This window comes from Paraburkholderia bannensis (assembly GCF_014200455.1).
Classification (GTDB): Bacteria; Pseudomonadota; Gammaproteobacteria; order Burkholderiales; family Burkholderiaceae; genus Paraburkholderia; species Paraburkholderia bannensis_A.
On the sequence record NZ_JACHBW010000026.1, the window covers coordinates 1 to 57,671 of the forward strand.

The window sequence follows — 57,671 nt, forward strand, 5'->3', positions numbered from 1 at the left end:
CTCCGGCGCGGCCACCTTTGCCAGCGAGCCGCCGAATTTACCCACCGCCGTGCGTGCGGCCGAAACGATCACAATGTCAGTCATTTTCGATTCCTGCATTAAAGAGACTTACCGGGATTGCTGCTTCAAAAAACCACATCTCGCGGCGCATCGACGACACGCTCACGACACATGAATCAGCGTGTCTGTAGACCGTTACACACAGATGACAAAACGGGGAACAAACGCGATAGCGACGCGTACTGATTCAATGAGGTTGGCTAAAACGTATTTGGCATGCGCGGTGCAACGCCTGGACGTCGCAACCGCGCTTTCATTGCCAAAGTCTTGAGGCTAAATGCAATAACAATTATTTCGCGGCGTGAATGACTGCAGCCTCCTGCGTGGCAGGCTGCTGATACGCTTTAGCAGCAATCGAATCGACTTGCGCATCAAATTGTTCGCGCGTCGAGTCAATTGTTTGCTGGGTGAAATTACGAAAAGTCTCGGCGGCATTGCCAAAAGCGGAAAAGGCAGAATTAAACGCTGAAAAATACGGCGCCGACCCTGCGGGCGCGTGCTGCGAGAAGCGTTCTGCCAAAGCCCTGGCACGTTCCTGCTGCGCTTCGGCTTGCGCATGAGCTGCCTGCGTCAATTCGGCCTGGGCATGCGTGGCGATATCGAAAAGCTGACGACCGTATGACAACGCCTTGGCAGCGGCCTGCTGCGAAGCGCTCACATGATGCGTGAACAATTCGACGGGACTGGCGGTTTGCAGCGCGCTCTTGAGCGTCGCTTCGTTTTCCGCCAGCAAGGCGCGCGTAGCCTGGAGATTCAAGGCGACGACCGCTTCGACACTCTTGAAGGCGGGCTGGGTGAATGCGAAAAAAGCCGCGATGCCGGACTGATACTGTGCCCGGAGATGATCGGATGCGAAATCGTTCGTGGACTCGGTCATCGGCTATGCCTCATGGTTAGAAATGCTAAATAGATTGACTAAATCGAGCCGCGCTTCGATGCGGCTCACGAGCACTTCGTCCGACACTGTGCGCAACACGCACACTATCGTGGCAACGCAATTAGACACTTGATTCTAAGCCATCAATTTAACAATTTTGTGCAACACACAATTAGGTGAAAACCCTGAGTCGCCGCAATTCGATTCGGAACGGGTTTATTTCTTGCAGTTGTCAGGCAAATAAAATTACAAATTATGCTCACTGACGCATGCAGGGTCGGATTCGTTCGCGAATGCACTGGAATGCATACGGCGCGAATGATCAATTCGCGTTATACGTTTTAGCCAAGTGAGACTGACAAGCTATCGACTGGTGCGGCCAAGGCGAGCAATTAGCCTTGAGACGCTAATTAATGCCATTTCAATTAAACACGCCCGTATATGGCGCACGGTTCAATCCACTTCATTAAAAAGGATAACGAACCAAATAGAACGCGCGCTTTTCAAAAGCCACCCGGGAGCAAATGCTCATGGACTGCCCGGAACGTGGCCATTGACGGCCATGCCGCACATCGAATTGGGCGTGTCGTGATATTTCGCACGCGTCTGCTCGACCGATCCCGTAAAGCGCGGGTCCTGCCGTCTTTCGTGGCTGTCCATGAAGGCCGCTACGTCCCACGCTTCCTGCGTTGTGCTGTTGTGCTGTTGTGTTCCTGTGAGCAGCCCCAGTATCGCCCGCCTCGCAGCGTTACAATCGCCACAGCCCCGAACCGGCCTGCATATAAACCACGCTGATCCCCACGCTTAACCTTATCGTGACCGAGCATCAACCCGGCCTGACGCCGGGCTTCATTCTGACCCGCCACTGGCGCGACACGCCCACGCACACCGAAGTCGACTTCTGGCTCGCGACGCCCGACGGCCCGCGGCAGTTGCGCCTGCGCCCGCAAACTTCGGTGGCCTTTGTGCCGCAAGCGCAGCGCGAGTCCGCCCAGCGCGTGCTCGAACGCGACAAGGGCGTCGAATGGCGCGAACTCGATCTCAAGGACTTCAGTCAGCGCCCCATCGCGGGCCTCTACGCGCCGCAGTATCGCCAGCTTACGGGCGCGGCGAAGCGCCTGACGAAAGCGGGCGTCGATGTCTACGAAGCCGATATCCAGCCGCCCGAGCGCTACATGATGGAGCGTTTCATCACCGCGCCGGTGCTGTTTCGCGGTGCGGCCGATGAAACCGGCGTGTTGATCGACGGCGAGATGAAGCCTGGCGCCCAATATCGCCCCTCGCTGCGGCTGGTGTCGCTCGACATTGAAACGAGTGCGCAAGGCGAGCTTTATTCGATCGCGCTGGAAGGTTGCGGGCAACGTCAGGTCTATATGCTCGCGCCGCAAAATGGCGACACTGATGCGATCGATTTCGATCTCGCGTACTGCGAGAGCCGCGCGCAGATGCTCGAATGCCTCAACGCCTGGATGGCGCAGCACGATCCCGATGCGATCATCGGCTGGAATCTGGTGCAATTCGATCTGCGCGTGCTGCACGCGCACTCGCAGCAATATGGCGTGCCGCTGCGGCTCGGGCGCGGTGGCGCGGTCATGGAATGGCGCGAGCACAGCATCAACCAGAACCACTATTTCGCTGCGGCGGCGGGACGGCTCATCATCGACGGTATCGAAGCGCTGCGTTCCGCCACCTGGAGCTTCCCTTCGTTCAGCCTCGAATATGTGTCGCAAACGCTGCTGGGCGAAGGCAAGGCCGTCGACAATCCGTATCAGCGCATGGACGAAATCCAGCGCCGTTTCGACGAGGACAAGCCCGCGCTCGCGCGCTACAACCTCAAGGATTGCGAACTTGTCACGCGCATTTTTGAAAAGACCGAATTGATGGCGTTTTTGCTGGAGCGCGCCTCGGTCACGGGCTTGCCCGTCGATCGCAGCGGCGGTTCGGTCGCGGCGTTCACGCATCTGTATTTGCCGCGCATGCACCGGCTCGGCTACGTCGCGCCCAATCTCGGCGATGTGGTGGGCGAGAACAGCCCTGGCGGCTTCGTGATGGACTCGCGGCCCGGCCTCTACGATTCGGTGCTCGTGCTTGATTACAAGAGCCTGTATCCGTCGATCATCCGCACGTTTTTGATCGATCCGGTCGGGCTGATCGAAGGCTTGCGCGCGCCCGACGATGCGCATTCCGTGCCCGGGTTTCTGGGCGCGCGATTCTCGCGCACCCTGCACTGTCTGCCCGACATCGTGCGTCAGGTCGGGGATGGCCGCGAGGCCGCCAAGCGGCAAAAAAATGCGCCGCTTTCGCAGGCGCTGAAGATCATCATGAACGCGTTTTATGGCGTGCTCGGCTCGACGGGTTGCCGCTTTTTCGATCCGCGTCTGGCTTCGTCGATCACCATGCGCGGCCACGAAATCATGCGTCAGACACGCAAACTGATCGAGGCGCAGGGCTACGACGTCATCTACGGCGATACCGATTCAACCTTCGTCTGGCTCAAGCGCGCGCATTCGGAAGAAGATGCCACGCGCACGGGCCGCGAGCTGGTTGCACACGTCAATGCCTGGTGGAAGGCGGAACTGGAAAATCGCTTTGGACTGCAAAGTGCGCTCGAACTGCAATTCGAGCGTCATTACTCGCGCTTTCTGATGCCCACCGTGCGCGGTGCGGAAGAGGGCAGCAAGAAGCGCTATGCCGGTCTTTCGCTGACGAAGGACGGCAGCGAGGAAGTCGTTTTCAAAGGCCTGGAAACGGTGCGCACCGACTGGACGCCGCTTGCGCAGCAATTCCAGCGCGAACTCTACCGGCGCGTCTTCATGCGCGAGCCGCATGCGGATTACGTGCGCGATTACGTGCGGCGCACGCTGGCCGGAGAATTCGACGATCAACTGGTCTTTCGCAAGCGTCTGCGCCGCCCCTTGAGCGACTATCAGCGCAACGTGCCGCCGCATGTGCGCGCCGCGCGCGTGGCCGACGAATACAACCGCGAAAAAGGCCGCCCCTTGCAGTATCAGAACGGCGGCTGGATCAGCTATGTGATGACCACCGTGGGACCGGAGCCCCTCGAAACGCTGAGCGCGCCGCCGGATTACACGTTTTATCTGACGCGTCAGTTGCAGCCCGTCGCCGATGCGATTCTGCCCTTCCTGCGCGAAGCCTTCGAAACGCTGATTTCCGGCCAGGCGAGCCTGTTTTAAAGCGCCGGTTTTAAGCGTTTGCCCCCATCGGGCACGATGCCCTCCTGCTTCGCACCCAGACGCAAGATCGCTATCTCGCGTCAGCGTCGCCTGGAGGCAGCGCCTTCGCGATCTCATCAACGAACACTCGCGTCTTCGCCAGGATCAATGGGTCAGGGCGCATCACCGCATTGATACCGATGTCACGCACCAGATATGGCGCGGCCATCCACGACGGTTTCAAGATTCACTTCTCCAAAGTCGCCAGTCGCGAGCAAAACGCTCGGCTAGCGACGAGAGACGCCGGGATCACGCCCCCACTGCCTACCTGAAAAAGCGCCAGCATGAGCATCCAGTCGCACCGGCGGCCCCGAATCGATGCATCCGGCGCCCGCTCTCGAACGTAACTGCCGGTAATCCCCTGCCATTCAGGCAGCACACCACCAGGAGCCAGGCGATGAAGATACTCATGACGACCATTGCAGCCCTCGTTGCGACTGCAGGCAGCGCGCTGCCCCATGCCGTATGCGCCGCGGGAAATGCGCATAGTGCCGCAACGGCAGGCATGACCTGGCACGGCGATCCGATATCTGGACCGACAAGCCCGTTGCCGCAGGCGCAGCAAGCGCAGCTTGCAGACAAGAAACAGGGGGCAGATACGCCAGCCAATCCTCCGATGATGCAGACGGCACCAGCGAGCACGGGGCAATGAGTGCTCCCGTCTGCTGCATCCGCTTTTCGTAGTCGCACGTATAAGCGTTTGCCATCCCGCTAATGTAATAGCGTCCCGATTCGGGTAAACGCGTTGCGATGGCGCCTTGAGGAGACACTTCATGAATCGAGCTATTGGCATCGCGCTGGCTGCGGCAACGCTGGCATCACTCAGCGCCTGTGGAGGCGGCAATGACGTTACGGCGGCACGGGTCGTGCAACACCCGGAGAATCAGGCAATCTGGTCTGCGCTCGGCGGTGATTCAGCGGCGCCGGCGGCCGTAGCGGGCGTCGTCAACGCCGCGGTCACCGGTCTGCTGGCTGATCCGGTCGAGGCGCCGTATTTTGCGGCGGTATCAGGCAACACCAGTCACAGCAGCGCCGCTCATGACACCCCTGCCCGGCTCGAAGCATGTCTCACGCTGCAGTTCCAATCGCTTCTCGGCGGACCCTACACCTATCCAGGACCCGTCAAGGTTGCCGGCGATACCGACGCCCAACCGGAAATGTGTCAGGACATGACGACCGCTCATAACGACGTTGGCGTTCCTGGCTGCGTATTCGACCAGTTCATGGTGGATCTGGTGGCAACGCTGCAGAACAAGTTGCCCGCCGCCGACTTTGCCGCCTTGACTTCGACGACAAACGGCACGTACGCCCTCACCGAGAAAAACTCCGCCGGCATCCCGGTTGGCACCAAATTCCAGTACAGCGCGGTGCCGACGCTGTTCAACCTGCGCACCACCATCATCACTGCAACACCGGGTGGACCGCTCTATCTGCCGCCGACGGTTGCAACATCATGTTCCAGCTAAGCGCGGCGCGCACTTCGCGCCTCATCCCCGGAATCGCTGCGGCGACGTGCCTGAGCGTCGCTGCGATTGGCTGGATGCACACCCCACAGGGTCGGCAGGTTCTGGCGAAGCTTGGTGTTGGTTGCCCGGTCAACAGCATCGACTCCCATGTCGTGCTGTCGATTCAGCAAAACGCCATCTCGCGTGAACGAGGTTTGACCGCGGCGCCCGATCGACCGGCATTGGGACTGCAGCTTGACCGCAGTACCGAGGCCGAGGTTGCCGAAAAGATGGGGCGCGAAAACGTGCATTGCGACGCACTTTCACGCGGGCTGCACTACCTGCGATGCCGCGGCGTACCCGCGCAGTTGCTCGGCACAAACGGGCCACCCGTGAGCGAACTATGGTTTAGCTTTGGACCGGCGCACACACTGATGGCCATCAATCTGTACCGGCGCAACATGACCGAAACCGAAGCCCGGCAGAGCTGGAAGATTGCGGTTGAAAATCTCCGCAATGCTCTCGGGTTGCCCACATCGACGTCTGGCGACACAAGCCTGACGTCGTTGCTGGAGAAACCGGTTGCGGTCGCAAGGGTGAATTACGCCTATTCTGACTATGTAGCGATAGTCACTGCGTCTCACATGCCCTACGGTGGTCTGGCAGTGCGTGAGCAATATATGTCGGCAAATTCAGCACAATAGAAGCCCGTGCTGATGAACACAGGCCGACGTCACCCATGCGCCAGCCGCTGGCGCATTATCCCTGGATGCTGATTGTCCGGGGCATATTTGAGCAAGCGACGGACGCTTCGCCAGCTCCGTCGCTTCTAGCGCTTGTTACCCGGTGTCAAAGGCACGGCGAGGAGGGTAGACCCTCCCCATCCGCTCACATCGCGTGCGCTGGCTACTGTGACATCGCACCAGACGCAGGATGGTCCATACCCATCGCATCGTGCTTCTTCATCTTGCTGGTTTTTTTCATCGAATCGTGCGACATGCCCTTCTTGCTCATCGTGTCGTGCGACATCGAATCCTTACCCATGGAGTCCTTGCCCATCGCATCCTTGCTCATCGTGTCGTGCGACATCGTATCCTTGCCCATCGTGTCGTTTGCCATCGCGCCGCTTGCCTGCGCAAACGCTGCCGATGCGCCCATTGCCAGTGCCGCTGCGCATACTGCCGTGATGAATCGCTTCATTGCTGATCTCCTTGGTGGGTGAAACTGGCATCCGTGCATGCGGACGCCGAAAACGAAAAAAGTCAGGACCCGCCGAACCAGTTGTAGCCCTGATCGACCCAATAACCGCCCGGGTAGGTATTGGTCACGAAAATTTCGACGATATGCTTCGGGTTTTTGTAGCCGAGCTTGGTCGGCATCCGAAGTTTCATCGGATAGCCGTATTTGGCCGGCAGGCGCTCGCCGTCGTAGTCGAACGTGAGCAAGGTCTGCGGATGCAGCGCGGTCGGCATGTCAATGCTTTCGTAGTAGTCGTCCGCACAACGAAAGCCAACATACTTTGCGGTGGTATCCGCGCCGACGCGGCGCAGAAAATCCGCGAAAGGCGTCCCACCCCAACGTCCGATTGCGCTCCATCCTTCGACACAGATATGCCGCGTAATCTGCTCGGTGCGCGGCAGCGCGTAGAGTTCCGGCAAAGACCAGCTGCGCTTTCCCGTGACCAGCCCAGTGATCTTGAGCCGATAGTCGCTGCCATCGACTTGCGGAACATCGTCGATCCCATAGAACGCGTTGAACGGAAATGGCCGGGTGATCTGCGCTTCGGTATAGGTCGGTGCAAGCCGGCGCGGATCGAACAACAGCGCCTGTGCGCGATCATTCAGCCGCGATACCGCGGTGAGAAGTTGGTTCACCGAATCGTTGTCGGTAATCGAGCAACCCGTCAGCAGCGATAAACCGCCGAGCGTCAGCATCCGCTTGCCAAACAGGCGGCGCGAAGGCATATCCAGTTCGCGGCGCGCGTCGGCGAGAATGGCGTCGCGGTCGAGTGCGAAAGGGCGCGTGTTCTTGATGTTCATGATGTCGGTCCCGGCGAATCAGCGGCCGCGTAGCATGGTTAAAAGCGAGCGCGGCACGAGCGCCACCATCGCGACATGAACAACGACGAATGCAGCCATCACCGACATCGCACAGAAGTGCACGATGCGCGCGTTGTCGTAGCCGCCCATCAGTTCACGCAAGAGCGGAAACTGCACGGACTTCCAGATCGCGAGACCGGACAACACGAGCACGATCAGATCGACGATGACAACGAGATAAGCGAGCTTCTGCACCGCGTTGTAGTGCCGCAAATCGCCATGATCGAGCTTGCCTTTGAGCGCAGCGGCAAGATCGTTCAGTACGGCACGTGGCGAAAGCGGAAGGAACCGGCTGGCGAACCGGCCGCTCGCCAGGTTGAGCCCGAGATAGACGACGCCGTTGAAAACCAGCAGCCACATTGCCGCGAAGTGCCATTGCAGCGCACCGCCGAGCCAGCCTCCCAAAGTGATCGCCGGGGGAATGACGATGCTCGGGAACACGGGGGACGCATCATAAATGCGCCAGCCGGAAAACATCATGATCAGCGCCGCGAATGCGTTGAGCCAATGCGTGATGCGCAGCCACAGCGGGTGAATCCGGGGCGAGCGCCCGAGGGGTTTGTGCGCCGCAGCGAGTTCTGCCTTCAGCGTTTCCATGTCGATCACCATGAAGGTCGGATACGCGTAAGTTCGCTGGGGAAAGTGCGGTGGTTACAGCCGGTTGAAAATTTTTTTAAAGGCGTAATGCGGGACGTTTGCTGTAACCGTTTCCGTCGGGCGAACGAATTAGCCATACCGATGCTTTCTGGAGTCCGTCCATGTTGGCCCGCTCTCTCACTGTGCTCTGTGCTGCAGCCGCTCTCGCATCGCAAGCGTTCGCTGGCGCCTCGCGGCCGGTTGTCGTCGAGCTTTTCACCTCGCAGGGCTGCTCATCATGCCCGCCTGCGGATCGTTTCCTGTCCGAACTGAGCGACACGCGCCCGGAGGTTCTGCCGTTGGCGTTCCATGTCACCTACTGGAACCAGCTTGGCTGGAAGGACCCCTTCTCTTTCAGCGACGCCGATGCGCGTCAGGCCCGCTACGCGCAACTTTTTCGTGACTTCGAATACACGCCGGAAATGGTGATAGACGGCAAGGTTGAGGTGGTGGGCTCCAATCACGTCGCCGCCAGCTCTGCCATAGATCAGGCGACGCGCAACGTCGAATCAGCCGCGACCGTGAATGCCCGGCGTGAAGGCGAACACGTTCTGGTGACCATCGGAGCCGGCAACGGACGTGCGCGTGTCGTGCTGGTGGGCTATGACACGCGACGCGTCACGCCGGTCGGGCGAGGAGAAAATGCCGGGCGCACGCTCACCGAGTCGAACATCGTGCGTGAATACACGCCGATTGGCCAGTGGACCGGAGCGGCGCAGACGTTGAACGCGGCGAGCGTCACGGGTGAACATCTGGCCGTGCTGCTTGAAGCGGGCGACGGAGCGATCCTGGGCGCTGCGCGCGTGGTGGATGCGCCCGACAAACAGTAAGCGTCGCCACGCATGCGCAGCGATTCAGGCGGATGGGTTGTGCGGTGCGGCGTCATCGCGGCGCAGCAGGCGACCCGCGTTGCCGATCACGACGAGCGTGCCCACGTTATGGAGGACCGCGGCGGCCACGGCGCTCAGCGCGCCGAGCGCCGCCAGCGCGATCACCGCCACGGTCCACGCGAGGCCAATCGCGGCATTGGTGGTGGCGATGCGGCGGCAGGCGCGACCAAGGCGGATACAGTCCGGCAGACGGCGCAGATCGTCGGCGAGCAGCACGACATCGGCGCAGGCGACGGCGATATCGACGCCGCGTTCGCCCATCGCCACGCTGGTCGAGCCCGCCTTGATCGCCAGCACATCGTTCAGGCCGTCGCCGACCACGAGCGGATGATGGCCCGCATCGATCTCGGCGAGCACGTAGTCGAGTTTGTCGTGCGGCAGCGCCTGCGCCACCACCGTCTCGATGCCGACTTCGCCCGCCAGCCGCCGCGCCACGCTTTCGCGGTCGCCCGTCACCAGCGCCTCGCGCGTGATGCCGAGCGTGCGCAGATCGTCGAGCGCTGCGCGCGCCTCCACGCGCAGCGTATCGGCAAAGCCGAACCACGCCAGCAGGCGGCCATCGAGCGCGAGTCCCGCGCACGGCCCGTCCATCACAGCGGTCGCAGCGGGCGCGGCGGGCAGCGCGCTCACGTGCTGCGCAAGCAGGTCCGCACGCCCGAGCACGGCGACGCCAGCAGGTGTCTGCGCGATCACGCCGAGGCCTCGTAACTCGCGCGCTTCGGCGAGCGGCTCGATTCCGGAGCTCATCTCCCGCACCAGCGCGCGGCACACCGGATGCGCGCTGCCCAGCGCGAGACGCAGCGCCAGTTCGCGCGCCTGCGCTTCGTCCACGCCGGGCTGCCACAGCGTGTGCGTGAGACGCAGCTCGCCATGCGTGAGCGTGCCGGTCTTGTCGATCACCAGCGAATCGATCTCGGCGATTTTGTCGAGAAACGCGCTGTTGCGAAACAGGATGCCGCGCCGCGCGCCCGCCGCGATCCCCGCGATGGCCGTCGAGGGCGCGGCCAGCACGAGTGCGCACGGGCAGGCCGCGACGATCACCGCGAGCATCGCCTGCGCATTGGCGCTCGCGAACCAGACGATCGCCGCGATCAGCAGCACGAGCGCGAGATACACGTCCATATAGCGTTCGAGCGCCTGCGTGATGGGGGGCTTGGCGGCTTGCGCGCGCTGCATCAGCTCGATCACCTTGCCGAGCGTCGAAGCCTCGCCAACCTGTGTGATCTCCACGCGCAGCGGCCCGTCGAGGTTGATCGCGCCGCCGTAGACGCTCGCGCCCTCGCTTGCGTCCTGCGGCAGCGATTCTCCCGTGATCGGACCGTTGTCGATGCTCGAACGACCCTGGCGCACCACGCCATCGGCGGGAATGCGCGCGCCCGGCGGCACATCGACCAGATCGCCCTGGCGGATCGCCTCGTACGCGACTTCCTCGATCTCGCCCGATTCGCGCACGCGCCGCACCTTGCCCGAGGTCAGACGGCCAAGCGCGCGAATCGCTTCCTGCGAGCCCAGCACGCTGCGCTCTTCGAGCGCGTGGCCGAAGGTCATGACGATGGGCAGCAGCGCCGCGGTGGTCATGTCGCCCACTGCCCACGCCCCCAGCATGGCGAGCGCAATCAGGCGGTCGGTCACGCCATGCAGGCTCGGCGACCTGAGGCTGTGCCACGCGCCCGCGAACACGGGCGGCGCAACCACCAGCGAAGCCGCCGCCGCCAGCAACTGCGCGACGGTCGCGTCGCCGCGCGCACCGGCGGGCGAGAGCCACGGCCACGCGAGCGAGAGCAGCAGCAGGCCGCCCGCGAGCAGCGCCAGCAGCGTGTGGCGCGTGATCGCGCGACGCTCGGCCGCCGACAGCGCGAGCGCGCGGACCTCCTGTTGCTGGCGCGAAGGAGCTTCGTCACGCATATCGGCGCGATGCGTCGCCGCCTCATACGGTGTCGTCATGGCGCGCGCCCCGGCAGCACCAGACTCGACGCGTCGTTCGGGTCCAGCGTGGTGACCCGCGCGGCCTTCGCCAGCACCGCCTGCACACGATCGCGATAGACGCGCGCAACGAGGCCCGGATCGTGGCTGTCGGCCAGCGCCGCTTCGAGCTGCGCGATGGTCGCGGTCTCCGCTTGCGCCTTTGCCACGCGCTCGGCGGCGCTGGCCTGCGCATCCTGGACAATGCGGTCGGCGTTCTGCTGCGCGCCCTGGTGGGTCTTTTCGGCGATGGTGCGGGCTTGTGCGACATCGCGCCCGGCGTTCTGCATCGCGTTCAGCACGGCGTTGAAGGCGTCGATGGCCGATGCCGGAAAGGCGGTCTGCACATCCACGCGCGCCACTTCGATGCCCAGTCCCGCGTGCGCGGCGGCCAGCGCATCCAGATGACGCTGGATCGCGCCGGCCAGATCGCCGCGCAGCTGCTCGCGGCGCACGGCCATCTGCTGGTCGGCGGACACCATTTCGGGGCGAGCGACGAGGATGGCGTCGAGGTCGCGCCGCGCCGCCGTCTCCACCACGGCGGCCGACACCACGCGCTCGATCGCCGCGTCCAGATGCGCGAGCTGCAGCGCGTAGGCATAGGGGTCGCTCACGCGATAGAACAGCGTGGCGCTCAGTTGCACCACGCCGTTGTCGCCGGTGAGCACGTAGCCGGAACCGGCTTCAGCGTCGCTGTCGAGACCGAGGGTCGCCGGTGCGCCGGGATCGCGGTCGAGCGCAATCACGCGATGTTCGAGCACGCGCTGGCTGCCCGGCACGATCTGCACCTCTTCGAAGGGGCGCGGCCACGCCACCAGCAGACCCGCGCCCTGCTCGCGCACATACGCGCCAAAACGCGTGACGACGGCGCTGCTGTCGGCGGGAATGCGGCGCACGTTCGAGGTCGCCCAGGCGAGCGCGGCCACCACCGCCAGCGCTGCGACGAACCAGAACGACAGGCGCACGGTCTGCGCGGCCGGGCCGAGCCGGGGCTGAAAGCCGGGCCGAATTTCAGGTTGAAGTTCAGGTTGAAGTTCGGGTGCGCTCATCGCGTGCGCCCGTGGCTGGGCGCGGGCACGTTGCCGGCCGACGCGCTATTGGCTGGGCCGCCCATGCCCGGCGGCCCCTGCACGAGCGCGCGGAACGGCGCGGTATCGGTGCGCAGGATCAAATTGGTGTTCGTGTTGACCACGGTGCCAAGCGTATCGAGCGAGCGCAGCATCGTGTAAAGCTGCGGATCGGCGGCGTAGCTCTTGCCATAGATCGCCGCGGCGTCCTTGCGCGATTGCGCCTCGATATCGGCGGCTTTCACGTTGGCGTCGGCGATCAGCACGCGCGCGTCGCGGTCGGCGTCCGAGCGGATCTGCGCGGCTTCGCGATTGCCTTCGGCGGTGCGCTGCGCGGCCACGGTTTCGCGTTCGGCGCGCATGCGCTCGACCGTCGCCGCCAGCGTCACGGCCGGCAGCGTCAAACGCTCCAGCCCGACCTGCACCACATGCACGCCGTAAGCGGCATAGACCTGCGCGTCCACCTGGCGGCGCAGCGCCTCTTCGAACGCGCCGATGCGCACCTGGCCGGGATCGGTGTTGACCAGCGAGGCGAGATCGAAACCCGCCGAGGTGGTCTGCAAGGCCGAACCCGCCAGCGAGCGGATCTGCCGCGCGGCTTCGTCGGGTTCGTTGCGCACGGCACGCACGAAGCGGCCGATGTCGTTCGCGTTGGCGGGCACGCGCCACGCCACCCAGGCCTGCACGATGATGCGCAGGCCGTCGCGCGTGCCGACGTCCTGCAGGCCGCTCGATGTCGTGTGCAAGCGCAGGTCGACGGGCACCGCCGCTTCGATGGGCCCGGGCAGCCGCCAGGCCAGGCCCGGTTGCAGCAGCACCCGCACCGGATCGCCGAAACGGGTGACGACCGCCGCTTCGCCCTCGCGCACCTGCACGAAGCTCGCCACCACCAGCGCGACGATCACGCAGAGCGCCGCGAGCGCCACGCGCAGTGCGAAGCGCGGACGGTTCACCGGCGCGCCGGGCTGGCCGTGCGAATGACCCCGATGCCGATGGCCGTGATGGTGATCGCCATCGCGGCCGCCGTGCTCGTGGCCGTGCTCGTGGCCGTGCTCGTGGCCGTGCTCGTGGCCGTGCTTGTGGCCGTGCTTGTGGTCATGTGCATCGCCGTGTGTATGAATGAAACCCACGTTCAGCTCACCTTGCTCAAGATTGATTCGTACCGCGCGCATGCATGGCCGCTTACCACGCGGGCCGCACGCCATTCGCGCTCGTCATGCCTGGCGTCAGCGGCCGCAGATCGAAGGTCGCGCGTGCGCCGCTCGCGAGACGGTCGTCGATGATGGTCAGATTGGCGTTCTGCAGGCCCTTTTGCAGTGCATGCAGGTAGTACTCGAAGCCGAACGCCGGGCCGCCCAGACCGTGGGCGATCACATCGGCGTCGAAGCCTGCCTGTTGCACGCGCGCGGCCGCAAGCGCATCAGCGCCGTTTGCACTGCCCTGCGCGATGGTCTCGATGGCCTGGCGTTGCGCGCCGCCGACCGTCGCTGCCGCGAAACCGCGCGCCTCGACCACGCTCGCCTCGGCGCGAATCTGCGCGGCCTGCACGCCGTGATACGCCGCCGCCGCGCCCGCCGGGGGATGCACGCTTTCGATCACCACCGCCACCACTTCGATGCCGCCAATCGCGCGATCGAGCTCATGCTGGACGACGCCGCGCAGCGTCGCGGCCATCGCGGTCTGCGGCGTGTCGAGCAGCGCGGGCAAGGTGCGCGAGGCGAGATAGCGCACCACTTCGCGGTTCGCGATAGAGCGCACGGTCTGGTCAAGATCGACGGCGCGATAGAGCGCGGCCCGCGCCGCCGCGTCGGACAGGCCGATGCGGTAGTCGAGGCGCACATCGGCGCTGACGATCTGAAACGCCTGTTGATCGCTGCTCGTGCCCGCGATCACCTGAGTGGTTTCCCACGGATGCGCGACGTCCCAGAGGCGATCGAGTTGCGGGGGCGTGCGGCCATCGGCGGAAAGGCTTGCAGGAGCGGGAACGCTGCGCTGGCCCGCGCCGGCATCGTCGCCCGCGCTGCCCGACACGATCAGTTGATGGATCGCGCCGTTGTCGATTACGCGCGCCCGGCCAAACGGCCAGGGCAAGCCGACGTGCAAGCCCGGCTGCCACACCGCGACCGGTGCGCCGAAGCGCTCGTACACCGCGCGCTGATCGGGACCGAGGACCGTCACGCCGCCCAGCAGCCAGCCCGTCAGCAGCATGAGCGCGAGGGTGGCGGGCAGCAGGCGCACGAAGCTTTGCAGCGCCCAGTTCTGGCGCAGGTCGATGCCGTAGCGCGCGCGCAGTTGCGCGTCGAGCGCCGCGAGCGGGCGCGCATGCGGGCGCAGGGTCTGCGCGATCGAGCTGGAAAGCACCCAGCTTTGGCCGGCTTGCGGCATGGGCGCGGAAAACCACGCCCACGCCGCGCGCACGGCAAGCTCGACGGCTACCGCGGCGCTCAAGACGGCGGCGATGCGCACGAGCCAAGTGGGAGATACGCCGGCAAAAGCGCTTAGAGCCAGCGACGCCGCCGCACCCAGCGCCGCGACGAGAAGCACGCGCAGCAGCGCCGCCAGCGCGTTGGAAGCGTTGGAAGCGTTGGAAGCGTTGGAAGCGTTGGAAGCGTTGCGAGTGTTGAACATCGCGGCGAGTTCGCCGTAGTGAGCATGCATGCGCTCGACCAGCAGCACGCCGAAGGCCAGCGCGAAAGCACACGCAAGCGCCACCAGGAGCGGCGCCTGCGGGTTGGCGGCATCGGCCTGAAAAGCGGGACGCTGCCATGCGAGCATGGCCAAAGCGAGCGAAACCAGTGCAAGCAGCGGCGCGACAACGGGCCGCCATGGCAAGGACCGCAGGAGCGCGTGGGCGCCAGGCGCATCAGACGTATCAGACGTATCAGACGTATCAGACGCGTCGGGCGCGTCGGCCTGGGAACGCGCGGCCTCCGGTTTAGCGTCCCTGCTTTTACCTTTATCGTTTTTGCGCTTGCCGGTGTCATGCCGCAAAGCCAGCCGCGCGAAACCCGACAGCGTCTTCCAGAGCGGCACACGTTCAGCGGCCACCACCGTGATGCGCTCGACATATAGCCGTGTGCCGATCACGGCGATCAGAACATCGAGACTCGCACTCGCCAGCACCGCGCCCCAGCGCGCATCGAAGGGCAGCCCCGGCGCGAGCGCCAGCACGCCGCCCAGCACGGCCAGCCCCAATGCGCAGACGCCCAGTCGGGTCTCGCCCGCCCGGCCAGCGAACCACCCATGAGCTTCGGGATTCTCGCGCGCAGCGCGCTGCACCATCAGGGCTCCTTACAGGGAATTTACGACGATCGCATAAGCATGACGCGCCCGGCGCGGCGTGGCCCAGGCGCGCCCCAATGTAGCGCGCTCGATTCGGAAACTCAACCTTGGTGCGCGCGGGCGGCCTGTGGGGCGGGCGCTCCACGCCCGCACCGATGCGCAGGGAATCGGCGCACAATAGACCGCACCACGCGCAAACCGGCCAGGGCAGAACTCCGGCAACGCGCCAGTCCCACGACGCATACCAGGACGCATACAAGGACGTAACGCGCTACCCATGGACGGCTTGCTGATCGCACCGGCGACCCGCAGGCAGGCGCTCATCGCCAGCGCCTGCGCGCTCGCGATATTGCTCACGCTCGCGCTGGCCGCGCCGCGCGCGCACGAGCCGCTGCCCGCCATCGCTGCGTTCATGCCGATGTGCGCGCTCACCGTGTTCACCACCTCGGGCATCGCGGCCTTTCTGCTGGGCGCGCGTTTCGCGGCCACGCGCATGCCCATGCTCGGCGCGCTCGGCGGCGCGTATGCGTTCACGGCCATCGCGGTGGCGCTGCAGTTACTGATGTTTCCTGGCGTCTTCACGCGCAACGGTCTGCTGGGCGCGGGGCCGCACAGCGCCGCGTGGATGTGGATCTTCTGGCATGCGGGCTTTGCACTGCTGGTGATCGTCGCCGAACTGGTGCGCACGCGCGCATCGGCCGATACGCCCACGCCCGTGCAACCCCGCGCCAGTGTCGCGCGCGGCTGGCTGCTGATCGCCGCGCCCGCGGCGCTCGCGGCGCTGCTTGGCCTGCTGGTCACGCAGATCGATCTGGTGCAGCCGTGGCGCGCATCAACCGCCGCGCCGCTGCCGTCGCCGACACCGGGGCTCGCCGCGCACTTCGCGGCCAACCTCGCGGGCCTCGCGATCTGCGCGCTCAACCTCGCGGCCATCGCCGTGGTGCTGCTCAAGGGGCGCCTGCGCCTCGTGCTCGATTTGTGGATCGTCGTCGCGCTGCTCGCCTCGTTCGTCGACGCCGCGCTCAATACCTTGAGCATCGAACGCTTCACGCTCGGCTGGTATGTCGCGCGCGTGTTCAGCATGCTCGCGCCGGGCGTGCTGGTGTGCGTGCTGGTCTGGGAAGTCAGCGCGCTCTATCGGCAACTTGCGGAAGTGCATGCCTCGCTCGTGCGCACGTCGGCGCGCGATGCGCTTACACGCGTGTACAACCGCAGCTACTTCGACACGCAGTTCCTGCTTGCCTGCGAGCGCGCCGCCCAGCAGGCCCAGCCGCTTTCGCTGGTGATGTTCGACGTCGATCACTTCAAGCGCTACAACGACGCTTACGGCCATCTGCAGGGCGACGCGTGTCTGGCCGCCGTGGCCGGCGCGCTCGCGCGCATGCAGCGGCCCGGCGATTTCGTGGCGCGCTACGGCGGCGAGGAATTCGCGCTGGTGCTGCCCGATACGGATGCACAGGAAGCGTATGCGATCGCCGGGCGCGCCCGCGAAGCCGTCGTGGAACTCATGATCCCCACCCCCGCGGCGGGAGGACAGATCACGGTGAGCGCGGGCTGCGCCACCAGCGGTCTGGCGGACGTGACGGTCACGCCCACTGCGCTGATCGAAGCCGCCGACGCCGCGCTTTATGCGGCCAAGCGCGCAGGCCGCAATCGCGTGGCAATAGCGGATTCGAACGGAGCGGATTCGGTGGCGTCGTCGCTATCGTCCTGAGCTGCTCGGGTTCAGTGCTCAAGCACTTCAATGTGCGCGAGTTCCGCACACGCTTCGGCCACCACGGTTTGCCAGTCGCCTAATACCTTCTGGCGGAACAGGCGCATCGACGGATAAAGCGGCGTCGTGCGTTGCGCGGCGTCGCCCCAGCGCCAGTCGTGCACGCGTGCACGCGTGCACGCGCGCGAGCAGCGTCCATACGGGCACATCGAGCGCGCCGCACAGATGCGCGGGCGCGGAATCGATAGTGATCACCAGATCGAGCTGCATGACGATATCGGCCAGATCGGCAAAGGAGCGGATTGACCGCGCGGCGTCCACGACGTCGTGGCGCGCCAGAATCGCGCGCTCCGCTTCGGTCAGCGCGCCAAACTGAAGCGAGAAAAACCGGCTGTGCGGATCGGCGAGCAAGGGCGCCAGCGTAGCCAGCTCCATCGAGCGGAACGGCTCGTGGCGGCACTGCAGCCACGTCGCGTTGGTACTGCGCCAGACGATGCCGATTTTTCGCCTGCCGGGCTGCGGCGCGACGTGAACCGGCGTCTTTCGCGGCCGCCCCCCGCCGCGACTCGTTCGCCCCGTCGGCGCGCCCTCGTTTATTGCGCCACCGGCCCCGACCCAGCCGGCAAATGGGCAAGCGGATCGACCGCATGGCTGCCCTTGCGCATTTCGAATTGCAGCAACGCCTGGCCGCTGTTGCGCGTGCCCATCTCGGCGATGGTCATCCCTTGCGTTACCGCATCGCCTTCGTGAACGAGGAGCTTGCGATTGTTGCCGTAGGCGGTGACATAGCCGCCGTCGTGCTTGACGATGACCATCAGGCCATAGGATTTGATGCCGTCGCCGGCGTAGACCACCCGCCCCGCCGCGACAGCCTTGATCGGCATGCCCGCACGCCCGGCGATCTCGATGCCGCGCGCGTTATCCACGCCGAATTCGTGCACCACCATGCCGCTCACGGGCCAGATGAAGGCTGTGTCGTGTGCCGATGTTGGCGAAGGCAAGGGCGCTGCCGTTGCAACGCCCGGCGTCGTGCGCTGCAACGCGGTCCAATCCGGCGGCGCCACGCGCAACAGCTTCGCCACCGGCAGGATCGAACCCGGCGCGAGGCCGTTCCAGCCTGCGATGTCGTCCGGCTTGCGCCCGAAACCATACGCAATGCTGTCGAGCGTATCGCCCGGTTGCACGCAGTAATAGCCCGCGATGGCGTTGCTGCAACTCGCCGCGAGGAACGTCGTGTCCGCCTCGCCCTGAAATGCGCAGCCCGCAAGCGCAGCGCTTGCGGCAAGCAGGCCGCTGCATGCAGCGCGGCTCCATCGCGTACCCATGCTCGATCTCATTAATTCGTCATCCTGCATTTATCGTTGAGCCGGGAATTATGAAAGACGCGCGCCGATTCCTATCCTGGTAATCGCGGTTGATGCGAGGTCATGGCGGTATCGGGCGCGCTCGGCGATCGCAGTCGCGCCGCTCAGGGCTTGAAATCGGCGGAGTCGAGCGGCTGGGAACGGTCGGCCACGGAATCGGCGGTGTGGCGCGCGTGGCGGGCAGTGTGCTGGGGCTTGTGATGCTTGCTGCGGTGATGGCCATATTGCGACGACGTGCTGGCGGGCTGAGCGAATGCGGCGGAACAGGCGAGCACGGCAAGCGTGGCGATGAGAATGCGTTTCATGGCGGTCCCTGATGAGTGCGGGTTGAAAATCGACCAACTGACCAACTGGCTGGTCGTCCCGCATAAACGCCACCTTCGCGCCGCCGTTGACGACGCCGACTCAGTCCTGACAATCCTTTACAACACTGCCGCAAAGCTGGTCAGAACACGCCGAGCAGCAGCCCTGCCGCAAGGCCCGCGCCCAGTTCGGCGCAACGCGCGAGATCGTTCGCGCCGATGGTTTTGGGCGCGAGGATGCGCTCGGGCGTCTGCGCATGCGTGCAGACGATCAGGCCATCGGCAACGGGCTTGAGCCGCCAGCCCGTTGCGATGCGTTCGAGCTGACGCAGCGCGTTCTGGCCGTCGCTGCCCGCGCAGATCATGGCCGCATACGGGCGGCCGTTCAGGCGATCGAGCACCGGGTAATAGCAGCGGTCGAAGAAGTCCTTCATGAGTCCGGCGATCGCCGCGAGGTTTTCAGGCGTGGCGAACAGATAGCCGTCGGCGGCGAGCAGGTCGGCAGGCTGTGTCTCGTGGGCGCGTTGCAGTCTGATCGCGAGGCCGGGCGCGCCGGCGTGCTCTTGCGCCTGCTGGTGTGCGGCGCGGGCCGCCGCTTCGGCCATCTGCTGCGTGCCTCCGGTCATCGTGTGATAGACGATCAACAGCGTCTTCATGCGTGAGGGCCTTGTTCGAGCCAGCAGCCGGGATGGCGCGCCGCGCGCAGCGATCATACCGCCCGCACGGTTCACGTACGGTTTCGCGTACCATGCGCTCATGCCTACCTACATCGCTCTGCTGCGTGCCGTGAACGTCGGCGGCACCGGCAAACTGCCCATGCCGCAACTGCGCGCGATGGGCGAAGCACTCGGCTTCGCCAATGTGCGCACCTATATCGCCAGCGGCAATGTCGTGTTCGAAAGCCCGCTTGCGGCAACAAGCGTCAAGAAGCAGCTCGAACAGAGTCTTCAAGCGTACGCCGGCAAGCCCGTGGGCGTGCTGCTGCGCAACGCCAGAGAAATGGCCGCCGTGCTCGCGGACAACCCGTTCGCCGATGCCCCGCCCGAACGCACCGTCGCGATCTTCCTGGACGCCGCGCCTCCCGCCGATGCGCTCGACAGGCTCAGCGGCCAGGGCACCGAGCAGCTTGCGCTCGGCAAGCATGAAATCTACGTGTTTTACCCCGACGGCATTGGCCGCTCGAAGCTCAGGATTGCCGCGGCGAAAGACGGCACGGCGCGCAACATGAACACCGTGGCGGCACTCGCGCAATGGGCGGCGCAATAATCACGTTCGAGCACAATCAAGCAGCATCACCCACGCCGCATCGCCCGCAGCATGAATGTCACGCAACGCGCCTACGATGATTCGTTTCTTTCGAGGAGACGTGAAAGATGTCGCTTCCTTATGGCTACGCGAAGGGCAAGATCGTGACCGCGCCGCAACTCAAGGCCACGCGGCGGCCCCATGAAGTGCAGTACCACCTGCACTTCGGCGTCTCGGTGGCGGGCGCGCAATGGGATGTCGCGGTGAACGTCGGCACCACCGACGCGGACGACCTGCTCAAATACAAGCTGCTGTTCGATTTTCGCCATGCGGTACTGGCAACGCTCAAGGAGGCTGCCTCGGGTTCGCAGGACCTGACAGGCCAGGCCGCGTTGCCCGCAATCGACTTCCAGCGCAGCGATTTTCTCGACAATACCGGCAAATGGCGCGACAGCGACGTGATGGACGGCACCGACAATGTCGAGCCCGTCGCCACGCTCCAGCGTCTGTTGCAGCGCGCGCAGCAGGGCGGCAACGACGTCTACGTATTCGGGCGCTTCTACAGCGAAGGCGATGGCGTTCACGACGTCCACATGAACCAGGGGTCGAAGGGCGCGTTCATCCACCGTCCCGGCGACGACAGCAACGATCACAACGACATCTGGCAGGACGGCGCACTGCTCGTCGATCTGGGCGAGCCGCAATGGGCGCTCTACGTCGCGGCGTTCGACCAGCAATATGTGCCCACCGACGATCTGGGCAATCCCACGGCGGATTCGAAGCCGATTTCGTGATCGCTTCGTGATGGCTGCGCGTGCTCGATCCGCTTATTCGAGTGTGGCGAGCGCGCGCTTGAGGGCCTGCACGGCGCTCACCGATGTGATCCCCTGACGCGCGGGGAAAAATCCCAGATCGACACCCCTGGCATCGTCGTGCGCGAGCGTTTCGCGGCACGACGCGTGCACTTCCAGCACGCCTGACTCGCGCACGATGCGTGCGACCTGCATCGCCGATACCCCGCTGCCCGCCATGATGCCGATACGGCCAGCCGACTGCCGCACCAGCGCGCCGAGCGCCGCCAGCCCCTCTTCGGCGCGCGCTGCACCGCCTGAAGTCAGCACACGCTCGAAACCCAGCGCGATGGCCGCTTCGAGAGCGCTCGCAGGATCGGGAACGAGATCGAAGACTCGGTGCAGCGTCGCGCCGAGCCCTGTCGCATGAGCGCGCAGTTTCTCCAGCAACGCCACGTCGAGCGCGCCATCGGGCAAGGCCGCGCCCAATACCACGCCCGCGAGACCCGCAGTGCGCACCGCGTCGATCTCCGCCAGCATCGCGCTTGCGTCGGCGGGCGTCCAGACGAAGGAGCGCGCATGCGGACGGATCATCGCGTAGATGGGTATCGGAGCGCGCGACGCCGCCGCGATCAGCCCAGGCGTGGGCGTGAGTCCACCCAGATCGAGCGCGGAACACAATTCGATCCTGTCCGCGCCGCCGGCGATGGCGGCCTCCAGTGCGTCGACGCTGTCGACGCAGACTTCGAGCAAGACGGGCATGGTGGTCCTTCTGGTTTTTGTGGTGGGTATTTATGCTTGCCGCGCGAGCCAGGCCGCGCCGATCAAGCCGCCTTCATCGCGATAACGGCCCGGCACGACGAGCGCCCGTTCGCGCCGATACAGCACGCGTGCGCGCACTGCCCGATCGAGCCATGCGATCAACGCGCTCACCGAAGCCAGGCCGCCGCCCACGGTCACCACCGAAGCACCCGTGACGTTGACGACTGCCGCGAGCGGGTCCGCGACCAGTTCGCGCCAGACTTCGAGCGTCCGGGTCGCGGCGGCGTCGCCCTGCTGCCAGGCAGTGAGTATCGCGCGGCTGTCATGCGCCTGCCCGTGCAGATGCGCATGCAGGCGTTCGATGCCGCGCGCGCCGCCTATCGTATCGACGCAGCCGCTCTGCCCGCAACCGCAGGCAAAGCGAGGCACCGGGAGCGTTTCGCCGTCGATCACGCACTGCGTATTCACGATTGGCCCGTGGCCCCACTCGCCCGTCACCCCGCCCGCCCCGCGAATCAGGCGGCCATCGGCGACCAGAGCGCCGCCCACGCCCGTACCCAGCACGGCGGCAAACACCACGCGATGCCCGGCGCCCGCGCCCGACACGGCCTCGGCGAGCGCGAGGCAATCGGCGTCATTGGCGGCGTACACATCGCGGTTCAGGCGTGCCCGGAGTTCGCTCGCAAGCCGACGGCCGGTGATACAGGGAAGATTCGCGGAGAACGCCACGCCGTCGAGCGGATCGATCAGCCCGGCGATGGACAGAGCAAGCGGCGCGCGATGTCGCGCGGTGTCGGCATGCGCATGCGCCGCAAGCATGTCGGCCAGCGCATCGGCGAATTGCGTCCAGTCGTGCGCGGGCGTCGGCTGCTTCGCGAGCAGCGTGAGCGAGCCATCGGGCGCACAGGCCGCGAGACGCATGAACGAACCGCCGATATCGGCGGTGTAGATTGCGGCCTGGTTCGCGGCTTCGTGCGGGGAAGTGACGGATTCGGGCATCGGGGGGCTCATGTCCAAAACGCCCGCGCAAAATGCGCGCGCCGCCATGCGACATCCGGGCGGCGCGGGAGGGGCGCTGTCTCGCCCCGTACTTTACTGGCTTATGCGCTCACGCGCGGTGCGCACTGCGCGACCACCGCGCGCAGGCAGGCAATCGCGTGGTCGACATCCTGCGCCGTGGTGTAGCGGCCGAAGCTGAAGCGCAGCGTGCGGCTGGCCGCTTCGGCGCTCAGGCCGATGGCGCTCAGCACATGCGAAGGCGCACCCGACGCCGAATTGCACGCCGAGGTCGACGACACCGCCAGATCGGCTGAGAGCATAAACGGGAAGAAGCCGCTCGAATCGATCGTGAGGCTCAGCGTGTGGGGAATGCGGCGCGCGTTGCGCGCGTTCTGCCTGACGATGCCGAGATCGCTCACGCCGTCGAGCAATTGCTGCGCGAGTTGCGCGATACGTTGCGTGTCCGACTCCATCTGTTGCGCCGCCAGCGCGCAGGCCACGCCCATGCCGACGATCTGGTGCGTCGCCAGCGTGCCCGAGCGCAGGCCGCGCTCGTGACCGCCGCCGTGCATCTGCGGGGCGATGCGCGCGGCCGCTTCGCGGCTCACATACAGCGCGCCGATGCCCTTGGGCCCATACACCTTGTGCGCCGACATCGACAGCAGATCGATGCCCATCGCCTTCACGTCGATCGGCGTCTTGCCCAGCGCCTGGGCCGCATCCACATGCACCAGCGCGCCCGCTTCATGGACGATCGGCGCGATGGCGGCGATGTCCGTGAGCGTGCCGATTTCGTTGTTCACCAGCATCAGCGAGACGAGGCCGGTGTCGGCGCGCAGCGCCGCTTTCACGGCTGCGGCGGTGATATTGCCGTCGGCGTCCGGCCGCACCGTGCTCACCTGCATGCCGCGCTGTTCGAGGCTTGCCATGGTGTCGAGAATCGCCTTGTGTTCGAGGCAACTCGTGATGAGATGACGGCGCGCGGCCGTTTCGGCAAAACCCTTGAGGGCGAGATTGTTCGACTCGGTGGCACCCGAGGTCCAGACGATTTCATCGGCTGCCGCGCCGATCAGCGCCGCCACCTGGGCGCGCGCCTGCTCTACGAGAGCGCGCGCCTTCACGCCCGCCGCGTGCGAGCTGGAGGCCGGATTGCCGAATGCGCCGTCCATGCCCAGGCACTCGCACATGGCCGCGATCACACGCGGGTCGGCCGGCGTGGTCGCCGCGTAGTCAAAGTAATGCAGTGTGTCGCCCATTCTGTTTTGCTCTTTGCGTTGCTCTTTGCGTTGCTCGAACCGTTGCGCGCGGGGTCGCGCGCTTGTGTCCGAGACGTCTGGAATGGGGACTTATGCTACGTGGCGCTGCGTAGAAAGTGGTTCCAAATTGCGCCGCTCCCGGGCGTCGGCGAAGAATTTTTTTCTCTTTGGCGAGCGCAAGCGAAACAATGACTGCTGTAGCGAATCCGTTATGGCGTCACCGGCTGCTGTGCAACGTCGCCCAGATGCTCCGTATGCATGGCGGTCAGGCGCGCCAGCAGGATGCCGTAGCCGGTCAGATGGCCAAGATAAACGCTCGTGTACACGCCCGCCGCAGGCAGCGCTTCAACCAGCGCATGCAGCGCCGACATCGGCAGCGGCTGCATCGTCAGGCCAGGACGCTCGACGCGCAGATCGGCGACCTGCGCCAGTTGGCGATGCGCGTCGACCAGACGCGCGAGTCCCTCGCGAAAATCCTCTTTCCATTGCGCATTCAAGGTTTCGAATTGCGCGTTGAAGGTATCGAAGGTCTCCAGAAAATTGACCACCGAATCGAATAGTTCGTGATAGCACCAGAACAGCGGCGTGCGCACGCGATTGCGCTCCAGGTGTGCCGACACCCATGACTGCGCGAGGTCGGCCTTGAGCAGATCGTGCGCTTCTTTCAGATTGCTGCTGGATTTACGCAGCGCCGCCGTTGCCGTGCGCAATTGCGAACGGTCCAGCGTGCCCCTGGCGATCCCGTCGAGCAGTTTGAGCGCGCGCTCATTGCCTTCGTTGACGAGCGTATTGGCCCAGAAACCGTGATCGGGCGGAAACACGACCTGCTGAATGATGAAACCCAGCAGCATGCCCAGCACCACGCCAATCAGGCGTTGTTCCAGCAGCGCAATATGCTCGCCGGTATAGAGCACCAGCGTCATCGGCACGGTGATGCTCGTCATCTGGAACACCGAAGGCTTCACGCGCACGATCGCGAAGATCACGATCGGCAGCAGCAGTACGCCCAGCCAGAGATGCGGCGCGGTCAGCCAGATCAATAACGTGCCGATGGGCATCGCCACCAGGTTCGAGGTGACGCGCTTATAGAAATAGCCGCGCGCGGCGGAAATGGAACTGCCCAGTGCCAGCGTGAGCATGGTCGAGCCGGCCAGCGCGACGGCGGCGTCCGGATAGCCGTAGTGATAGGGAATCGCAAACCCGATCCACAGGCCAAGCGTGAGCTTGGTGTACTTCGCCATTTCGGACAGCGAGAAGCGCGCGAGTGCGCGGCGAAATGGCGTGAGCGGTTTGTGGAAGTAGGTATTCGGCGTCATGGCGGCAATCGGAGATTCTGGACGAGCGATAGTGAGCAGCGCAAGGCTGCGCTTTAAACCAGGATGCTAATCGACGCGCGCGTTTTCCTGTTCATTCTCTTGCAGATGCGCGGCGCTTGAAGCGCCTTGCGCCGTTAGCAAAAAGCAAGATGAATGTCAGCAATGAAACAGCTGCTTACTCTTTAAATCATCATACGAATTCTATTTAAATCCTTTTAAATCAGCGTTTTCCCGCATTCACGCACCTTGCGATTTATTTTCAATTTCTTTCGATTTTTTATCCCTTACCGTCATGCCAACTGTTTGACGTTCGCAATGCGAACTGCTTTTGCGAACTTTTATCAGGCTTTTTCAGCTGGGGTAGGCCCATGACGATAACAACGAGCGACTCTACGAGCGTCTCCATCTGTCTGCCCACGTACAATCGCCCGGATCTGCTGATCCGCTGCATTGAATCGTGTCTTGCGCAGACGCATTCGAAGATTGAAATCGTGATCGGCGACGATTCGCCGGACACGCATACCGAACAATTGATCGCCCAGCGCTATGGGCACGATGCACGCATTGTCTATCAGCGTAATGTTCCGGCGCTGGGGCAGGCGCGCAATGTCGCGAGCCTTTTCGAACGCGCCGTCGGCGACAAGATCCTGCTGATTCACGACGACGATTTTCTGCTCGACAGCGCCGTCGAGCGGCTATTGGCGCAATGGACGCTCGATCCCGCTATTGAAGTCGCGTTCGGCAAACAATATGAAACCGATGCGCAGGGCCGCATCGACCATGCCGCCAGCGAACGCATGAATCGCGCGTATCACCGCACGCCCGAAGCCGCCGGCGTGCAGCCGATTGCCGGGCGCACGGGCATCGTGCAGATGTTTCCGAACAATGGCTGGCTTGCCGACGCCGCGCTAGTCAAGCGCATCGGCTATGGCAACGGCGATCACGAAGGCGATAACAAAGGTGACAGCGGCAACGCGCAATTCGCGGTGTGCTGCGATTTCGTGTTTGGCGTGCGCTTGTGTCTGGCGGCGCGCGGCGTCTGTTATGTCGACGACTATGTCTCGTGCTATCGCAAGACCGAGGTTTCGGTTTCGCAGGCCACGCGCCGCACGCCCAGTGCGTCGTCGCTGGCCGCGTGGCATTTTCTCGAAGCCCTCGAACTGCCGCCCGAACTCGAACCGGCCCGGCGGCTGGCCTTGCGACGGCTCGTGCCTATCGTGGTGTCGCTGCTGGCGCGCAACCGCCAGGCGCGCGCCGGGTTGAATCTGGCGCTTACGCATCTCCACGCGTACCGCTTTGGCCTGAGCGTGCGGCTCTACTATCACCTGCTGATGATCTGGAAGAGCGCCTGGCTCGCAAAGTCGCCCGCGCCATTATTCGACAGCGAGGAACAGGTCGTGGACGTCACGCGCACGCGGATTCCGTGAGACCGATCCTCGCGCCGACTCGCACCGCATCACGGACGCCGTCGTGCGACATTCAGCTTAAGCGCAGCTTTTGGCCATTCCCGCTAGTATGTCAATCCGATGTCCGGATCAAGACTCAAACCAGGAGCACGATAAATGTCTGTACGCATGACGATGTTGGCGGCTGCCGTGATTGCCGCAGGTGTAGCCAGCGCCAGCGCGCAAGCCCAGGTGGCGGGCGCTCAGCCACTGAGCGTGACGGTCGAGCAATCGCAGGCGCTCCTCGAAGGCTGGAGCGTGAAGAAAAGCGTGCTCGGCAAGGCCGTCTATAACGACGACAACGCAAAGATTGGCACGGTGCGCGACCTGATCGTCGCGCCGGACGGTTCGGTGTCGGCGGCCATCGTTTCGGCGGGCGGTTTCCTCGGCGTCGGCGTGCACGACGTCGCGGTGCCGATCGCCGCGCTCGACGTGCGCAACGGCAATCTCTATTTGCCGGGCGCGACCAAGGAAGCGCTCAAGGCCACGCCGGCGTTCCAGTACGCAAAGATCGATTCGCCGCCCAAACCCAAGCGCGTCGATAGCAACACGAAGGCCGGGCAGTAACCCGGCTTTCACGATGCGCGGCGTCTCTTCTGACGTCGCGCATCGCGCATCTCGCAGACATCAGCGCCTCACCCCGCCGCAATCCCCTCCTCGCGCAGTTCGATCCCCGTCCACACACCCGCCGCGGACAACTCCTCGATCAGATCGCAGATCGTTTGCCGCACCGCCAGTGAAGCCGAACTCACCGGTAATGCATTGGGCCAGCAGATACTCGCGGGCCGCCGGATCAGCGGATCGACGATGCGCCGCGTTTTAGGCCGGTCCGCGCTCGCGCGCAAGGCCAGCGCCGACGTCGGCAGGATCGTGCAGGCCGCGCCCGATTGCGCCACCGAGAGCAGCATCGGCAAGGAATCGATATCGGCGATGATGTTCAGCGGCACCTGCTCGCGCGCGAACGTGCGCTCCAGCAGCAGGCGCAAGCCGTTCGACACGCCGGGCGCGACCATCGGCACATCGGCCAGCGAAGCGAGCGTACAGGTGCGCGCACGCGCCGACACTCCGGGCTCGCCCATCAGATAGAGCTCCTCATCAAGCACGGGCAGCGCCGAGATGCCGGGCGTGGCGGTATCGCGGAACAAAATGGCGAGATCGAGACGGCCATTTGCGAGCAGTTCGTTCAGATAACCGCTCATGCTCTCGAAGAACTGCAGGCGGATGCCGGGAAAGCGCTCGCGCACGCGCCGGAATACCGGCATGGCCAGCACCGAAGCCATGGTCGTTGGCAGACCGATGGCGACCGTGCCGGATTCCGCGCCCACGCCTTCGCGCACCTCCTGGCGCAACTGCTCCATCTGATGCAGCACGAGCCGCGCATGGCGATACAGCGCCTGCCCGGCCGCCGTGGGCTTCACGCCCTGCGGACTGCGCACCAGCAGCGGCACGCCCAGATCGTCCTCCAGTCTGGCGATCTGCTGGCTAAGCGATGGCTGCGCCACATAGAGTTTTTCCGCCGCCTTGCCGAGGCTGCCGTAGTCGACGATGTTGACGAAATAGCGAAGCTGACGAACGTCCATGAGCCCGGCCCGAGATGCGAGAGGTCATAGGATACCCTTATGACCGGCACATTCAATCCATATTTCCGCGTGCCGGAACATTCGCATACAGTCGCCTCATTCCTGATCGAAAAATGAGAAGCGCCCACTCGATGGGCGCAGGAGACGGCGATGCCAGCATCTGCACCCGAGTCTTCCAGCGCGCTGGTCCAGTCCGTCAGCGACACGATTTCCCTCGCTCCCGCCACTGCTCTTGCCGCCACGCTCGACTGCAGCAACGTGCCGCGCGTCGGCGACGCGCTTGCGCCGATGTGGCACTGGCTTTATTTCTGGTCCGCTGCGCAGCAAGCCGAACTCGGCGCGGATGGTCATCCGCGAACGGGCGGCTTTCTGCCCGATCTGGGCCTGCAGCGCCGCATGGCGGCGGGCGGTCGCATCACATTCAACGCTCCCTTGAAGATCGGCACGCAGGCCGAACGCGTTTCACGCGTGCTGTCGATCGAGCACAAGGAAGGCCGCAGCGGCCGCCTGGCATTCGTGACCGTCGAGCATGAGATCAAGGCCGATGGCGTTACGGCGATACGCGAGGAGCAGGACATCGTCTATCGCGACGCTGTGCACGCGGGCCAGCGCGGTCAGACCGCCGCGCAACCCACGCCCACGCCCGCGCCTGCCGACGCCGACTGGCGACGCGACATCGCACCCAGCGAAGTGCTGCTGTTCCGCTATTCGGCGCTCACCTTCAACGGCCATCGCATCCATTACGACCGCGACTACGCACGCAACGTCGAGGGCTACCCCGACCTCGTCGTACACGGCCCCCTGATCGCCACGCTGCTGCTCGATGCGCTCGCGCGCGTCGCACCCGAAGCCGTGGTGCGCGAGTACCGCTTCAAGGCCGTGCGGCCGACCTTTCTCGGCCACGGCTTCGCGGTATGCGCACGCCGCGCCGGAGACGGCAAACACATCGAACTCTGGGCGCAGGACCACGAAGGCTGGCTGACGATGTCGGCCCAAGCCGTGCTGGCCTGAGCCCATTCACCGAATCTTTCAGGCATCTGGACGGACCCTACGCCATGACCGACACACCCGATCAATACCAGGATATTCGCGACGCCGTGCGCGATCTGTGCAGCCAGTTTCCCGACGAGTATTTCCGCAAGATCGACGAGACGCGCGGCTACCCCGAAGCCTTCGTCGATGCGCTCACCAGGGCGGGCTGGCTCGCCGCCCTGATTCCGCAGGAATACGGCGGCTCGGGCCTGGGCCTGACGGAAGCCTCGGTGATCATGGAAGAGATCAATCGCAGCGGCGGCAACTCGGGCGCGTGTCACGGCCAGATGTACAACATGGGCACGCTGCTGCGCCACGGCTCGGAAGAGCAAAAGCGCAAGTATCTGCCGAAGATCGCCAGCGGCGAACTGCGCTTGCAGTCAATGGGCGTGACCGAGCCGACCACCGGCACCGACACCACGAAGATCAAGACCACCGCCGTGCGCAAAGGCGACCGTTATGTGATCAACGGCCAGAAGGTGTGGATCTCGCGCGTGCAACACTCGGATTTGATGATCCTGCTGGCACGCACCACGCCGCTTTCGGACGTGACGAAGAAAAGCGAAGGCATGTCGATCTTTATCGTCGATCTGCGCGAGGCGATTGGCCAGGGACTCACGGTCCAGCCGATTCTCAACATGGTCAATCACGAGACCAACGAGCTGTTCTTCGACAACCTCGAAATCCCGGCGGAAAACCTAATCGGCGAGGAAGGCAAGGGCTTCAAATACATACTCGACGGTCTGAATGCGGAACGCACGCTGATCGCCGCCGAATGTATTGGCGACGGCTACTGGTTTGTCGATCGCGTCACGAAGTATGTTAAGGATCGCCAGGTTTTTGGCCGCCCGATCGGCCAGAACCAGGGTGTGCAGTTCCCCATCGCACGTTCCTTTATCAACGTGGAAGCGGCCAACCTGATGCGCTTCGAGGCCGCGCGCCGTTTCGACGCCCATCAGCCCTGCGGCGCGCAGGCCAATATGGCCAAGCTGCTGGCCGCCGACGCCTCGTGGGAAGCCGCCAATGCCTGCCTGCAATTCCACGGCGGCTTCGGCTTCGCCTGCGAATACGATGTGGAGCGCAAGTTCCGCGAGACGCGTCTTTATCAGGTCGCGCCGATCTCGACCAACCTGATTCTCTCGTACGTCGCCGAACACATACTCGGCCTGCCGCGTTCGTTCTGATCGAGCCGAGGAGACAGCCATGCGCCCTCTCGAAGGCATCAAGGTCGTCACGTTCGAGCATGCAATCGCGGCGCCGTTCTGCACGCGCCAGCTCGCCGATCTGGGCGCGCGCGTCATCAAGGTGGAGCGTCCGGGCGTGGGCGATTTCGCGCGCGGCTATGACGAGCGCGTGCACGGACTGGCCTCGCATTTCGTCTGGACCAACCGCTCGAAGGAAAGCCTCACGCTCGACGTCAAACAGGCTCAGGCGCAGGAGATCGTGCACAGCCTGCTCGCCGGCGCCGATGTGTTCGTGCAGAACCTCGCGCCCGGCGCGACGCAGCGTCTCGGGCTCGATTACGAGGCGCTGCGCGAACGCTATCCGCGTTTGATCGTCTGCGATATTTCGGGCTATGGCAGCGACGGCCCCTATCGCGACAAGAAAGCCTACGACCTGCTGATCCAGAGCGAATCGGGCTTTCTGAGCGTCACGGGCACGCCCGACGAAGCCGCCAAGGCGGGCTGCTCGATCGCCGATATTTCCGCAGGCATGTACGCGTATTCGAACATCCTCGCCGCGCTGATCGAGCGCGGCAAGACCGGGCGCGGCCGCCGCGTCGACTTGTCGATGCTCGAAAGCATGGTCGAGTGGATGAGCTTTCCGCTTTACTATGCGTTCGATGGCCAGACGCCGCCGCAACGCAACGGCGCGGCGCACGCGACGATCTATCCCTACGGGCCGTTCAAGGCGGGCGACGGCAAATCGGTGATGCTCGGCCTGCAGAACGAGCGCGAATGGAAACAGTTCTGCGAAATCGTGCTGCGCCAGCCCGAACTCGCCGATGACGAGCGCTTCAGCGCCAATAGCCGCCGCGTCGCGCATCGCGCGGAACTGGGCCGGCTGATCGAGGACGTGTTCGCGCGCCTGAGCGCGCAGGACGTGATCGAGCGGCTCGAAGCCGCGAAGATCGCCAACGCGCACATCAACGACATGCAGGCCGTATGGGCGCACGAGCAACTCGGCGCGCGCCAGCGCTGGACGCAGGTCGGCACGCCCGAGGGCGCGATCCCCGCACTGTTGCCGCCGGGCCTCACGCTTGCAGACGAGCCGCGCATGGACCCGGTGCCCGCGCTCGGGCAGCACACGGACGCGATCCTCAAGGAACTCGGTTACGACGAGGCGCGCATTCGCGCCTTGCACGAAGCAGGCGCGGTCTGAACACGCAACCAGACCGCTGTAAAAGAAGCACTGAAAGAAGCCATCAAAGCCGTATCCGCTGCGCGCACAGAAGCAAAAATAATCGCGCGGCAGCCAATCCATAAGGCACCAGCGCACCCTTGACGGGCACGCGGGCGGCATCACAAAGGAGACACCTTCATGCAGCACACGGTCAATGCCGCCGGCCGCCTCGACCGGCTACCTGTTTCACGCTTTCACTGGAAAATACTCGGCCTGATTGCGGGCGGCGCATTTCTCGACGCCTTCGACATTTATCTCGCCAACGGCTCGGTCGCCTCGATGGTGAAGGACGGCTTCACCGATCTGCATCACGGCGCGATGTTCGTCTCCTCCACGTTCGTGGGCATGATGCTGGGCGCGTTTCTGGCGGGCTGGCTTGGCGACCGGCTGGGCCGCCGCTATTCGTATCAGCTCAATCTCGCGGTGTTCGGTCTCGCGTCGATCGCCGCGTGCTTCGCGCCCACTATCGAATGGCTGATCGCGCTGCGCTTCGTCATGGGCCTCGGACTGGGCGCGGAACTCGTGGTGGCGGCCGGCACGCTCGCGGAATTCGTGCCGCCCGCCACGCGCGGCAAATGGGTTTCGCTGCTCGCGATCATCACCAATAGCGGCCTGTTCGCGGCACTCGCCGCGGGTTACTGGATCATTCCGAATCTGGGCTGGCGCTACATGTTCGCCGTGGCCGGCGTGGGTGCGCTGGTGGTGTGGTTTCTGCGCCATCGCATGCCGGAGTCGCCGCGCTGGCTCGAATCGGTCGGCCGTCTCGACGAAGCCGAGGCAACGCTTGCCGCCATCGAGCGCGAAGTCAGCGCGCAGAGGGGCGCGTTGCCGCCCGTGCAGCGTGCGGTCGATCTGCATAAAGGCAAGGTGCCGATCAGCGCCCTGTTCGCGCGAGGCATGCGCAGCCGCACCTTTGTTGCGGCCATCACGGCCATTGGCGTCAATGTGGGCCTTTATGGCTTCATTGCCTGGCTGCCGACCTTCTTCGTGGCGCAAGGCCTGTCGATCGTGAAGTCGCTGGGCTTCGTGTTCGTGATGTCGGTGGGTTCTCCCGTGGGCGGCCTGATCGGCTATTTGATCGCGGATCGCGTCGGGCGCGCGCGCGGCATCCTGATCGCATCGGTGGTGAGCGTGGTGCTCGGCTGGATCTATGTGACGCTGCGCGAACCCGCGGCGATCATGCTGGTGGGTTTCTGTCTCGTGAGCGCGATCTACACGATCTGCACGCTCGGCCTGTTCGGCTATATCCCCGAACTGTTCCCGACCGAAGTGCGCCTGCGCGGCACGGGCGTAGCCGGCACCTGCGGACGCGCCTCGTCGATCGTCACGCCCTGGCTCGCGCTGCTGCTGTACGGGCGCTTTGGCGTGTCGGGCGTGATCGCGATGGTGAGCGTGGTGCTTGCGGTGCTGTGCGCGGCCATTCTGGCGCTGCGGGTGGAAACGAGCCGTGCGGCGCTCGAAGATATCCAGCCCGAGACGGACGCCGATCGCTTTGCCAGCGGCGCAACCGTCGCGGGTAGTACGAAGGTCCAGTGAGCGTGTAGCACCGTTTGATTCGCCTGCCCGAATGCCGCTTCGTTGCGACGAAGCGGCATTTTTTATTGCCCGTCGCGCGATTCAACGTAGGGGCTTACCAGCGCAGCAGGCGCGGCCCGAGCCAGGCGCCAATCGCCGCAGGCATCAGCATGCCGATGGCGTACCAGATGCTCCAGAACGCCGGGCTCATTTCCGGGCAGTGGACACAGTAGGCGAGCGTGGCGAGCGCGCTCGCGAAGAGTCCCGCCGCCGCGCCTGCAAGACGCGGACGTGTCGGCGCCAGCCCTTTCGCGGCCCAGAACACGGCGACGAAGGTCGGCACCGAAAGCAGCAGGATATTGAACGGGCAGGTGCGCCAGGACAAACCGAGCATGAGCGGCACGCGCTCGGCCGGCGCGGCGGTGCCAAGCGTCGCCCAGGCCGCCAGCCACACGGCGACGAACGGCGCGGCCACCAGCGCCCACGCATAACCGCCGCGCACGCCGGGCCGCCCAAGGCGGCTCATGGTCAGCGCGGCCGCGATCGCCACCGCCAGCGGGAAGGCAATCTTGGCCCAGAAGACCGGCGTCTGCGCGACGTCCATCAGGTCATGACGCACGCCGAACACGATCGCCACCAACAGAAGCGAGCCCGCGAGCCCCAGCGGCAGCGCGCGCGCGAAGCGGCGCACGACCGCCTTGCGGTCCACGCGCGTGACGCCGGTGGACAGCAGCGTAATGAGATCGTCGGTTTTCATTGCGCCCCCCGGATACGCGCGGCGAGCGCCTTCAGGCCACGGTGGATGCCCACCTTGACGGCCGATTCGGACAGCCCAGTGAGCTTGGCGGCTTCCACCACCGAACGCCCCTCCAGCTTCACATGGACGATGGGCAGGCGCTGCTTGTCCGGCAACTGGTCGAGCAGCTTGCCGATGTCGCGGCGCGCCTGGGCCGGTTCGTCGTCGGCTTGCGCGAACAGGTCGGTGTGATCGTCGAGCGGGTCGTTGAGCGATTCGCGGCGGGAGCGCGAGCGGAAGAAGTCCATCAGCTTGTAGCGGGCGATCGCGTGCACCCAGGCAGTCAGCGGTTCATCGGGACGCCAGGTGTGGCGTGCGTTATGCACCGCGAGCAGAATCTCCTGCACGAGGTCTTCCACATCGTCGTGCAACTGCGGGATGCGCCGGCGCAAATACGCGCGCAAATGGCGCGTCAGTTCCTGCAGAAAAGTGCGGTACGCGTCGGCGTCGCCTTCGAGGCCGCTCACGAACAGCGCTTTGAGACGGATTTCCGCTGGGTACAAAGGGCGTCCTGGGTTGTCGCGACGATAGGATGCCGCGCCCGCAACGGCGTGCCTGGCAGCGTCGTCGAATCGGGGCGCGGTCGGGTGAGGGTAGCCGATGGCGCCGTGCGCCGCAATAGTTCCCATCGGGCCCATCGCACCCACGGCGGGCATAGGGGCGCCCGCGGCGGCGCTCACCGCCCCGCCCTGCGCGCCGGCTTCGTCCGCCCGCCAGCGCTGCGTTGCCCGGTTTGCCCAGCTCACGTTCGCATTCTCCAGTTGTGTGGCGCCGCGGCGCACACTCGTGTGAGTGTCCTCGCGTGTAGCCTGTCGAGTGAGTTCGTTCGCGGCGGCCCGCGGGTTACAGGCCGCGTCGTTTTTTTTGGTGCTCAGACCGTGGCCCCATCGATCCCGCGCTTCGTGGATCTTTCAGGGAGCCACGCGCCGGGTTACCTTTATGCACCTTTGGCGCTATTTCCGCGCACACGCGACGTCCCAGTCGCCCAACCCTAGCGAGTGAAGCATGGCAGCGAGAACGAACGAGTATCAGCAACCCATCGGCGCGGCGCTGGAGGGCTGGACGCCGCGCGAGCGGCCCGCAAGCGTGACGCTCGAAGGCGCGCGTTGCCGCATCGAGCCCGTCGATGTCGAGCGCCACGCCGCCGATCTCTTCGAGGCCTACAGCGCCGCCCCCGACGGCAGCGACTGGACCTATCTGTTCACGGGCCCCTTTAGCGATTTCGCGTCCTTTCGCGCCTACCTGGAAAAGGCCGCCGCCTCCGAAGATCCGCTGCACTACGCCATCATCGACCGCGCGAGCGGCAAGGCCGTGGGCACTTTCGCGCTGATGCGCATCGACCCGGCGAACGGTGCGATCGAAGTCGGCAGCGTGACATTCTCGCCGCTGCTCAAGCGCACGGCGCTGTCCACCGAGGCGCAATACCTGTTGATGCGCTACGCCTTCGACCAGCTCGGCTATCGCCGCTACGAATGGAAGTGCGACAGCCTCAATGCGCCGTCGCGCAAGACCGCGCTGCGTCTGGGCTTCCAGTTCGAGGGCATCTTCCGCCAGGCCGTGGTGTACAAGGGCCGCAGCCGCGACACGGCCTGGTACGCAATCATCGACCACGACTGGCCGCAGGTGAAGCGCGCGTTCGAAACCTGGCTTGCGCCCGCCAACTTCGACGCGCAAGGCAAGCAGCGCGCCTCGCTCGCGAGCCTGCGCGATGCCTGAGCAGCTTGTCATCCGCGATATTGCGAGCGCCGACCGCGCGCCGTGGTTCCGCCTCTGGGCGGGCTACAACGCGTTCTATCAGACCGAAATCGCGCCGCAGATCAGCGAGCGCACCTGGCAGCGCCTGCTCGATGCCGATGCGGCCCTGTTCGGCCGCATCGCCGAAATCGAAGGTCGCGTGGTGGGCTTCAGCCTGAGCGTGCTGCACGAGGGCACCTGGGTGGACGCGCCCATCTGCTATCTGGAGGATCTGTTCGTCGATCCCGCCGCGCGCGGCACAGGGGTGGGTCGTGCATTGATCGCGGATCTGGTCGCGCTGGGCAAGCAACGCGGCTGGTCGCGCCTCTATTGGCATACGCGCGAGGACAACCCCGCGCGCAAGCTCTATGACGAATTCACCGCCGCCGATGACTTCGTGCGCTACCGTCTCACATTCTGAGATGCGTTTCACGGGTGAAACCTAGGGTTTCACCCAGCTGTCAATCAGAAAATCTGATTGCAAGCATCAATTTAATGCGTTTCCCATAAGCGTTCCGATGCGGCAAAGTGTCATCTCCGCGAATGGAGTGATCTCCAAGTGAACCAACGCATTGATCCGTCCCTGCTTGCCCCGCCCGACCTGTCGTTCGCGACGCTCGACTCGGGCGTCGTTCTGCCTTACCTCGAACGGGGGACCGGCGAGCCGCTGCTGTTCGTGCATGGCTCGCTGTGCGATTACCGCTACTGGGCGCCGCAGCTCGACGGCCTGGAAGACGATTTCCGCTGCATCGCGCCAAGCCTGAGCCACTACTGGCCGGCCGCCGACGCCTGCATCCAGGGCGAGTTCGGCTGGGAAAGCCATCTGAATGAACTGGCCGGGTTCATCGAAGCGCTGGGTCTCGATTCCGTGCACCTCGTGGGTCACTCGCGCGGCGGCAGCATCGCCTACCACCTGGCGCGCCGTTATCCGCGTCTGGTGCGCACGCTCGTGCTGGCCGATCCTGGCGGCCCGCTGCGCCGCCTTGAAGAAGACGACGACGTCCTGCCGCCGGCCACCAACGCGCTGCGCACGCGCGCGGCCGATCTGATCCGCAACGGTCAGCTTGAAGACGGTCTGGAACTGTTTGTGGATTCGGTGAGCATGCCCGGCGCGTGGCGCAAGAGCACGCACGCGTTCCGCGAAATGGCGATCGCCAACGCCACCACGCTGCCCAAGCAGCTGGACGATCCGCTGCCCGCCTACACGCGCCGCCCGGCCGCCGACATCAAGTGCCGCACGCTGCTGATCGACGGCCAGCGCAGCCCGCTGATGTTCCGCAACAACGTCGAAGCGCTCGACGAGTGGATCGACTTTGCGCAACGCGTGACGATGAAGGGCGCGACGCACGGCATGAACACCACGCACGCGGATATCTTCAATACTCACGTGCGCAACTTCATCTACGAAGGCCGATAAAGCCCGGCTGGCGCGCGCATGCCTCCCGCGCGCGCCCTTGCCTGCTTCAAGTCCTTATTTGGCAAACAGCTGCCCGATATCCTTGAACGCCTTGAATTCCAGCGCATTGCCGCACGGATCGAACAGGAACATCGTGGCCTGTTCACCCACCTGCCCCTGAAAGCGGATGTACGGCTCGATCACGAACTGCGTGCCGAATTCGCGCAGCCGTTGCGCCAACGCTTCCCATCGCTCCCACTCCAGCACCACGCCGAAATGCGGCACCGGCACGTCATGGCCGTCCACGGCGTTAGTGTGCGCGGCTTCCTGCGAAGCGGTTTTTGGGTGCTCGTGAATCACCAGTTGATGGCCGAAAAAGTCGAAATCGACCCAATGGTCGCTTGAACGCCCTTCTGCGAGACCGAACACGCGGCCATAAAAATCGCGCGCGGCAGGCAGATCGTAGACGGGGATCGCCAGGTGAAACGGCGAAAGACTCATGGCTTGCTCCTTCCTGTGTGCTCTGTGTCGCGCAATAGTAGGGCGCGCGGCTGGAAAATAAAATCAAAATCGGGCCGCGGTGCGCGCACGGGTGCAGCGACTCGAAGGACATGAGCGGCGCCGTCGATCAGTCGGACGCCTTGCTTGAGTCCTGGAGCGTCGGGCCATCCCAGCCGTCGAGATATTTGATCTGCGAATCGCGCACGTCGATCACGCGATGCCGGTAGAACAGATGCATCGTCGGACGCAGAAAGACCTGTAGCGCGTCATGCGCCACGACGTTCCCGCTCGCCCACGCGCTAGCCGAAAGCATCGGCGTTGCGTAGAAGTCGCGGCAGGTTGCGGCAGGTTACGCAATGGCAATTCGCGTGCGGCCGGTTCGCCAATCAGATCGACTTTGACCGCGCCGCAAAGGCAGGCAAGCCGGGGGAAATCGCTCGTCATGTCTCCCGCTAATTTGTTGCGCGCCGCGCCCATAAAAAACCACGGCGCGCCTGGCGGCGCAGCCGTGGTTTTCCTCACGTGAACGCAGCCCTCTATCAGCCGCCCAGCGCCGGATCGCTGTAGCTCGGGTGGCCCGTTTCGACGTGCCCCGCAATGCGGCGCACGAAGGTCGAATCGCTGTCGACGGTAATCGTCAGGTCGTACCAGCCATAAGCGTTGCGCAGGTCCAGATAAAGATGCTCGGTGTCGCCGCCGCGCACCGTGCGCTGGATCCGCGTGCCCGGGTCATACGCATTGACGATGGTGAACTGGCAACGCGCGCCGCCCACGTTTTCAAGGCGAAGTTGCAGATTGCCGTTCGCCACGTCGTAGCCTTCGGTCACTTCGGGGCGCGCGGTATCGCCATGGCTAAACCAGCCCGTTTGCGTCTGCTTGCCCGCGAAGCGGCGCAGGAAGCCGTTCGGTCCATGTACCGTGAAATCGTACGCACCGGTCGCGCCGATCGTCAGCTGATCTTCGAGTCGCTTGCCCGCTTCGACGGTGTAGGTCAGCGGCGCAGCGGCGCTGCCCGTCGCATAGACGAGGAACACCGCGCCCGCGCGGCCCGTATTGATGAAGTGCGCTTTCGCCTTGCCCGTCGATGCGTTCGCATTGAAGCGCACGAACAGCTCATAAGGCAGCGCGCGCGCGAGACGCACGCCGCTCTCCTGCTTCGGCACGCTGCCGACCAGCGGCGGCACCGGCACGTAGTCGGGATGCCGCAGCTTGTCGGGCGGCGCGTAGCCGGTCGTCGAAGGCAGCGTCGGCAGCGCGGCGTTGGGGGTGGCGAAGTTGAACGCGGAGGTCAGATCGCCGCATACGGCGCGACGCCACGGCGTGATATTCGGTTCGCCCAGATCGTGATGCGCGCCAAAGCGCTTCTCGATGAAGCGGATCACCGAGGTGTGATCGAAGGTCTCCGAGCACACCCAGCCGCCGCGCGACCACGGCGACACCACCAACATCGGCACGCGCGGTCCCAGACCATACGGCGCCGATGCGTACTTGCTGCTGCCGGGGAAGATTTCGTTGGTGGTATCGACCGTCGACAGCCCATTCGCGCTCGATGCGGGCGGGAACGGCGGCGCGAGGTGATCGAAGAAGCCGTCGTTCTCGTCGTAGTTCACGAGCAGTACGGTCTTGCTCCACAGATCCGGATTCGACGTGAGGATCTGCAGCACCTGATCGACATACCACGCGCCGTAGTTCGCCGGCCAGTTCGGGTGCTCCGAATACGCTTCGGGCGCGACGATCCACGAGACCTGGGGCAGCGTGTCGTTCGCCACGTCCTGTTTGAGCACGTCGAAATAGCCACCGCCCGCGAGCACATTGGTGCCCGTGCGGGCGCGGTCATAGAGCGGGTTGCCCGGCTGTGCGTTCTGATACTGCGTGAAATAGAGCAGCGAGTTGTCGCCGTAGTTGCCGATGTACGGGTTGTCGCCCGTCCAGCCCCACGAGCCCTTCGCGTTCAGGCCTTCGCCGATGTCCTGGTAGATCTTCCACGAGATGCCCGCGTTCTGCAGCACTTCGGGATAGGTGGACCAGCCGTAGCCGGCCTCCGCATTGTCGACCACCGGGCCGCCGCCGCTGCCGTCGTTGCCGACCCAGCCCGTCCACATGTAATAGCGGTTCGGGTCCGTCGAGGTCATCGTCGAGCAGTGATAGGCGTCGCAGATCGTGAAGGCATCGGCGAGCTGGTAGTGGAACGGAATGTCGTCGCGCGTGAGGTAGGCCATCGTCGTGGTGCCCTTGGCCGGGACCCATTGATCGTAGCGGCCGCCGTTCCAGGCGGCGTGCGTGGTCGGCCAGTCGTGCGGCAGATCCTGGATGAACTGCAGGCCCAGGTTGGCGGCCGTCGGATGGAACGGCAGCACTTCGCCGATACCGGCCGCGAGGGGCTGGTTCCACACCGGCTTGCCGGTGGGCAGCGTGATCGTGCGCGTGTCGCCAAAGCCGCGCACGCCGCGCAGCGTGCCGAAGTAATGGTCGAACGAGCGGTTTTCCTGCATCAGGATGACGATGTGCTCGACGTCCTGGATGCTGCCGGTGCGATTGTTCGCAGGGATCGCGAGCGCGTTGCGGATGCCTTGCGGCAGCATCGTCAAGGCGGTGGCCGAACCGGCGCTCATCGCGGCGGTGCGGAGAAAGTCACGGCGGCTTCTCGAAGTCATGTTGTGGTTTCCATCTTCAGGTTGAGAAAGCACGCGCGACGCCGCGCCGTCACGAGCGACGGCAGGCGGCGCGGGGTCGCGCGGCCGGGTGCAGTCCGTTGTCAATCGGCGGTGTGAATCTCGGGTGGAGCGAGCGGCGCGTTGCTGGTTGCGCTGTTGGCGAGATCCGCGCCGCTGTTGAGGCTGTCCGCGCCGCTCGCGCCGTCGGGTGGGGCTGGCGCGCGAGCGGGCGAGCGAATGGCTTGCGCGCTGATCGCCGCGCTGCCGTTCGCACTGTCCTGAGAAACCGATGATGTTGAAATCGCGTCCGCAAGCGATGCCGCGCCCTGCTGCGGGGCGGGCGTTGCAGAAATGGCAGGCGCGGGTTGCGTTTGCGCGAGCTCGCGCGCGGCGCTCGTGGTGAGCGCAACGCGTGCATCGTCGGCGCGATCGCTGCATGCGCCCATCGCGCACGTCACCCATGCAGCCATGGCGCTGACGAGCACAACGCCGCGCAGGCTCAAACGTTTGCGCGGCGCGCTCCGCTCACGCGGGCGCGCCGGCACGAATTCGACCGTCATCGAAGTCTCCGGACAGATAGAGGCACAACAACGGCTCAAGGAGGCGGCTCGAGCGTCGCCTTAACGCAGTGAAAGCAGCGGTAAGGCAGCGATGGAGCATAACGAAAACGCTTTTAAGTTTTATGACGCGGGACTACACATGCTTTTTAATTCCCCGAGGATCAATACTTTCAGATCGTAATAAAACTCAAGGCACGCCGCTTGCAAACGCAAACGCGCACAATGGAAAAGCACAACGCGAATATCCGTCCGTCAATGCGAAGGGGGCGCCGATGAAAAGCCAGGCAACCAGCAAAACGAAAAGCAAACCGGCGACAAAGAACGAGAAACACAGCGAGAAGCACAGCGATAAGCGCAATAAGAAAGAAAGCGCGCTGATTCTCGATTCAAAGGATGCGAAACTGGAATCCAGTCGCGCGAAGACACTGCCCAAACCCGCGCAACGCCAGGCGATCCTCACCGAGCAACGCCGCCTGAAAATGGCGCGCTCGCCGCACGCCTATGTGCGCGGCGCGACCGAGCAGTTCTACGAATGGATCGTCGAGGCAAACGGCGGCTCGCTGCCGCGCGGTCCTGCAGTGTGGATCTGCGGCGATTGCCATACGGGCAATCTCGGCCCCGTCGCGAATCAGGACGGCAAGGTCGAAATCCATATTCGCGATCTCGATCAAACCGTGATCGGCAACCCGGCGCACGATCTCATCCGGCTGGGGCTATCGCTTGCGACCGCGGCGCGCGGGTCGTCGCTTTCCGGGCTGACCATCGTGCATATGATGGAGGCGCTTGCGGCGGGGTATGAATCGGCGTTCGATACCCGGCGCAATAAGCCCGAATTGCCTGAGCGGCCCGAGCCGGTTCATCTGGCGATGAAACTCGCCGTGCGCCGCTCGTGGCGACATCTGGCCGAAGAACGCATCGAGGATCTCAAGCCGACGATCCCGCTCGGCAAGCGCTTCTGGCCGCTCACGCGCGAAGAGAGCAAGGCGATCACCGCGCTTTTCGCCGACGAGTCGATTGCCAGCCTGCCCACGGGTCTGCGTGGGCGCAACGATGCCGGCGAAGTGGAAGTGCTGGACGCCGCGTACTGGGTGAAGGGCTGCAGTTCGCTCGGACGCTTGCGCTATGCCGTGCTGCTGGACGTGGACGGCGGCGTGATCGAAGGCGACGACCTTTGCCTCATGGACATCAAGGAGGGCGTGAAAGCCGCCGCGCCGCGTTACGAAGAGGCGTCGATGCCGCGCGATAACGCCGAACGCGTGGTGGAAGGCGCGCGCCACCTTTCGCCGTTTCTTGGCGAGCGCATGCGCGCGGCGCGTCTGCTCGATCGCGCCGTCGTGATCCGCGAATTGCTGCCGCAAGACCTCAAGCTCGAAATCGATGAACTCGACAAGGACGACGCGCGCAAGGTGGCGTTCTATCTTGCCGCCGTGGTGGGCAAGGCGCACGCGCGGCAGATGGACCCGCCCACACGGCGCGGCTGGCTTGCGGAATTGCGGCGCAATCGCTCGAAGACGATCGATGCGCCGCTGTGGTTCTGGAACAGCGTGGTGCAACTCGCGAGCAGCCATGAGGCGGGCTATCTGGAACACTGCCGGCGTTATGCCACCGGCGTGAAATAGGTCAGGCGTCCAGACGTCCGTAACCGCCGCCGCCCGGCGTTTCGACCACGAACACGTCGCCCTCGGCCATCTCCACGCTGGCGATATGGCCGAGCGCCACCACGTCGCCGCGCGCGCGTTCGACACGGTTGCGGCCCGCACTCCCGGCCGCGCCGCCCGCCGCCCCGAACGGCGCGTGAATACGATTGTTCGAGAGGATCGAAGCCGTCATCGGCGCGAGGAAGCGGATGCGCCGCACCGCGCCGTTGCCGCCGCGCCATCGCCCCGCCCCGCCCGAATCCGCACGGATCAGATGCGATTCGAGCCGCACCGGATAGCGCCATTCAAGCACTTCGGGATCAGTCAGACGCGAGTTCGTCATATGCGTCTGCACCGCGTCCACGCCGCTGAAGCCGTCGCCTGCGCCACTGCCGCCGGCGATCGTTTCGTAGTACTGATACCGCGCATCGCCGAAGGTGAAGTTGTTCATCGTCCCCTGACTCGACGCCACGATGCCGAGCGCGCCATAGAGCGCATTCGTGATCGCCGAAGACGTCTCGACGTTACCCGACACCACGGCCGCCGGATACACCGGATTGAGCATCGAGCGCTCCGGCACGATCACGCTCAACGGCTTCAGGCAGCCGGCATTGAGCGGAATATCGTCGCCCACCAGGGTGCGGAATACGTAGAGCACCGCCGCCATGCACACGGCCTTCGGCGCGTTGAAATTATTCGGCAATTGCGCCGAGGTGCCGCTGAAATCGATCGTCGCGCTGCGCGTGCGGGCATCGACGCGAATCGCCACATCGATCACCGCGCCGTTATCCAGTTCGTAGCGGTACGCCCCGTCCTTGAGCGCGTCGATTACACGGCGCACCGCTTCTTCGGCGTTGTCCTGCACGTGCTGCATGAAGGCGAGCACGACGTCGCGGCCAAATTGCGCGACCATGCGGCGCAACTCGTCCACGCCCTTCTGGTTCGCGGCAACCTGCGCGCGCAGATCGGCCATGTTCTGATCGATATTGCGCGCCGGATAAGGCCCCGACGCCAGCAACGCGCGTGTTTCGCGCTCGCGCAGCACGCCCGCCGAAACCAGCTGCCAGTTGTCGATCAGCACGCCTTCCTCTTCGATGTGGGTCGAGGCCGCGGGCATCGAACCGGGCGTGATGCCGCCGATATCCGCGTGGTGACCGCGCGAACCGACATAAAACAAGGGTTCTGCGCTGCCGTCCGCGAAGACGGGCGTGATGACCGTCACGTCGGGCAAGTGCGTGCCGCCGTGATACGGGTCGTTAAGCATGAAGACGTCGCCGTCGCGCATTGCGCCGCGATTGCGCTCGATGACGGTCTTGATGCTTTCGCCCATCGATCCCAGATGCACGGGCATGTGCGGCGCGTTCGCAATGAGGTTGCCCGCTGCGTCGAAGATCGCGCACGAAAAGTCCAGGCGCTCCTTGATATTGACCGAATAGGCCGTGTTTTGCAGACGCAAACCCATCTGCTCGGCGATCGACATAAAGAGGTTATTGAAAATTTCGAGGCGCACGGGATCGGCCTCGGTTCCAATCGAGCGGCGCGTGGGCAGCGGCTGCACCCGCGTCATGATCACGTTGCCTTGCGCGGTGAGCGCGGCCCGCCAGCCGGGCTCGACCACCGTGGTGCCGTTCCTTTCGGCGATAATCGCGGGGCCGTCGAGCACATCGCCGTCCAGCAGCGTGTCGCGCTGATAGAGCGCGGCGTCGTGCCAGCGTCCACCGGAGTAGAAACGCACGTCTGCCTGCTTGAGCGGCGCGCCTGCCGCTTCGCGCGACGCGAGCATCGCCGTTACAGGCTGCGCGTCGGCGTGGCCGATGGCTTCGACCGATGCGAGTTCGACCACCAGCGGCGTGTCGGGCATCAGGAATGCGTAGCGTTGGCGGTAAGCGGCCTCGAACGCGGCGCGCATGGCATCGACGCTGCCAGCGTTCACCGCAAGCGCCGAATCCGTGCCTTGATAACGCAGATGCACGCGGCGCGCGGTGCTGATGCGCGCCACGTCCACGCCCTGCTCGCGCAGCGCGCCCACGGCCTCCTGGGCGAGCGTGTCGAGTGCGGCTTCGACGCGGGAAAGCGACGATTCTTCAAGGACGACTTCCAGCGCACGCTCGCGCATCGCGGTTTGATCGGCGAGCCCCATGCCGAACGCCGAAAGCACGCCCGCGAGCGGATGCGCGAACACGCGGCTCATGCCCAGCGCGTCCGCCACGCCACACGCATGCTGGCCACCCGCGCCGCCAAAGGTCGTGAGTACGTACTGCGAAACATCGTGACCTCGCTGCACCGAAATTTTCTTGATGGCATTCGCCATGCTGCCAATCGCGATTTCCAGAAAGCCCTCAGCGATCTCTTCCGGCGTGCGGCGCTGGCCGGTTGCCGCGAAGATCGTGTCGGCCAGCGCATTGAAGCGCGCGACGACCGCGGCGTGGTCGAGCGCTTCGTTCGCCTGCGGCCCGAACACGCGCGGAAACCAGTCGGGCTGGATCTTGCCGAGCATGACGTTGCAGTCCGTGACGGTCAACGGGCCGCCTCTGCGGTAGGCGCAAGGGCCGGGATTCGCGCCAGCCGAATCAGGACCCACACGCAGACGCGCACCGTCGAAGCCCAGCACCGAACCGCCTCCGGCCGCGACCGTGTGAATGCTCATCATCGGCGCGCGCATGCGCACGCCCGCCACCTGGGTTTCAAACACGCGCTCGAATTCGCCGTTGAAATGCGACACGTCGGTCGAGGTGCCGCCCATATCGAAACCGATCACACGCTCGAAGCCCGCCGCTTGCGCCGCGCGCACCATGCCGACGATGCCGCCGGCCGGCCCGGAGAGAATCGCGTCCTTGCCCTGAAAGCGGTCGGCGCGCGTCAGGCCGCCGCTGCTTTGCATGAATTGCAGATTCACGCCCGGCATTTCGCTCGCGACCTGATCGACATAGCGGCGCAGGATCGGCGAGAGATAGGCGTCCACCACGGTGGTGTCGCCGCGCGACACCATTTTCATGAGCGGCGAGACCTCGTGCGACACCGAAACCTGCGTGAAACCCATGCGCCGCGCCAGCGCAGCGAGCGCGCTTTCGTGTGTGGTATGGCGATAACCGTGAATCAGCACGATGGCGAGCGCGCGTATGCCGGCCTCGTACACCGCGCGCAACGCGTTTTCCGCGCTTTCCAGATCGAGCGCTTCGACCACGTCGCCTTGTGCGCTCATGCGCTCGTCGATTTCGACCACGCGGTCATAGAGCGCTTCCGGCAAAGCGATGTCGAGATCGAACAGGCGCGGGCGATTCTGATACGCAATGCGCAGCACGTCGCGAAAGCCTCGCGTAGTCACCAGCGCTACAGGCTCACCCTTGCGCTCCAGCAGCGCGTTGGTGGCGACCGTGGTACCCATCTTGACCATTTCGACGTCACGCGGCGTGATGGGTTGATCGGCGTTCAGTCCCAGCAGATGCCGGATGCCGGCTACCGCGGCATCGCGGTACTGCTCGGGATTCTCTGAGAGCAGCTTGTGCGTGGTGAGCGTTCCATCGGGACGGCGCGCGACGATGTCGGTGAACGTGCCGCCGCGGTCGATCCAGAACTGCCAGCGGGAAGGCGTGCATGCTTCAGGGGTTTGAGCGTGATTCATGGTGCGCTTTCTATCAGGATAACGAAATAATATCGATCGAAATAAGGCTCGCTCGCGGCGAGCCTTGAAATCAGCTGGTTTCGAGTTCGCGGCCCCGCGTTTCGGGCAGCGTGAGCGCGGCGAGGATCAACACGCCGTAGGCCGCGACGGCGAAGATTCCGATGCTCGTGCCGAGGCCAAACTGTTTGGACAGCGTGCCGATCAGCACGGGAAAGAGCGCCCCGATTGCACGGCCGACGTTGTAGCAGAAGCCCTGCCCCGAGCCGCGCACGCGGGTGGGAAAGAGTTCGGTGAGGAACGCGCCCATGCCGGAGAAGATGCCGGAAGCGAAGAAGCCCAGCGGAAATCCCAGCCACAGCATCGAGGCGTTCGTCAGCGGCAGCGAGGTATACGCGAAGGCAATCGCCATCGACCCCACCGCGAACAGAATGAAGTTTGGCTTGCGACCAAGGCGGTCTGTGAGCCACGCGCTCGACAGATAGCCGACATACGAGCCAACGATGATCATCGCAAGGTAGCCGCCCGTGCCCATCACCGTGAGATGACGTTCGGTTTTGAGGAAGGTTGGCAGCCAGGTGGTGATCGCGTAGTAGCCGCCCTGAGCGCCGGTTGTCAGCATTGCGGCGCGCAAGGTCGTGGAGAGCAGTTTCGGCGCGAAAATCTCCGTGAAGCGCGGCGTATCGTTCGCCTCTTTCTGTGCGGTTCGCGTTTGCTCGAATACTTCGGGTTCCTTGACATATCGGCGAATCACCAGAACCAGCAAGGCGGGCACGAGGCCGATCAGGAACAACGCGCGCCACGCGATCGCCGGCGCCATCACCGAGAAAAGTACGGCATATAGGAGCGCGGCGATGCCCCAGCCGATCGCCCAGCCCGATTGCACCAGCCCCACGGCCTTGCCGCGATCGCGCGCGCGGATGACTTCGCCGATCAGCACGGCGCCCGCCGTCCATTCGCCGCCGAAGCCGAATCCCATCAGCGCACGTGCGGCAAGCAACTGGTGGTAGTTTTGTGCGAGGCCGCACAGCCCGGTGAAAAGCGCGAACCAGAGCACGGTCAATTGCAGGGTGCGCACGCGGCCAATGCGGTCGGAAAGAATGCCCGCAATCCAGCCGCCCAGCGCCGACGACAGCAGCGTCATGGTGCCGATAAAACCCGCATCGCCCAGCGAGATGCCCCAGGTTGCGACCAGCGTGGGAATCACAAAGGACAGCATCTGGGTGTCCATGCCGTCGAGCATGTAGCCAACCTTGCAACTCCAGAATGCGCGGCGTGCGCGCGGACCCGCTTCGACGTACCAGGAAAGCTGCGAGTCGCTCTCTTGTGCGGCGGTCTCACCCGCGCTGGCTGTGAATGTTTTGCTGTCCATCTGTCGCTCCTGTTGATAGACGCGTGGGAAAGTCTGCCGTCACTGGCCTAGAACACGGCCAGCGATGCATTGGTGATATCGGTCATCAGCATGTGACCGGGGGCATGGGCAATCGCGAGCGGCAGTTTTGCGGCCATCAGCGCGGTTTGAGGCGTCACGCCGCAGGCCCAGTAGACCGGCAACTCGCCTGGACGGATCGTCACGGCGTCGCCAAACTCGGGCAGCGCGAGATCGGCGATACCCAGTTCCGCCGCCTCGCCGATATGCACGGGCGCACCGTGCACGCCCGGAAAACGGCTCGTGATCTGCACGGCGCGAATCGCATCGGCGCCGCGCAGCGGACGCATCGACACGACCAGCTCGCCGCCAAATGCTCCCGCGCGGCGGTTCGCGATCTGCGTGCGATACATCGGAACATTTCTGCCCTCTTCCACGTGGCGCAGACCGATGCCTTCCTTCGCAAGCATCTGCTCGAACGAGAACGAGCAGCCAATCGCGAAGACCACAAAATCGTCTTGCCACAAGGCCTCGATCGACCCGACGCACTCAGTTAGGACACCGTCACGATAGACGTTGTAGGCAGGTACATCGGTGCGGATGTCGATATCGCGTCCCAGCATCGGCACGCGGAAATCGCCGGGCTCGCTCACGCCCAGAAGCGGGCACGCCTTCGGATTCGCGTGGCAAAAGCGCAGAAAATCGTGCGCGAACGCTGCCGGCAGGATCGCCAGATTGGCCTGCGCGTAGTCGCCGCAATGGCCGGCGGTCGGTCCACGAAAATCGCCGTGACGAACGGCCTGGCGGAATTCATACGGAGTCATGGGTTGAGCCTGCTTGTATCGATGACGGAGAGTGGATGTGATGGCAGCGAAATCGATGCGTGGCGAGTCATTCGCTGTTTGACACAGCTTAGGAAAGAAGAAAATTTGACGCCAACTAGTTTTTTTAGCCGCCCACGAATAGAATTTCTTAACGAAACCACGGGTTTTCCCGAGTCCCGTGGTCTTTTTTGAAGCGCTTTGTGCGCGCCGCCTGCCATGAACACACGCTTTCTGGAGACCTTCGTCACGCTAGCGAAGCTGCGCAGCTTTCGAACCACGGCAAGCGCGCTGCACGCCACGCCTGCGGCCATTTCGCAGCGCCTGAAGGCGCTCGAAGAGGAATTGCAGACCGTGCTGGTGGATCGCGACAGCCGCGAATTCCGCCTCACGCCGAACGGCGAATATCTGCTCGGCTACGCGAAAGCCGTGGTGGAGGCGACTCGCCAGTTGCAGGCCGCCGCGTCGAACGAAGGCGCGATGCGCGGCAAGCTGCGGCTGGGCGTGATCGAAACCGTCGTACACAGCTGGCTCGCGGACTATATGCGGCGTCTGGCGAACGACTATCCACAGCTGGAAGTCGAGCTTGCGGTGGATGTGAGCGTCGTGCTGCAACGACGCCTGATGGCAGGTGAACTCGATCTGATCGTACGCGTGGAAGGCAGTGATGAGGAGTCCGTAGTATGTGATGCGCTTGCTAACTATCCGGTGCATTGGATCGCGCGCGCCGGATTGCTGCCGCTCTCCCGCAGTGGACTGGCAAAGCGCGTACTGCGGCAACCAATTCTGACTTTCGGACGCGGAACCGCGCCGCACCGCGCGCTGGAAGATATCGTCGGCAAGCTGGCGCTTGCGAACGGCGTGCCGCTCTCCGAGACGCGCATTACCGGTTCGCCGTCGATCTCGGTGATCGTCCAGCTCGTGCGCGACGGTTTCGGCGTGGCCGCGATCCCGCGCCTTTTTGTCGACGATCTGATCGCGCGCGGCGAAGTGGTCGAACTGCCCCTGCATCCGTCGCCGCCATCGATCGTGGTGTCGATGTCGCGGCGCACTGACGCGCCGCTCTTTGTGCACGGCGCAGCCAACGCCGCGCGCGCCGCCTGCCACGATTACTGCGAACACGGGGATGCGCGGCTGATCGAGCGCCTGTGAGGCCGGAAAAGCGGTGAAGCTGGCAAGGGGTCGAAGAGGCTCGCTGGTAAACTGGCGCGTTGTCACGCAGCGCCTTTCTCTATCCCACCGCCTTGAAAGCATCAGCATGATCGAACCGTCCGCCATCGCTCACGCACTCGCGAAACAAGAGATCGTCGCGGACGACAGCCAGCAACGGGCGATCGACACACTCTGCGCCCTGCTCCAGGGCACGCGCGCCGATGCAGCGCATCGCGAACGTCGCGGCGTTTACTGCCACGGCCTGCCCGGACGCGGCAAAAGCCTGATCGTCGACACCGTTTTCGCGCTCGCCCCGTGCCCGAAACGGCGCATTCATTTTCATCAGTTCATTCGCGATATCAACCGGCTGGTCGTGCAGGCTCCGCGCAGCGACGACCGGCTGGGCGATGTGTCGCGCGCGTGGCTCGACGGCGTCGATCTGCTCTACTTCGATGAATTCCATGTCCACGATATCGCTGACGCCTTTCTGATTGGCCGCTTCCTGGAAACGGCGCTCGCGTGCGGTACGCGCATCGTGCTCACCTCGAACTACGCGCCGCGCAACCTGTTGCCGGATCCGGAATTTCACGAACGCTTCGAGCCGACCATCGCCCGCATCGAGCGGCATTTCGACATCGTCAACTTCGACGGTCGGCGCGACTACCGCGAAAACTGTGTCGACTCGACACAGCGTCGCTACGTCTCTCCGCTCGACGACACGCGCGAAGCGCTCTGGACGATCTTCGCGCAATACGAAGCGCAGGCGGCCATCCATCCCGCCGATGTCGAAGTGGCCGGGCGCTCGCTGCCTGTGACGGCGGCGGGCAAGCAGTTGTTGTGGGTCGATTTCGATGCGCTGTGCGGCACACCACGCTCGCATCTGGACTATCTCGCGCTGGTTGAGCGTTGGCGCGGCGTGATTCTCGATCGCGTGGAAACCGCGATGCTCCAGCGACGCGATGTGCTCCAGCGCTTCGTCTGGTTGATCGATATTCTGTACGACCGCAAGCACGCGCTCTTCATGGCGTCGGACCGGCCGGTGCGTGCGGCGCTGGAAGGGCTCGACGGTGCGCACGATGTGTCGCGCACCACGAGCCGGCTCGCGGAAATGCAATCGAGCGCTTACTTCGCCGAACTCGAACCGGCACATCGAGTTGCGAGTTCTTCCGCAGTTGTCACTGGCTGAACTCTCCCGCTAGCATGTCGCGCGCCGACACGCTCCGCGCCTTTCTTCCAACTGTTGTACAGTCCCTCGCACCCTGACACGAAGGACGAACAACACGATGGACACCCTCTCCCGATTCAAACCGGTCGCGCTCGAACACGCTAGCCGCCTCATCAATCACGGCCCGACCGTGCTGATTACGAGTGCCGACGGCACGCGCCAAAACGTGATGGCAGCCGCCTGGTCGATGCCGGTCGAATTCACACCGCCGCGCATCGCCGTGGTGATCGACAAGAACACTTTCACGCGCGAACTGATTCACGCGAGCGGGATCTTCGGCATCTGCGTGCCGGGTGCGGCGGCGATGGATCTGACTTTTGCGGTCGGAAGCGTCAGCGGACGTGAGGGCGATAAATTCGCCCAGTTCAATATCGATGCGGTGAAAGGGCCGGTGCTCGGCTTGCCGTTGCTTGAGCATGGCATCGCGGCCTGGATGGAATGCAAGCTGATTTCCGAGAAGCACACTGAAGACGCGTACGACACCTGCTTTTGCGAGGTTGTGTCGGCGGCGGCTGATCCGCAAGTTTTTAGCGGCGGCCACTGGGAATTCAACGACGGCAATCGCGACCTGCACACGATTCACCACCTGGGAGCTGGAAATTTTGCTCTCGCGAGTGATGCCGTGAAGGCGAAGACGCTTGCTGGGTAAGTGCTGGGCAGATACGGGCTGGTGCTGCGGCGGCTATTGAGCCGCCGTGGTTTGGCCGGTCGATTATTCGCTTAACTACAGAATACGTAGCAAAAGATACGAATTGACCGGACTTTAGCCTTTACGTGTGAGGCACGTGCGGTACGCACCATTTTTGGGGTCCGAAAACGCATCTTTGCGTGAAACATTCCCCGAGGCGGTCGTTTTATGGGGCGCAAGGCCTTGTCGCATAAGGATTTTACCGTTTTATCCGGTTTAACGCGAATGTTTCACGCGGACCGGAATTCGAGAGAATTTCGTGCGTTTGATGCGTTTGATCCGGTAGAAATTGAGCGATTTTCAGCCATAGTTAGATGTTGGATTGGCGCTATGCGACTGCTTTGGTCGATTTGGAATGGAGAATGTCGCGCTGGTGTTGGGATCGATCCCGGCAGTTTGATATTCACTGCATAATTTATCCGTTAGTTGCGCTTTATAAAATGCGTGTTTGAGCCTTGCTGTGCGAATTGGAACTTTCGGGGCCGCTCTGCGTTCAGCAATCGCGCTCGGTCGTACGGGCAGCCGCACGCCGGGATTCCGTTAAACACGAATCACGATGATCCGATGCTTCCCCGGGATGGCAATTGCGATGCAGTCGACTACAAAGCCCGCTCGTCGCATGGTTTACACCCTCGGTTGTCGGTGGCTCATGTGGTTCTTTTATTGGCCCAAACGAGCCGCACCGGAATTCGTTCGGGATGACGGACTTGAAATTAAAGTGATGAAGGCTTCGGTCTACCGTTAGATGCCTTCCCCGCGCGCTGTCGCTATCTCTCGCCATCCAGAATCCGGGGAGGAGGCAACGCAAAGCCATCGCTCGACGAGGCCCGTCCCATACGGTACGTGTCGACTCGACACAGTTCTCGATTGCCGGACAGTGCTCGGCAGCGCAAAGCTCGCGTCAGCACTAAAGAGATCGCTGACCGGGATGCGGGTTGAACATACGAATGAAGATGCACCTCGCCACGAAACCTCGGCGAAATATGCGCGGCTCCGTCAATAAGTTTGTGTCGCCGCTACTGGCTCCTCCGCTTCTAGGGAGATGTTGATTCTCACTGGCTCGTCCAGGTGGGCTATCTGTGTCGATTCGACACAGATCTCACTGGGCGTCAAGGAATCCACTTCCTAGTGACGGCGGCGTGTCACCAGAAGCTCTCTACATTCCATAGCGGGTGGACATAGTGATTCTGCAGGGACCGAGGTGACGGATAGGCTGCGCGAAGCGGCACCGGGACTTGCCCCTAAGAGGGTAGGGAGCGAAGACACGACCGCCGCGTAGTGAACGCGCAGAGGCTTGCCGACGCGCGAGTCGCACTCCGAGATCTCGCCTGGAGTGCAAACCACGCCGCGCCTATTTTTGCCAATTGAAGGAGAGCACGCGATTGCCGCGCTTATCGCGCATGACATGCCGCGAACGCTCCGCTGTGTCGAATCGACACACATATCCCGCGCGCCGATGTCTCAGAACGTTGCCATCATCCCGTTCGTCCAGAAGACATTGCGTTGGCCGATTAGAAGAATCCAGCGCCAACTCCGAGTCCGAGCGATTTGATCCACGCTAGCCCAAACAACGCCACCAACACCATGAGCGGCCGCCTCGCAAGAATACTCCCCGAGCGAGACAAAGCTCCCTTATGTGTCGAGTCGACACAAGCTCTGCTCTCTACGCGGAGACCAATATCAGCCGAACGATTGATTGCAAGACGGACGCTACCGAGTAGCGTGTTGGCTCGACACTCATCCCCTTCGGCACCGAAGGCGTTCGCACCACGACCCGTCATCGATCTATCAAGTTCCTTTTCGACTCCAACCCGGCATAGGCCCACAAAGCCTTGTGTCGACTCGACACAACGAATCCCTCACTCAACACGCGATCTCCATAACTCGATCGCCAAACACCCAAACAGTGCACGAACTCAACATCTCCCACGCCGGACGTGTGTCGACTCGACACGCCAACTATTCGTCACTGGCACCATCTCCAACAGCCGCAACCAACTCCCCCGCACCTGCCCCAGCCGAAACCCGGCCGTTACCTGTGTCGGCTCGACACAACCCGCCCCCCTGCCCTGCCGAAAAACGTGTCGACTCGACACAGCCCCCGTGCACCGCCCAGCCATAAAAAAAGCCCGCTTTCGCGGGCTTCGTCGATCCTTCAACTCTGCGGCATCTCGCCTCAACCGGGCTTCACATTAAACAACTGGCTGATGAGCTCCCGAATTTGCGTCTCCTGCGCGTCCGAGAGCACGCCGGTTTTCAACTTCACGGTGAAGCTATTCGTGTCTTTCGTAATGCTGCCCGCGTGGCTCTTTCCCGAAAAAATCTTTTCGATGCTGCGCTCCGAAACGCTCTGCTCGGTTTCGCTGCGGTTAGACTGAGCCCCAATCGCCGCGGCCAGCTTGCCCTGATCCAGCGTACCCGCCACCACCGCAGGCCAAAGTTCACGCGCGGCCAAGAGTCCAGCCGCGCCATGCTTCTTGATCGCAGAGACGATCTCGTCCGCCGCCGACCCACCCAGCAAACGCGGGTTCAAGTCGAGATCGCGTCGAATGAAATCCGGCAGCTTGTCGAACGAGAGGAAACGATACAGGCCCTTGCGCGACATACCCAAGGCCTCCGCCATACGCGTGCGCGTTGGAAATTCCTGCTCGGCGCGGCGCAGCGACTGCCCGATTTCATAGTCCGTCAGGTCTTCGCGCCCAACGTTTTCGACCAGCGCGAGTACAGCCATATCCTGGTCGGAGCACTCGATCACCGAGGCGCGAATCTCCTCAGCGTGCAAAAGGACGTGGGCCCGCAGACGACGCTCACCGGCAATTAGCTGATAGCCATGATCCGCACGGCGCACGACAACGGGCTCGATCAGCCCGACTTCCCGAATCGACTCTGCGAGCGATGCCAACCCTTCGTCGCTGAAAATCTTGCGCGGCTGCCACGGATTCGGCTGGATCGCGCTGACCGGCAGTAGTAGCTTGTCGCTATTGGTCTCCAGCTCCTGGATGCGCTGCTGCGCGACGGCGAGCGCGCCCAGCATGCCAGGCCCAGTCTTGAATGCGCTGCTGCGTCGCGGTTCCGCTGCGGCCGGCGCAGGACGCTCGGTAGCCTGACGCTCAGACGCAGAGCCGAGTTCGGCCGTCTTGGCAGCCATCTTGTCGCGGAACGAGCTCATTTCCCGGCCCTCCATTGTTCAACATATAGATCGTCGATCCATCGCACGTAGTCCGTGAGCGGTTGCCGCACGCGTGCCACTGTCTTGTCGGCGAGGTCGCCTTTGCTGATGTCGAATACCGTTGCCATCGCCAGTGCGCCATTACTCATCGCCGAGCTTGCAGGCACCTCGACTGAGCTCACCCAATCCTTGTAGGTCCGCTGCACCCAAGAGCGCACGACCGGCGCCGACGATGTCTTGCCGTAGTCCACCTTCGAGAGCAGCACCGAGACGAAGTCGTAGGTTTTCTCGTCGCCGCGCTCCATGATCGTGTGCGCAAGGTCTGAGAACAGGCTCCAGAACGACACCGAGCTGATGAAGTCCAGGCTCTCCGGCACAAGCGGCATCACCATTGCATCGGCGGCCATCAGCGCGTTGATCGTCAGATAGGACAGCGACGGTGCCGTGTCGAGAATGATGTAGTCATAGTGCTGGCGCAGCGTCTGTACGCCTTCGCGCAGCAAATCCCAGAACTTGAACCCTGGGTTCTTGATCACGGTGCCGGGAATATGAAATTCTGCGGAGAACAGCGTCGGGTGTGCGGGGATCACGTCGAGCCCATCCCAATACGTCGGCTGTACGAAATTCAGCAGGCCGCCTTCCATTTGCGGATCGTAAATGTACGGCAGGACCGTGCTGTCCTCCGTCACTTCCTTTTCCGCATAGAGACCGCAAAGCTCAGTCAGCGATGCTTGCGGATCAAGGTCGATGAGCAGCACACGACGACCGCGAAGCGTGAGGCCCTGGGCCAGACACATTGTGGTGGTGGTTTTAGTCGAGCCGCCCTTGAAGTTGGCGACAAGAATGACCTTGCCGTCAGCGTCCCGAACCCCGGTATGCAGCGGCGTCTGATAAATATCCGACACCTGCTGGACCCAGACGCGCGCTTCGGGCAACGTAAACACCCGGCTGCGTCCCGATCCTTGCGCTTCGCCTTGGGGCAAGCCTTCACGCGTCGCCAGCAGATTATTGAGTTTGATCCGGTCGATGCCGCACATCTCCGCGACCTGGGCCGACGTGAATGTCGGTGCCATCTTGCGCGGCTTCGGCGCCAGCATCATTTCCCGAAGCTCTTCTGACAGAAGACCCGCCTCTTCCGCGAACTGCGTTACCGCCGAAAGATCAACGCGTCGGTCAATTGATGGAAATTCGATAGTCTTTGCCATTAATACGCTTTTCATCGGAATTTAGATAAAGCGTAGAATACAGGAAAAGCGTATCGAAACACACTGATTGAGACCGCTTTTGGAAAAAAACGACCTTTTTATTCGCTTTGTGACGGCCTCCGACGGGCAAGCCCAGCCCAGAAGCCTATCCCGAATGGCCAGCCCCTCCAGCGGGCGATTAAGCGCCTTTCCGGCGATCTGCCTATTTTTTAAGCAGATCGCCACGCGCGACATATTCGCGCGAGTGACCACGCCAATACTGTTGCGCCTATGCCGTCCCGAATCCTGGTTCCGCAGGACGCTGTTGGATATCGAGGACACGTTTTTTGTGCGCTTTTGGCGAGTGACGGCAGCGGGCGTTGGAGCAGCGCAATCGCGGTAACGTATTTTGTGCTTTCCCTCTTTCCGCGAGAACGCCGGCGAGTGATATCGACACAAAAACCGTTACCAATGTATCGCATCCAGACTCACGCTAATGCGCTTCCAAATAAATGCACAATAAACGTGACCTTGATTCCGCCCTTCCGTGAAAACACGCGCCGATCCGTTCGAGCGGAGTCCACGGGATAACGAATGCTGGCCCACCACCCCAGCACAATGCACAAAAATCGTTACCTAAGGAGTCCATCGCTGTCGATCATGGTTTTACAGGGACGCAGCGGCGGATTGCACAATAAACGTGACCCTCTGTGATGGGCAGCCTGCCTGCACAAAAACCACTACCGTGCCCTTCGGGCTTCGATCTCACACAAAAACCGTTACCTCTGGGAGCGACGCCTCTGAATTCACTCCCAAGCTCCCTTCCCTGCTCCCCGTTGATGGGTGCTGCACATTAATCGTTACCCTCGCCTCCTAACCTCGCACACAAAACGTTGCCCTTCCGACGGTCAGAAAGCGCTCATTCTCATCACGTAAACCCTGGGATGCCCATCAAATCAGCAAATAGCCCCTTGAGCGCTGCACTTTCCAACGAAAAGAGCCGAAATCCATCGCAAACCCAAAGGCACTCAGCACATATTTTCCCGCGAAGCATCTCTTTGCTTGCGGGGTTGGTTTGTTTACTTAAAAACAGAAAACCCACTAACCCACTAACGCAGGCCCTCGAAACCTTTAATTTCAGATACTTGGCTCTCAAAAGCACCGGTCTATGTGCAAGATGCATCGTTTTATGTGCAACCAAGTACCGTTTTTTGTGCGGGCAATGCAAAGGTCTATGTGCAGTTCGGCACGTTTTTTGTGCGAGGGGTTTTGCAGGCCCTGCTTGAGGTAATGTTTATTGTGTTGACTTGTGTAAACGGAGTGATAGAGTCCCGGCGAATATCGACGGAGAGCAAACGAATGTCGGAGGACAGCGGACGCAGAACGACGACCCAGCAAATGTCGCTTGGGTTGTTCGAAGAGATGTCCGGGCAGCCAATCAGCGAAAGCACGCGCGAGATCGGCTTTCAGCGCAACAACGTTTTCGTTGCGATCAACGGGCTTGGCCTGTCGTCGCGGCGTTTCATCGACGCTGCGTATTTCATTGCCGCCCAGGAGCCGGTGCCGCACGAGACCTACGACGTCGACCTCAACTACTTCAAGTGGCTGATGCGCTACGAGAGCCGCAATGTGCGGCATCTACAGAGCGTCATCAAGGAAGCGCAGCGTGTGCTGATCGAAGTGACGGACACGCCGCCCGATCGCGCGCCCAGTGAGGACGATCAGTGGATTTCCGAGCAACTGATGGGCAGCGTGAAGATCGGCAAAGGCCGTATCCAGTTCCGCATTCCGCCGCTGATGCTGCGTCACATCACCGGGCCGGAAAAGCACCACTGGCTCAACCTGTGCATCACGGCGGCGTTCTCGCAGACCTTTGCGCGCGCGATCTACG

General features: G+C 63.7%; 46 protein-coding genes and 4 pseudogenes (1 of these 50 running past the window's edge). 21 read left to right on the forward strand and 29 right to left on the reverse strand.

The features are described from left to right. Positions 1 to 349: 349 nt before the first annotated feature. The gene (gene phaP / locus F4827_RS30545; RefSeq protein WP_183731598.1) at positions 350 to 937 is read right to left on the reverse strand and encodes a TIGR01841 family phasin; all 588 of its coding nucleotides are present in this window, start codon (positions 935 to 937) and stop codon (positions 350 to 352) included. A gap of 528 nt (positions 938 to 1,465) precedes the next feature. Beyond that, a pseudogene (locus F4827_RS30550) lies at positions 1,466 to 1,630 on the reverse strand (cytochrome C); the annotation flags it as partial. A 122-nt stretch (positions 1,631 to 1,752) separates the two neighbouring features. Between F4827_RS30550 and F4827_RS30555 the strand changes: the two are divergent. The 4 genes from F4827_RS30555 (at position 1,753) to F4827_RS30575 (ending at position 6,319) form a co-directional block, all read left to right on the forward strand. Next, entirely contained in the window at positions 1,753 to 4,131 is a 2,379-nt protein-coding gene (locus F4827_RS30555) for a DNA polymerase II (RefSeq protein ID WP_311674917.1), read from the forward strand. Between the two features lie 436 nt (positions 4,132 to 4,567). Continuing rightward, entirely contained in the window at positions 4,568 to 4,822 is a 255-nt protein-coding gene (locus F4827_RS30565; RefSeq protein WP_183731604.1) for a hypothetical protein, read from the forward strand. A gap of 121 nt (positions 4,823 to 4,943) precedes the next feature. Then, complete coding sequence (locus tag F4827_RS30570; RefSeq protein WP_183731608.1) at positions 4,944 to 5,636, forward strand: hypothetical protein; 693 nt, start codon at positions 4,944 to 4,946, stop codon at positions 5,634 to 5,636. After that, the gene (locus tag F4827_RS30575; RefSeq protein WP_183731611.1) at positions 5,624 to 6,319 is read left to right on the forward strand and encodes a hypothetical protein; all 696 of its coding nucleotides are present in this window, start codon (positions 5,624 to 5,626) and stop codon (positions 6,317 to 6,319) included. The genes F4827_RS30570 and F4827_RS30575 overlap by 13 nt, the downstream gene beginning before the upstream one ends. 202 nt (positions 6,320 to 6,521) lie before the next feature. Here the strand turns inward: F4827_RS30575 and F4827_RS30580 are convergent, their stop codons facing one another. The 3 genes from F4827_RS30580 to F4827_RS30590 all read right to left on the reverse strand — a co-directional run bounded on the left by F4827_RS30580 (position 6,522) and on the right by F4827_RS30590 (position 8,311). Continuing rightward, a complete protein-coding gene (locus F4827_RS30580; RefSeq protein ID WP_183731614.1) occupies positions 6,522 to 6,815 on the reverse strand; it encodes a pentapeptide MXKDX repeat protein in 294 nt (97 codons plus the stop codon). Positions 6,816 to 6,877: 62 nt separating this feature from the next. Continuing rightward, positions 6,878 to 7,654 carry a molybdopterin-dependent oxidoreductase gene (locus F4827_RS30585; RefSeq protein WP_183731617.1) on the reverse strand — a complete coding sequence of 259 codons (777 nt, stop codon included), beginning with the start codon at positions 7,652 to 7,654 and terminating at the stop codon, positions 6,878 to 6,880. An 18-nt stretch (positions 7,655 to 7,672) separates the two neighbouring features. Next, entirely contained in the window at positions 7,673 to 8,311 is a 639-nt protein-coding gene (locus F4827_RS30590) for a cytochrome b/b6 domain-containing protein (RefSeq protein WP_183731621.1), read from the reverse strand. A gap of 161 nt (positions 8,312 to 8,472) precedes the next feature. On the opposite strand from F4827_RS30590, the gene F4827_RS30595 reads away from it, so the two are divergent. Next, on the forward strand, positions 8,473 to 9,180 hold the full coding sequence (locus F4827_RS30595) for a thioredoxin family protein (RefSeq protein ID WP_183731625.1): 708 nt from the start codon (positions 8,473 to 8,475) through the stop codon (positions 9,178 to 9,180). Between the two features lie 24 nt (positions 9,181 to 9,204). On the opposite strand, the gene F4827_RS30600 is transcribed toward F4827_RS30595, so the two are convergent. Genes F4827_RS30600 through F4827_RS30615 form a run of 4 tightly spaced genes read right to left on the reverse strand, consistent with a single transcriptional unit; the run spans position 9,205 to position 15,551 of the window. Continuing rightward, the gene (locus F4827_RS30600) at positions 9,205 to 11,184 is read right to left on the reverse strand and encodes a cation-translocating P-type ATPase (protein ID WP_260175490.1); all 1,980 of its coding nucleotides are present in this window, start codon (positions 11,182 to 11,184) and stop codon (positions 9,205 to 9,207) included. Next, on the reverse strand, positions 11,181 to 12,251 hold the full coding sequence (locus F4827_RS30605) for an SPFH domain-containing protein (RefSeq protein ID WP_183731628.1): 1,071 nt from the start codon (positions 12,249 to 12,251) through the stop codon (positions 11,181 to 11,183). The genes F4827_RS30600 and F4827_RS30605 overlap by 4 nt, the downstream gene beginning before the upstream one ends. Then, the gene (gene hflC, locus F4827_RS30610; protein ID WP_183731631.1) at positions 12,248 to 13,441 is read right to left on the reverse strand and encodes a protease modulator HflC; all 1,194 of its coding nucleotides are present in this window, start codon (positions 13,439 to 13,441) and stop codon (positions 12,248 to 12,250) included. Before hflC ends, F4827_RS30605 begins: the two co-directional genes overlap by 4 nt. Positions 13,442 to 13,451: 10 nt before the next feature. Continuing rightward, entirely contained in the window at positions 13,452 to 15,551 is a 2,100-nt protein-coding gene (locus F4827_RS30615; RefSeq protein ID WP_260175491.1) for an SPFH domain-containing protein, read from the reverse strand. A 277-nt stretch (positions 15,552 to 15,828) separates the two neighbouring features. Here F4827_RS30615 and F4827_RS30620 point away from each other — a divergent pair, with 277 nt between their 5' ends. After that, positions 15,829 to 17,265: a GGDEF domain-containing protein gene (locus F4827_RS30620; protein WP_183731634.1), complete on the forward strand. Its 1,437-nt coding sequence runs from the start codon at positions 15,829 to 15,831 to the stop codon at positions 17,263 to 17,265. A 27-nt stretch (positions 17,266 to 17,292) separates the two neighbouring features. Here F4827_RS30620 and F4827_RS34985 read toward each other — a convergent pair whose 3' ends face one another. The 4 genes from F4827_RS34985 to F4827_RS30640 form a co-directional block, all read right to left on the reverse strand. Further along, positions 17,293 to 17,700, reverse strand: a complete 408-nt coding sequence (locus F4827_RS34985; RefSeq protein ID WP_221303877.1) for a glycosyltransferase family 9 protein — start codon at positions 17,698 to 17,700, stop codon at positions 17,293 to 17,295. Positions 17,701 to 17,858: 158 nt separating this feature from the next. After that, positions 17,859 to 18,590, reverse strand: coding sequence for a peptidoglycan DD-metalloendopeptidase family protein (locus tag F4827_RS30630; RefSeq protein ID WP_183731637.1), 732 nt, complete (start codon positions 18,588 to 18,590; stop codon positions 17,859 to 17,861). A gap of 143 nt (positions 18,591 to 18,733) precedes the next feature. Further along, on the reverse strand, positions 18,734 to 18,934 hold the full coding sequence (locus F4827_RS30635; RefSeq protein WP_183731640.1) for a hypothetical protein: 201 nt from the start codon (positions 18,932 to 18,934) through the stop codon (positions 18,734 to 18,736). Positions 18,935 to 19,074: 140 nt separating this feature from the next. Continuing rightward, positions 19,075 to 19,587 carry a flavodoxin family protein gene (locus F4827_RS30640; RefSeq protein ID WP_183731643.1) on the reverse strand — a complete coding sequence of 171 codons (513 nt, stop codon included), beginning with the start codon at positions 19,585 to 19,587 and terminating at the stop codon, positions 19,075 to 19,077. A gap of 100 nt (positions 19,588 to 19,687) precedes the next feature. Here F4827_RS30640 and F4827_RS30645 point away from each other — a divergent pair, with 100 nt between their 5' ends. Both F4827_RS30645 and F4827_RS30650 read left to right on the forward strand, forming a co-directional pair. Next, entirely contained in the window at positions 19,688 to 20,197 is a 510-nt protein-coding gene (locus F4827_RS30645) for a DUF1697 domain-containing protein (protein WP_183731646.1), read from the forward strand. A 107-nt stretch (positions 20,198 to 20,304) separates the two neighbouring features. Beyond that, positions 20,305 to 20,970, forward strand: a complete 666-nt coding sequence (locus F4827_RS30650) for a DUF2278 family protein (RefSeq protein ID WP_183731649.1) — start codon at positions 20,305 to 20,307, stop codon at positions 20,968 to 20,970. A 33-nt stretch (positions 20,971 to 21,003) separates the two neighbouring features. On the opposite strand, the gene F4827_RS30655 is transcribed toward F4827_RS30650, so the two are convergent. From F4827_RS30655 to F4827_RS30670, 4 genes and pseudogenes are all read right to left on the reverse strand, one after another. Further along, a complete protein-coding gene (locus tag F4827_RS30655; RefSeq protein WP_183731652.1) occupies positions 21,004 to 21,729 on the reverse strand; it encodes a copper homeostasis protein CutC in 726 nt (241 codons plus the stop codon). Positions 21,730 to 21,759: 30 nt separating this feature from the next. Next, the gene (locus F4827_RS30660) at positions 21,760 to 22,728 is read right to left on the reverse strand and encodes an ROK family protein (protein ID WP_183731655.1); all 969 of its coding nucleotides are present in this window, start codon (positions 22,726 to 22,728) and stop codon (positions 21,760 to 21,762) included. A 122-nt stretch (positions 22,729 to 22,850) separates the two neighbouring features. Next, positions 22,851 to 23,984: pseudogene (locus F4827_RS30665) on the reverse strand (cysteine desulfurase family protein); the annotation flags it as partial. A gap of 209 nt (positions 23,985 to 24,193) precedes the next feature. Then, positions 24,194 to 25,300, reverse strand: a complete 1,107-nt coding sequence (locus tag F4827_RS30670) for an FUSC family protein (protein WP_183731660.1) — start codon at positions 25,298 to 25,300, stop codon at positions 24,194 to 24,196. A gap of 368 nt (positions 25,301 to 25,668) precedes the next feature. On the opposite strand from F4827_RS30670, the gene F4827_RS30675 reads away from it, so the two are divergent. Together F4827_RS30675 and F4827_RS30680 are read left to right on the forward strand one after the other, a co-directional pair. Continuing rightward, positions 25,669 to 26,727 (forward strand): glycosyltransferase family 2 protein, encoded by a 1,059-nt coding sequence (locus tag F4827_RS30675; protein WP_183731663.1) that lies wholly within the window; start codon positions 25,669 to 25,671, stop codon positions 26,725 to 26,727. A 135-nt stretch (positions 26,728 to 26,862) separates the two neighbouring features. Beyond that, a complete protein-coding gene (locus F4827_RS30680; protein WP_183731668.1) occupies positions 26,863 to 27,312 on the forward strand; it encodes a PRC-barrel domain-containing protein in 450 nt (149 codons plus the stop codon). Positions 27,313 to 27,380: 68 nt separating this feature from the next. Here F4827_RS30680 and F4827_RS30685 read toward each other — a convergent pair whose 3' ends face one another. Beyond that, positions 27,381 to 28,325 carry a LysR substrate-binding domain-containing protein gene (locus tag F4827_RS30685; RefSeq protein WP_183731671.1) on the reverse strand — a complete coding sequence of 315 codons (945 nt, stop codon included), beginning with the start codon at positions 28,323 to 28,325 and terminating at the stop codon, positions 27,381 to 27,383. A gap of 150 nt (positions 28,326 to 28,475) precedes the next feature. Here F4827_RS30685 and F4827_RS30690 point away from each other — a divergent pair, with 150 nt between their 5' ends. The 4 genes from F4827_RS30690 (at position 28,476) to F4827_RS30705 (ending at position 33,296) form a co-directional block, all read left to right on the forward strand. Continuing rightward, on the forward strand, positions 28,476 to 29,336 hold the full coding sequence (locus F4827_RS30690; protein ID WP_183731674.1) for a MaoC family dehydratase N-terminal domain-containing protein: 861 nt from the start codon (positions 28,476 to 28,478) through the stop codon (positions 29,334 to 29,336). Between the two features lie 44 nt (positions 29,337 to 29,380). Then, entirely contained in the window at positions 29,381 to 30,541 is a 1,161-nt protein-coding gene (locus F4827_RS30695; protein WP_183731677.1) for an acyl-CoA dehydrogenase family protein, read from the forward strand. A 19-nt stretch (positions 30,542 to 30,560) separates the two neighbouring features. Then, entirely contained in the window at positions 30,561 to 31,739 is a 1,179-nt protein-coding gene (locus F4827_RS30700) for a CaiB/BaiF CoA-transferase family protein (RefSeq protein WP_183731680.1), read from the forward strand. 159 nt (positions 31,740 to 31,898) lie between these two features. Then, on the forward strand, positions 31,899 to 33,296 hold the full coding sequence (locus tag F4827_RS30705) for an MFS transporter (protein ID WP_183731683.1): 1,398 nt from the start codon (positions 31,899 to 31,901) through the stop codon (positions 33,294 to 33,296). Positions 33,297 to 33,390: 94 nt separating this feature from the next. Here the strand turns inward: F4827_RS30705 and F4827_RS30710 are convergent, their stop codons facing one another. Further along, on the reverse strand, positions 33,391 to 34,032 hold the full coding sequence (locus F4827_RS30710; protein ID WP_183731686.1) for a DUF1109 domain-containing protein: 642 nt from the start codon (positions 34,030 to 34,032) through the stop codon (positions 33,391 to 33,393). Beyond that, positions 34,029 to 34,574, reverse strand: a complete 546-nt coding sequence (locus tag F4827_RS30715) for a sigma-70 family RNA polymerase sigma factor (RefSeq protein WP_027816500.1) — start codon at positions 34,572 to 34,574, stop codon at positions 34,029 to 34,031. The genes F4827_RS30710 and F4827_RS30715 overlap by 4 nt, the downstream gene beginning before the upstream one ends. 502 nt (positions 34,575 to 35,076) lie before the next feature. Here F4827_RS30715 and F4827_RS35615 point away from each other — a divergent pair. Continuing rightward, a pseudogene (locus F4827_RS35615) lies at positions 35,077 to 36,226 on the forward strand (GNAT family N-acetyltransferase). A gap of 138 nt (positions 36,227 to 36,364) precedes the next feature. Continuing rightward, a complete protein-coding gene (locus tag F4827_RS30730; RefSeq protein WP_183731696.1) occupies positions 36,365 to 37,222 on the forward strand; it encodes an alpha/beta fold hydrolase in 858 nt (285 codons plus the stop codon). A gap of 54 nt (positions 37,223 to 37,276) precedes the next feature. On the opposite strand, the gene F4827_RS30735 is transcribed toward F4827_RS30730, so the two are convergent. The 4 genes and pseudogenes from F4827_RS30735 to F4827_RS30750 form a co-directional block, all read right to left on the reverse strand. Next, entirely contained in the window at positions 37,277 to 37,702 is a 426-nt protein-coding gene (locus F4827_RS30735) for a VOC family protein (protein ID WP_183731699.1), read from the reverse strand. Positions 37,703 to 37,829: 127 nt separating this feature from the next. After that, positions 37,830 to 37,952: pseudogene (locus F4827_RS36055) on the reverse strand (aldehyde-activating protein); the annotation flags it as partial. A gap of 289 nt (positions 37,953 to 38,241) precedes the next feature. Continuing rightward, on the reverse strand, positions 38,242 to 40,356 hold the full coding sequence (locus tag F4827_RS30745) for a phosphocholine-specific phospholipase C (RefSeq protein ID WP_183731702.1): 2,115 nt from the start codon (positions 40,354 to 40,356) through the stop codon (positions 38,242 to 38,244). Positions 40,357 to 40,457: 101 nt separating this feature from the next. Continuing rightward, entirely contained in the window at positions 40,458 to 40,916 is a 459-nt protein-coding gene (locus F4827_RS30750; protein ID WP_183731707.1) for a hypothetical protein, read from the reverse strand. 272 nt (positions 40,917 to 41,188) lie between these two features. On the opposite strand from F4827_RS30750, the gene F4827_RS30755 reads away from it, so the two are divergent. Beyond that, on the forward strand, positions 41,189 to 42,535 hold the full coding sequence (locus F4827_RS30755; protein WP_183731710.1) for a DUF2252 domain-containing protein: 1,347 nt from the start codon (positions 41,189 to 41,191) through the stop codon (positions 42,533 to 42,535). A 1-nt stretch (position 42,536) separates the two neighbouring features. On the opposite strand, the gene F4827_RS30760 is transcribed toward F4827_RS30755, so the two are convergent. From F4827_RS30760 to F4827_RS30770, 3 genes are all read right to left on the reverse strand, one after another. Further along, positions 42,537 to 46,175: a hydantoinase B/oxoprolinase family protein gene (locus tag F4827_RS30760; RefSeq protein WP_183731713.1), complete on the reverse strand. Its 3,639-nt coding sequence runs from the start codon at positions 46,173 to 46,175 to the stop codon at positions 42,537 to 42,539. A 70-nt stretch (positions 46,176 to 46,245) separates the two neighbouring features. Then, positions 46,246 to 47,544, reverse strand: coding sequence for an MFS transporter (locus F4827_RS30765; protein ID WP_183731717.1), 1,299 nt, complete (start codon positions 47,542 to 47,544; stop codon positions 46,246 to 46,248). A gap of 47 nt (positions 47,545 to 47,591) precedes the next feature. Continuing rightward, positions 47,592 to 48,407 carry a putative hydro-lyase gene (locus F4827_RS30770; RefSeq protein WP_311674953.1) on the reverse strand — a complete coding sequence of 272 codons (816 nt, stop codon included), beginning with the start codon at positions 48,405 to 48,407 and terminating at the stop codon, positions 47,592 to 47,594. 174 nt (positions 48,408 to 48,581) lie between these two features. On the opposite strand from F4827_RS30770, the gene F4827_RS30775 reads away from it, so the two are divergent. From F4827_RS30775 to F4827_RS30785, 3 genes are all read left to right on the forward strand, one after another. Beyond that, positions 48,582 to 49,514 carry a LysR family transcriptional regulator gene (locus tag F4827_RS30775; RefSeq protein WP_183731723.1) on the forward strand — a complete coding sequence of 311 codons (933 nt, stop codon included), beginning with the start codon at positions 48,582 to 48,584 and terminating at the stop codon, positions 49,512 to 49,514. Positions 49,515 to 49,620: 106 nt separating this feature from the next. Further along, positions 49,621 to 50,700, forward strand: coding sequence for a cell division protein ZapE (gene zapE / locus F4827_RS30780; protein WP_183731726.1), 1,080 nt, complete (start codon positions 49,621 to 49,623; stop codon positions 50,698 to 50,700). Between the two features lie 97 nt (positions 50,701 to 50,797). Then, positions 50,798 to 51,388 (forward strand): flavin reductase family protein, encoded by a 591-nt coding sequence (locus tag F4827_RS30785; protein WP_183731729.1) that lies wholly within the window; start codon positions 50,798 to 50,800, stop codon positions 51,386 to 51,388. Between the two features lie 2,215 nt (positions 51,389 to 53,603). On the opposite strand, the gene F4827_RS30790 is transcribed toward F4827_RS30785, so the two are convergent. Both F4827_RS30790 and F4827_RS30795 read right to left on the reverse strand, forming a co-directional pair. Beyond that, entirely contained in the window at positions 53,604 to 54,596 is a 993-nt protein-coding gene (locus tag F4827_RS30790) for a ParB/RepB/Spo0J family partition protein (RefSeq protein ID WP_183731732.1), read from the reverse strand. Beyond that, the gene (locus tag F4827_RS30795; protein WP_027816482.1) at positions 54,593 to 55,801 is read right to left on the reverse strand and encodes an AAA family ATPase; all 1,209 of its coding nucleotides are present in this window, start codon (positions 55,799 to 55,801) and stop codon (positions 54,593 to 54,595) included. The genes F4827_RS30790 and F4827_RS30795 overlap by 4 nt, the downstream gene beginning before the upstream one ends. Positions 55,802 to 57,139: 1,338 nt before the next feature. Between F4827_RS30795 and F4827_RS30800 the strand changes: the two genes are divergently transcribed. Beyond that, positions 57,140 to 57,671 carry the start of a replication initiation protein gene (locus tag F4827_RS30800; RefSeq protein ID WP_183731735.1) on the forward strand. Its footprint extends 848 nt past the window's final position, so 532 of the gene's 1,380 nt are visible here — the first part of the coding sequence; its start codon is at positions 57,140 to 57,142; the stop codon falls past the right edge of the window.

Excerpts from the sequence above, each read along its gene's own strand:
- phaP (WP_183731598.1), bottom strand. The coding sequence starts at position 937 with ATGACCGAGTCCACGAACGATTTCGCATCCGATCATCTCCGGGCACAG.
- F4827_RS30565 (WP_183731604.1), top strand. The coding sequence starts at position 4,568 with ATGAAGATACTCATGACGACCATTGCAGCCCTCGTTGCGACTGCAGGC.
- F4827_RS30570 (WP_183731608.1), top strand. The coding sequence starts at position 4,944 with ATGAATCGAGCTATTGGCATCGCGCTGGCTGCGGCAACGCTGGCATCA.
- F4827_RS30575 (WP_183731611.1), top strand. The coding sequence starts at position 5,624 with ATGTTCCAGCTAAGCGCGGCGCGCACTTCGCGCCTCATCCCCGGAATC.
- F4827_RS30580 (WP_183731614.1), bottom strand. The coding sequence starts at position 6,815 with ATGAAGCGATTCATCACGGCAGTATGCGCAGCGGCACTGGCAATGGGC.
- F4827_RS30585 (WP_183731617.1), bottom strand. The coding sequence starts at position 7,654 with ATGAACATCAAGAACACGCGCCCTTTCGCACTCGACCGCGACGCCATT.
- F4827_RS30590 (WP_183731621.1), bottom strand. The coding sequence starts at position 8,311 with ATGGAAACGCTGAAGGCAGAACTCGCTGCGGCGCACAAACCCCTCGGG.
- F4827_RS30595 (WP_183731625.1), top strand. The coding sequence starts at position 8,473 with ATGTTGGCCCGCTCTCTCACTGTGCTCTGTGCTGCAGCCGCTCTCGCA.
- F4827_RS30600 (WP_260175490.1), bottom strand. The coding sequence starts at position 11,184 with ATGACGACACCGTATGAGGCGGCGACGCATCGCGCCGATATGCGTGAC.
- F4827_RS30605 (WP_183731628.1), bottom strand. The coding sequence starts at position 12,251 with ATGAGCGCACCCGAACTTCAACCTGAACTTCAACCTGAAATTCGGCCC.
- hflC (WP_183731631.1), bottom strand. The coding sequence starts at position 13,441 with ATGCGCGCGGTACGAATCAATCTTGAGCAAGGTGAGCTGAACGTGGGT.
- F4827_RS30615 (WP_260175491.1), bottom strand. The coding sequence starts at position 15,551 with ATGGTGCAGCGCGCTGCGCGCGAGAATCCCGAAGCTCATGGGTGGTTC.
- F4827_RS30620 (WP_183731634.1), top strand. The coding sequence starts at position 15,829 with ATGGACGGCTTGCTGATCGCACCGGCGACCCGCAGGCAGGCGCTCATC.
- F4827_RS34985 (WP_221303877.1), bottom strand. The coding sequence starts at position 17,700 with ATGGAGCTGGCTACGCTGGCGCCCTTGCTCGCCGATCCGCACAGCCGG.
- F4827_RS30630 (WP_183731637.1), bottom strand. The coding sequence starts at position 18,590 with ATGGGTACGCGATGGAGCCGCGCTGCATGCAGCGGCCTGCTTGCCGCA.
- F4827_RS30635 (WP_183731640.1), bottom strand. The coding sequence starts at position 18,934 with ATGAAACGCATTCTCATCGCCACGCTTGCCGTGCTCGCCTGTTCCGCC.
- F4827_RS30640 (WP_183731643.1), bottom strand. The coding sequence starts at position 19,587 with ATGAAGACGCTGTTGATCGTCTATCACACGATGACCGGAGGCACGCAG.
- F4827_RS30645 (WP_183731646.1), top strand. The coding sequence starts at position 19,688 with ATGCCTACCTACATCGCTCTGCTGCGTGCCGTGAACGTCGGCGGCACC.
- F4827_RS30650 (WP_183731649.1), top strand. The coding sequence starts at position 20,305 with ATGTCGCTTCCTTATGGCTACGCGAAGGGCAAGATCGTGACCGCGCCG.
- F4827_RS30655 (WP_183731652.1), bottom strand. The coding sequence starts at position 21,729 with ATGCCCGTCTTGCTCGAAGTCTGCGTCGACAGCGTCGACGCACTGGAG.
- F4827_RS30660 (WP_183731655.1), bottom strand. The coding sequence starts at position 22,728 with ATGCCCGAATCCGTCACTTCCCCGCACGAAGCCGCGAACCAGGCCGCA.
- F4827_RS30670 (WP_183731660.1), bottom strand. The coding sequence starts at position 25,300 with ATGACGCCGAATACCTACTTCCACAAACCGCTCACGCCATTTCGCCGC.
- F4827_RS30675 (WP_183731663.1), top strand. The coding sequence starts at position 25,669 with ATGACGATAACAACGAGCGACTCTACGAGCGTCTCCATCTGTCTGCCC.
- F4827_RS30680 (WP_183731668.1), top strand. The coding sequence starts at position 26,863 with ATGTCTGTACGCATGACGATGTTGGCGGCTGCCGTGATTGCCGCAGGT.
- F4827_RS30685 (WP_183731671.1), bottom strand. The coding sequence starts at position 28,325 with ATGGACGTTCGTCAGCTTCGCTATTTCGTCAACATCGTCGACTACGGC.
- F4827_RS30690 (WP_183731674.1), top strand. The coding sequence starts at position 28,476 with ATGCCAGCATCTGCACCCGAGTCTTCCAGCGCGCTGGTCCAGTCCGTC.
- F4827_RS30695 (WP_183731677.1), top strand. The coding sequence starts at position 29,381 with ATGACCGACACACCCGATCAATACCAGGATATTCGCGACGCCGTGCGC.
- F4827_RS30700 (WP_183731680.1), top strand. The coding sequence starts at position 30,561 with ATGCGCCCTCTCGAAGGCATCAAGGTCGTCACGTTCGAGCATGCAATC.
- F4827_RS30705 (WP_183731683.1), top strand. The coding sequence starts at position 31,899 with ATGCAGCACACGGTCAATGCCGCCGGCCGCCTCGACCGGCTACCTGTT.
- F4827_RS30710 (WP_183731686.1), bottom strand. The coding sequence starts at position 34,032 with ATGAAAACCGACGATCTCATTACGCTGCTGTCCACCGGCGTCACGCGC.
- F4827_RS30735 (WP_183731699.1), bottom strand. The coding sequence starts at position 37,702 with ATGAGTCTTTCGCCGTTTCACCTGGCGATCCCCGTCTACGATCTGCCT.
- F4827_RS30745 (WP_183731702.1), bottom strand. The coding sequence starts at position 40,356 with ATGACTTCGAGAAGCCGCCGTGACTTTCTCCGCACCGCCGCGATGAGC.
- F4827_RS30750 (WP_183731707.1), bottom strand. The coding sequence starts at position 40,916 with ATGACGGTCGAATTCGTGCCGGCGCGCCCGCGTGAGCGGAGCGCGCCG.
- F4827_RS30755 (WP_183731710.1), top strand. The coding sequence starts at position 41,189 with ATGAAAAGCCAGGCAACCAGCAAAACGAAAAGCAAACCGGCGACAAAG.
- F4827_RS30760 (WP_183731713.1), bottom strand. The coding sequence starts at position 46,175 with ATGAATCACGCTCAAACCCCTGAAGCATGCACGCCTTCCCGCTGGCAG.
- F4827_RS30765 (WP_183731717.1), bottom strand. The coding sequence starts at position 47,544 with ATGGACAGCAAAACATTCACAGCCAGCGCGGGTGAGACCGCCGCACAA.
- F4827_RS30775 (WP_183731723.1), top strand. The coding sequence starts at position 48,582 with ATGAACACACGCTTTCTGGAGACCTTCGTCACGCTAGCGAAGCTGCGC.
- zapE (WP_183731726.1), top strand. The coding sequence starts at position 49,621 with ATGATCGAACCGTCCGCCATCGCTCACGCACTCGCGAAACAAGAGATC.
- F4827_RS30785 (WP_183731729.1), top strand. The coding sequence starts at position 50,798 with ATGGACACCCTCTCCCGATTCAAACCGGTCGCGCTCGAACACGCTAGC.
- F4827_RS30790 (WP_183731732.1), bottom strand. The coding sequence starts at position 54,596 with ATGAGCTCGTTCCGCGACAAGATGGCTGCCAAGACGGCCGAACTCGGC.
- F4827_RS30795 (WP_027816482.1), bottom strand. The coding sequence starts at position 55,801 with ATGGCAAAGACTATCGAATTTCCATCAATTGACCGACGCGTTGATCTT.